Origin of the sequence: Bacillus massiliigorillae (genome assembly GCF_000380245.2) — a bacterium.
Taxonomy (GTDB): Bacteria; Bacillota; Bacilli; order Bacillales; family DSM-1321; genus Bacillus_AD; species Bacillus_AD massiliigorillae.
The window spans coordinates 2,784,543-2,842,213 of sequence record NZ_HG428741.1 but is presented as its reverse complement, the minus strand read 5'-3'; the positions used below and the strand labels follow the sequence as shown (position 1 = coordinate 2,842,213).

Below are 57,671 nucleotides of genomic sequence, written 5' to 3'. Positions count from 1 at the left end.
AGGAAGCCAAAAAGGCAACATTTAGAATTCAAGCTAATGGAGGAGAGTTTTTAAATAATCAAAAAGTAAAATTTGAAATTCGCTCTTTCCTAAGTCATAAAAAAACATTCAATGAAGTGAAAGTGAATACGAATTTAACAGATATTCAACAAAATATACCTCAAACTATCTTTTTAGATGAAGATTATTCATCTGGTGGAGGGGGAAATTCATATAAGACGTTATATGAAAATGGGAAAACAAAAATCTTACAACCGTTTGAAAATGAGGTTTTACTACCAAATATTAATTTCATGCACATCTCCAATATAGGTTTCATTGATAATCAGCTTCATGTTCAAGCAAAATGGAAAGGGAAAAATCTAGACAATCACGGTTACTTTTATTTAGCTGATTCATTAGGTAATAAAGTGTTACCTACTAATATTTCATTTGGAATTGGTGAGACAGGTCAATTAGAATATGGAAGTGAAATGGAAGAATATATTTTTGATATGAAGAATGTAGATATTAGTAAGCAAAAATTAATGGGTGACTTTGTAGCTAATGCTATCCATACAGAAGGGAACTGGAGCACAACTTTCAAAATACAACCTATTAAAGACGAAAAGAAAATGCAGTTTAGAAGAGACTTTGGAACTTGGACTTCTACAAGTATGATAATCTCACCGTTTGGTGTAACTTTAACAGGGAATGGCGATGATAGTGATTCAAGTCATCCATCAGTAAAGATTAAAATGAAAGATGGTTCGGTACGAGAATTAGATTCATTTGTGAGTTATAGTGAAAATAATAAAGTGAAGCTGAAGGTGATTTCATCATTACCTTTTGATGTATCTAAGGTGAAATCCGTCGTTGTCGATAGTAATGAGATAGATGTACGGTAAAGTCTGATTAAGAATAAAGGGTAAAAAAGCTGTTCGAAAAGGAATTGAAAATCTCTTTTCGAACAGCCGTTTTTTTATTTATCCAATCCAGTGTACTCTAACAATTTTTTGTTGGTCACTGTGTTTCTTGCTTAATACTCTTGTCTTCTCTTGACACCTACTACAGGAGTACAGGAGCAATGGACTTTTTTTGATGATGCTCCATCTATAGATTAGCCTCTTTTTGATTTACTTGTCTCAACCATTGATTCTTTTGTTTTTTTAGAGAAAATGTTAAGCTTCATTTGGAATATAGAATTAGTCAGAATGCCAGCTATTAATCCCCAAAAAGCAGCTCCAATTCCTAAAATCTGCTCTTAGGACTCCAATTCCGGGAGCATTTTGGGAAGCCAACGTTACAATACAAAGAGGGATACCAATTCCAATCAAAGCATCAAAAGAGAATGTAGGTATTGTAAAGATAGGATTAACAAGGGATATTTCAAGCGTTTCACTTTTTAGATTCCCAGTAAAATAAGCTATTAATAATCCAATAACTAAAGTGATAACAACTGTATATCTAGGAGAAAATCTTTTAAATAGTAAATAGCATAATATCATTGGTAATACCAAAACGGGGAAACTTTTCAAAGATGTAAAAACATCCACTCCAAAACTAAGAAGAATTCCTGCAAGCATAGCTGTAGTTATTGAATAGGGTATTCGGTTCATGATTTTTTCGAAGATTCCAGTAGTCCCTAAAAGTATAATTATGATAGCAGAAAAAATAAATGCTCCTATGGCATCAGAATAGGAATAAGTAGACCAACTTGAAACTAGTAAAACCACTCCTGGTGTAGACCAAGCTGTTATTATGGGAGCTTTAAACCAAATACTTAATAATATACACGTTATTCCACTACCTAATGAGATTGCCCATATCCAAGAAGATAAGTGAGAATCATTTAAATGTGCTATTTTTGCAGCTTGAAAAACAATAACTAAGGGCCCAGCGTAAGAAACCATCGTGGCTATTAAGCCAACAACTACTGATGAGACTGAAAAATCCTCTTTTAACATTCCTACAGAAAAGGACTGTTTAAAATTTTTTGACACAAAGCAACCCTTCCTTAAGTTTCTTTTTTTGATATGACTTTGTTCTTATTTTTCACCTCACGTGAATTCTTTGTTTCGATGATAGCATAACAACATCTTACGAAACACCATTTTTTTACCATGATTTATTCTTTTAAAAAAATATTACTGTTCTTCAATACTCAGATAATATGTTAAGATAATTTATAAGGCAGTTGCTTTAGAGGAATATCAACTAAAATGTAATAATTTGCTTAAAAATCTAGGTAGTCCATTTTAATAGGATTACCTTTTATTGTTTCAGTCATTTTAATAGATTCGAAGCTATTAGGGGGAATAACAATGACTACATATAAAGAGGTAACTTGTACTATAGCTTGTAACAAATTAAAGCGCAAAGTTCCGTATTCTTGGGATTTGAACATATATCGTGGTTGTGAGCATGGCTGTAAGTATTGCTATGCCATCTATTCACATAAGCATCTAAGCTCTGATTCATATTTTGACGATATTTATGTTAAGACAAATGTTGTTGAACAGTTAGAAATGCAACTTAGTAGCCCATCTTGGACAAAAGAAGTAGTTAATATTGGAGGAGTAACGGATAGCTATCAGCCAATAGAAGCGCAGTATAAGTTAATGCCAGAAATTCTAAGATTGCTCATTAAATACCGAACGCCTTGTATTATCTCTACTAAATCAGATTTGATATTAAGAGATTACGATTTAATTGAAGAGTTAGCTAATATTACATATGTTAATGTGGCAGCAACGATTACTTGTATGGATGAGGATGTTCGTAGGAAGATTGAGCCTAAGGGAGTAGCATCGCTAAAAAGATTTGCAATGTTAAAGGAAGTGTCAAAAACAAATGCATCTACAGGTCTACATTTCATGCCTATTATTCCATATTTAACAGATGGTTATGAGAATGTAGATTCACTGTATGCTTATGCACAAGATGCAAAAGTGGATTATGTTCTTCCTGGAACACTTTATTTGCGGGGAAATACAAGATCAGTATTTTTTGCTTTTATTAAAGAAGAGTATCCACATTTATATGAACCTTTACAAGCTCTTTATAAAAAAGGTAGTGCGAGTAAAGAGTACAAGGATAAATTATACGTAATGGTCAATGAACTGAAACGTAAATATCATCTCAATAGCAGTTACTCAAAACCAATGAAAGAGAAGCTGAAGCAAGCGGAAGGTGTACAGCTTTCCTTATTTGATTAATATTGAATGTAATGTAAAATTTAATTGGTTTAGATATATTTGGATTTTTGGGTGAGTATATCTATTATTCTAATTTTCTTTTGTTACAATCGAAAAGAATTGAGAATTTTGGAGCAAAATATAACAAGGTTGTAATTGGACAAATTCATTACGAAGGGGATGAATAGACATGACTTCTTGTCAAAACTGTAACTATAAATGGTCAACAAAAGAGATTTGGAGAATTGGAGTTTCTAAAAATGGTCGAGTTTGTGCAAAGTGTGGTAAGAAACAATATTTATCAAGAGACACTAAAAATTGGTTGACAGTTGGGTGGTTAATCCCGTTAATTATTATACTTATACTCGTGCCAAAGCGTTTTGTTAAACTTAGTAATAAAGATGAGCCACTCATCTAATTTGGTGAGAAAGGAAGTTGTAGCTAAGAAGCAAAGACAACAAACATAAACAATAGATAACTAAATTTATCGTAATATTCATAATATATAAAACCCCACTTGTTCTACCGCTTTACACGATGTATAATTCTACAAATATGGGGAGGGTTGGAAATGAGTAAATGGCTGCGGCTATTAAGGTTAATGTTCGGTTTATTCTTATTTGCTCTTGGATCAGTTTGTGTGATGAATAGTAATTTAGGCTATGGTCCGTGGGAGCTTTTCCAATCTGGATTGACCAATCTAATGCCTTTGACTATTGGGGAAGCAACCGTTCTTGTAAGTGTAGTAATTGTTATTATCATACTTTTATTAAAGGAAATTATCGGAGTAGGCACTTTAGCAAACATGGCGTTTATCGGTATTTTTATGGATGTAATTTTATCTACCGGTGTAATACCATTTGGAACAGGAATTATAAGTGGGTTTGTCTTGCTTTTTCTAGGGCTTTTCATCACAGCCTTTGGAAGCTATTTTTATATTAGTTCTGGGTTTGGTGCGGGACCTCGTGATTCACTTATGGTAGCAATTCGTAGGCGCACAGGTCTTTCTATTGGTATGAGTCGTGGAATACTTGAATGCTCAGCAGCGACGGCGGGTTGGCTATTAGGTGGTCCTCTTGGAATTGGAACGGTTATGACAGCTATTTTATTGGGGTTCTGTGTACAGCTAGTGTTTCGCTTATTTTCTTTTGAGGCAACTGCGATTGTGCACGAAAATCTTTGGACGACATTGCAGATACGAGGTAAAAGTAAATCTTAAAGTATACTCTCATAGGAAGAATGTCGTTTGAAAAATATACTTTTTACAGTGTCTAAGTTTAAAACAGCCACACTAGGCTATTGGCCGTGTGGCTGTTTTTTATTTGAATGAAAATAAGAAGTGAACAGTTATCTAAGAAAAGAAGGGTTATTTTTCCTTAAATATACCAAATATGTCCTAAGTCTTTTAGTGGATAGAAACAAAATTCAACTTTCCAATGACAGGGATCATAGAAATAAATCCGAATATCCGGCTATCTTTACTGACTTGTCGATTGTCTCCTAATACGAAAAGACTCTTAAGAAACGTTCTACCATTTTCGACAAAATGTCTTATTTTTGGTATTATTTGTATTTGTTGAGTGCTTTTCTGTAAAAAAGGAAAAAAGTCTCGTATACTATTTACATAGAAGTAACATCTAGTTAACGGGTTTTAGAAGAGCTGTTTGATATAGGCTGATTGAATTAGGGAAAATATTGAATTTATGTATAAAACAGCGAAATAGTAGACGAAAATGTTCTATTTGGAGTTGGATATGTTTTTGAGGTTTGGGAGAAATAGGGGTGCAACATGAATATGAAACCAATGGAACAGGTTAAAATGTTACAAAAGCAAGTGAATGATCTGGAGACAATTTTTCAATGTTCACAATTCGAGATTTTTGTAACAGATGGTAATGGTGTATGTCTTAAAGTCAATCAAGTAGGTGTGGATAATATGGGTTTGCCCAAAAGTGAGATAGTCGGAAGAAATGTACGAGATTTAGTTAACCAAGGAATTTTTAATCCTTCAGCAACTGTCCAAGTTATAGAGGAGAAAAAGACTGTTCAAATCATTCAATTAATGGCTAACGGTGAGCGACGTCATATTACATCAACACCTGTGTTTGATGAGGATGGAGAATTGAAATTAATTATTTCTAATTCAATGGACATTTCGGAAGTTCTTTCTTTACGAGATAAAATGAAAGAAATGGAACGCTTAGTTGAAATATATAATGACCGCATGGCTACACAACGTAAGACTGAAGTGCTTTATGGCAGTAAAATTGTAGCCAAGAGTCCTGTGATGATTCAAATAATGGAATTGCTAACAAGGGTATCGAAAGTAAACTCTACGGTTCTATTATTAGGAGAATCTGGTGTTGGGAAAACAGAAATTGCTAAATGGATACACGGTGAAAGCGGACGTTCGGAAGGGAAATTTGTTGAAATCAACTGTGGTGCGATTCCTGCGAGTTTATTTGAATCGGAATTATTTGGATATGAACCTGGGGCGTTTTCTGGAGGGCTACCGACAGGGAAAAAAGGCTTGATTGAATTAGCGCATAAAGGTACGTTGTTTTTAGATGAAATTGGTGAATTATCCTTAGATCTTCAAGTTAAATTACTTCAAGTGATTCAAAGTAAATCATTTATGAAAATTGGTGGTAGAACATATAAAGAAGTGGATATTCGCATAATTGCTGCAACGAATAGAGATCTAAAAGAAATGGTGGAAAATGGAGATTTTCGTCAAGACTTATATTATCGTTTAGCAGTTGTTCCGATTAAAGTTCCGCCACTTCGCGAAAGAAGAGATGAATTAATTGAATTAATTTTTTCATTATTGGATCGTATAAATAAAAAATATGGTTCTATGAAAGTACTCGCTCCACACGTATTAGAAGAACTAGTAGAATATGATTGGCCTGGTAATATTCGAGAACTAGAAAATACTTTAGAACGATTAGTTGTTACGACAGAAGGTACGCTTATTGATAAAGCATTACATGTAAAACATTCTAATGAGAATAGGGTAGTAGAAGCAGAACAGGAAGTACTGCAAGAGGAGCAGAAATTATACAAAAATATAATTGATCATCCGAATCTAAGTTTAGAGGAAAGATTGCAGCTTGTAGAGAAGGAAATTCTATCACATTATATGAATGAACTTGGTTCTACAAGGAAAGTTGCGAAAATTCTAAATTCTAGCCAAAGTACGATTAGCAGAAAGTGTCAAAAATATAACATTAAAGTGAGGGGTTAGTACGAAAAGCGATTTTTAATCACTTTTCGTACGCCCTTTTACATTTTTTTTTACCATTCTAGCTCTTTTTCAATTCAATCTCGTTTTTGCTTATTAAAATAAAAAAAGATAAATTTTTAGAATGTAGTAAATTTAAATTAATATGATGAAATAAAATCTAAACAAATCGAGTTAAAAATGAATCAAACAATTCATTTTTGATTCGGTTTATTTTGTTTTTGATGCAAAAACGAATCATCTTGTGCAAAATTAGCTGAAAATTGTAATAATTTGTTCACTTTCAGGTTGGCACGCTTCTTGCAATAGTTATTGTATGTAAGAAATAGAAAAAAAGGGGTAATGGAGAAAATAAAGGAAGTGTAAACAACTTAGAACTTATTAGGAAGGTGATTTATTTGGCAGTTCAAAATACTGAATTACAAAAGAATTTAAAAACAAGGCATGTCACAATGATATCGATTGGAGGAGTAATCGGAGCTGGGCTATTTGTTGGAAGCGGTAACATTATCTTGCAAACTGGACCGGCGGCACTTCTATCATACTTACTTGCAGGATTAATCGTAGTTCTTGTGATGCGTATGCTTGGTGAAATGGCGGTTATTAATCCAGATAGCGGATCGTTTTCAACATATGCTAATAACGCAATTGGTCCTTGGGCTGGATATATGATTGGTTGGTTATACTGGTTTAACTGGGTAATTATTGTTGCAATCGAAGCAACACTTTTAGGTCAGATGGTTAATATGTGGTTTCCATCTATCCCTGTTTGGGTAGCGAGTATTGTTTTCCCATTATTGATGTTGTTAACAAATATCTTTTCTGTTAAAGCGTATGGAGAATTCGAATATTGGCTAGCGACTATTAAAGTAGTAGCGATTATTGCGTTCTTATGTGTAGGTGTAGCTATGATAGCTGGTATTATTCCTGGCTATGAGCCTCAAGGATTTTCAGTAATAAAAGATAATGGAGGATTCTTCTCACAAGGATTTTTCCCAGTGTTATTAAGTGTTATTTTTATTACATTTTCTCTTTCAGGTAGTGAAGTAGCTGCGATTGCGGCTGGTGAATCCGAAAACCCAGAGAAAAATATTATTAGAGCTATAAATGCTGTAGTATGGCGTCTTCTTCTCTTCTTTGTTGGGTCAGTATCCATCTTAGTTATGATTATTCCTCAAGATGATGAGAAGCTTCTTGCAACTCCTTATGCAAGCGTATTCGATATTGCTGGTTTACCTGCAGCAGCTACAGTGATGAACCTAGTTGTATTTGTTTCTTTAATGTCTGTATTAAACTCAGGATTATATACAGCTTCTCGCATGGTCTATTCACTTTCATTAAAAGGTCATGCTCCTAAGATTTTATCCAAAGTAAATAAAAAAGGTGCACCAATTGCTGCACTAATTTTAAGCTTAATCGTAGCGTATATTTTCACAATGTTCAAATTTATTTCTCCAAATGGCGTATTTAGTTTTCTAGCAAATGCTTCAGGCGGTGTATCTTTGCTTATGTATATTGTCGTAGCAGTTTCACAAATTATTTTACGTAGAAGAATGGAGAAAACAAATCCAGCAGGACTCAAAGTGAAAATGTGGTTATTCCCATTTTTATCTTATGCAACGATCGTTGTAATTGGCGGAATCTTCATTGCACAAGCTTTTATTGATTCAATGCGTATGCAGTTCTATTTAACTTCAGGTCTAGCAGTTTGTACGGTTCTTTCATATTTCCTTTTTGTTCGTAAACATGATAAGGCAAATGGAAGTCTTCAGAAAAAGGTTGGTTAATAGATTGTAGATTATTTAATAATAATAAAACAGAGGCGTTCTAAAAGTGCTTGCAAAACACTTTTAGAACGCTTTTTTTTTGTCTTTCATTTTTAGAAAAATCCGCTTTCATACCTAGTATATTGAAAAATGCTTCCTGTTTTTTCAATATATCTAGTATTTTTTTATGACTCATATAATCATGAAATAACCTTTTCGTATCACATGTTGGATGAAAAATGGGATAAAAATAGAGAGAGTTACCTGTTTTGTAATAGAATCGTAATATTCTGAATTGATAGGTTTTGTTAGAATAGAATTATAATCCGCAAAGTCGAAATAAACCGAATTTTATACTATAAGGTAGGTGGACTTTATTGAAACGATTTTTATCTCTATTATTGGCGGTAGTTCTAGCATTTTCGCTAATTCCTGCTAAAGGTCATGCAGCAACGTATACTGGTAATGATGTTGTGAACATTGCGAACAAATATTTAGGTGTTCCTTATTTGTTTGGAGGGAACACACCAGAAGGATTCGACTGCTCGGGTTATTTAATTTATGTTTTTAATCAGGTTGGAATTTCACTTCCTCGTACCGCTGAAGATCAATACAATAAATCTGGTGTAAATGTTGATCAAAAGGATTTACAAATAGGAGATTTAGTTTTCTTCTCTGGTACATACAAGCCTGGAATATCACATGCAGGTATATTCGTAGGAGATAATAAGTTTATTTCTGCAACGAATAGTGGTGTTGTGATAGCAAGTTTAGATAATACATATTGGAAACCAAAGTACACAGGTGCAAAGCGTGTTCTAAATGCAGACAGCTCTCAGACATCCTCTGCTTTTCCTGATATAGAAAAGAATCATTATGCTTATGAAGCTATTAATAAATTAACTTCACAAGGTGTAATATCAGGATTTCAAGATGGAACTTTTCGTCCAAACACCAATGTAACTAGAGGGCAAGCGGCAGCAATTATTAATCGTGTATTAAAGCATACGGCAGCGACTAATGGATCTTTTATAGATGTATCTCCAAACAATACATTTGCTAAAGATATTGCAGCTATTAAAGAATTAGGTATTATTAATGGTTTTCAAGATGGAACGTTCAAACCAAATGATGTTATGACAAGAGCGCAAATGGCTGCTATTGTAAAGAATACTTTTAAATTAAAGCAGCAGAATATTGTGAGCTCTAGTAGTGACCCAATCTATAGTGATGTAGGTCCAAATAATACATTCTTCGACGCTATTACAATCATGTACGAAATTGATAAAACACAAGGCTTTAAAACAGACAAATATCTGCCAAACCAATCGGCTTCAAGAGCAGACTTCTCTGCAGCTATTTTTAATGGTATGAATGCTCGCTAAGAAGCCAGTTTGATTGTTTGTCAAATGCTAGAATTCGACCACTAGTTTTGACCAATAGAATAATAGATGAAAAGAAGGTGACTAGAATACGTCGTTGAATGACGACGTATTCTAGTTACCTTCTTTCGTATGAATTGTTAAATATTGAAGGGAATAATCGTTGGATTTCGAAAAAATGAATCACAAAATAATTTTTCAAAAATATATTGACTCATAGTTATATTGAGAGTAAAGTAGATAAAAATTTCAATTATTGAAAAAACACTTAGGTTTTGGAATAGAAATATTTTTTTGGAACTAAAACCAAGTATTCTAATGAGAATTATATAATAAATAATTATTAAGAAGGAGTGGGGAAAATGAAAAAAGGTAAATGGATACTAGGGGCATTATTAGCTCTTGCATTGGTGGTGCTTGGCGGTTGTGGAAAATCAGAAGAAACAGCTTCAGAAAATAAAGATAGTAAAAAAGGCGAATCGAAAGAAGTGACATTGAAAATTAGTGCTTCATCAACACCACATGCAGAGATATTAGAATTTATTGCACCGAAGCTAGAACAAGAAGGAGTTAAGCTCGACATTACAATTACACAAGATAGTATTCAAACAAACCAATTAACGGCAGATAAAGAATTAGATGCTAACTTCTTTCAACACACTCCGTATCTTAATCAATGGAATAAAGATAGTAATCAAAATCTTGTAAGTGTAACGGGTGTTCATATTGAGCCGTTTGGGGTTTATTCGAAAAAATTAAGAACATTAAAGATTTACCTGTAGGAGCAAAAATTTCTGTACCAAAAGATCCTGTTAACTTCTCTAGAGCGTTACAGTTGTTTGCAGCAAATGGGATTATCGAACTGAAGACCTCAAAATCAGATTATACAGTTGAAGACATAACAAAAAATGAAAAAAAACTAGAATTTATTGCAGTGGAGGGAGCCGTTCTTGTTCGTTCATTAGATGATGTTGATGCCTCAGCTATAAATACAAATTATGCATTAGAAGGTGGTTTTCAACCACTTAAAGATGCCTTAATCATTGAAGGGAAGGATTCACCATACGTTAATATATTAGTTGCTCGTCCAGATAATAAAGAAGATGAAAGTATTCAAAAGCTAGCGAAGGCGTTAACAACACCAGACGTGAAGCAGTTTATTGAAGAGAAATATGAAGGAGCTGTTGTTCCTGCTTTTTAATTAAAAATCAATCAAACATAGGATAGGAGGATGAACATGATTGAATTTCAAAATGTTTCAAAGGTATTCAATAGTGCTGGTAAACAGATTGAAGCGTTAAAAGATATTCAATTAACGGTAGAACGTGGAGATATCTTTGGTGTCATTGGTTTTAGTGGAGCAGGGAAAAGTACATTAATCCGAACAGTTAATTTATTAGAATATCCAACTGCAGGTGAAGTGTTAATTGAAGGACGGAATTTAGCAAAGCTATCAGAGAAGCATCTTCGAGAAGCGAAAAAAAAGATTGGTATGATTTTTCAGCATTTTAATTTACTTAATTCTAAGACTGTTTTTGAAAATGTAGCAATGCCATTAAGGTTAGGGAAGGTCAAGAAAATTGAGATTGAAAACCGTGTGAATCAATTGCTTCGCTTCGTTGGTTTAGAAGATAAGGCCAATAGTTATCCAGATCAGCTTTCTGGGGGGCAAAAGCAACGTGTCGGCATCGCTCGTGCCTTGGTCACGAACCCATCCATTCTACTATGTGATGAAGCAACATCTGCGCTTGATCCACAAACAACAAAGTCAATATTGGACTTGTTGAAGCGGGTTAATGAAGAATATAAAATTACGATTCTTATAATTACACATGAGATGGAAGTGATTAAGCAAATCTGTAACCGAGTAGCTGTGATGGAAGGCGGGCGAGTGATTGAATCAGGAAGTGTATTTAATATATTCTCAAATCCACAAACTGAAACAGCTCGTAACTTTGTTCATTCGGTCATTAGAGATGAAGTGCCTGAAAGCATCATTCACCTATTAGAAGATGACAAACGCCAAAGTCGAATTTATAAAATTGATTTCTTAGGCGTTAGTTCAAGTCAACCAATTGTTTCGAGTGCAGCGAAAGAGTTTGATGTAGAAATCAATATTCTCTTTGGAAATATTACAGAGTTACAAGGCATTCCATTCGGTAATTTGATTGTCGAAATTAGTGGGAGCGAGATAGAAATAGCACGAGCGTATAAATATATTGAAGCACAAAATGTCACCATTAATGAAATAACTGATAAGGGGGTAACGGGAAATGGAAGTAAGCAACGAACTGATTATGAAGGCTTTGTGGGAAACGTTGTACATGGTTAGTATTTCGCTTTTCTTTGGAGCGATTATTGGAATTCTACTAGGGGTTACATTGGTTGTGACAAGGAAGGGACATATTTTAGAGAATCGAATTCTTTTCTCTGTTGTAAATCCAATCGTTAATATTTTTCGCTCGATTCCATTCATTATCTTGTTAGTAGCTATAATTCCATTTACAAGATTAATTGTAGGAACATCGATTGGAACGACAGCGGCAATTGTTCCTCTTGTATTGCATATTGGACCATATATATCACGATTAGTGGAGAACTCATTGCTCGAAGTAGACGAGGGAATCATCGAGGCGGCTAAAGCGATGGGAGCTACACCGCTACAAATTATTTTCAAGTTCTTAATACCAGAAGCGTTTCCTTCACTTGTCTTAAGTGTCACTACTGCAACAATCGGATTAATTGGAGCGACGGCAATGGCTGGAGCAATTGGTGGTGGAGGGCTTGGTGACTTAGCCATAACTTATGGTTATCAACGATTCTCAACAATCACAATTGTTGTTACAGTTATTATCCTTGTTGTAGTTGTACAGGGCATTCAAACGTTAGGCAATATATTAGAAAGAAAACTTAGAAGAGTATAAGGAGTTTGGATTATGACAGAACAATATCGAATTGCAACACTTGCAGATGCGGAAGTAGTTTTGGATTTAACGCACCGAGCGTATGAACCTATTCGGGAACTTGGGTTGCCATTTCCTGCAGCGACAGCAACTCTTGAGATGATGAAGGAAAATATTAATAAACATGCGACATATGTTGCTGAAGTAGATGAGAACGTAATTGCAACCATCACTTTAATTTATCCTTGGGGGCATTGGCGTGAGGATGCCGAGTATCCATATGTATGGTGGTTTGCGGTCGATCCAGCTTATAAGAAGCAAGGGGTGGGCAATCGCCTGCTTACTTATATAGAAGAAACTATTGTGAGAGATACGTTGAAAGCACCAGAATTAACCCTCGCAACATCGATTCATCATCCATGGTTAATACCGATGTATGAGAGACGTGGGTATGAGAAGGTGGAATTGCTTGAATTGGAGCATGATACGGTGTATGTGCTACGTAAAGTTGTAAATGCCGCTTTCTATCAAGAAAGTAATAAGGAAGAGTCGATAAAGTAGCATTTAAAGGAGACTGACGATGAAAAAATTGTTATTACCACTATTATTACTGTTTACGCTTATTGTGACAGGATGTGCAAGTAAAGAAACAGATGCCAAAAAAGAAGAAAAGATTATTAAAGTGGGCGTTCGATCAGCAGAGTTAAAGACATGGGACTTTATTAAGGAACAAGCTGCAGAGGAAGGCTTGAAAATTGAAGTTGTTAACTATTCATCTGCATATAATCCAGATGAATCTTTAGTAGCAGGTGACATTGATGCAAATGCTTTTCAACATATTGCTTATTTAGATCAATTTAATGAAATGACTGGAGAGGATTTAGTTCCAATCGGTACGACAATTATAGCACCGCTTGGTTTGTATTCAAACAAATACAAGAAAGTAGAAGATTTTCCAGAAGGATCACAAATCGCAGTACCAAATGATGCATCCAACTGGGGACGTGCATTGCTTCTATTACAAGAAGCAGGGCTAATTACTGTTGTGGATGGTTTCGATGGTAATGGTGGCGAAGATAAAGTAAAGGACAATCCTAAGAAAATAAAAATTGTACCTACTGATAGTGCAAGTACACCACGTGTTATGGACGATGTAGCAGGTTCAGTTATTAACAACGGAATTGCCGTAGGGGCTGGTCTTGGCTTAAAAGATGCTGTTATTCATGAAAGTAAGACTGCAAAGCCATATATCAATATTATTGCAGTGAGAAAAGAAGACCAAAACAATAAGGCCTTAAAGAAGTTAGTGGAAATCTATCAATCAAAAGAAACAGCACAATTTATTGAAAAAACATTTAAAGGTAACTATATTCCAACTATTTTATCACTAGAAGAGTTAGGGTCGTATAAAGAGGCGTATAACAATTAAGGAAAGAGGAGAAATCATGACAAAGGAGAGACAAATAAAGTTAGCGGCTTATTTAATAGGTTCTGGGATGCATGTATCAGCATGGCGTCATCCTGATTCTAAACCAGATGCAAGTATTGATGTGAAGGCATTGCAGGAGCTAGCGCAAATAGCAGAGAAGGGGAAATTTGATATTGCTTTTATTGCAGATAGTTTGGCAATCAATAAGGAATCACACCCTCATATTCTTAATCGTTTTGATCCGATTGTTCTAATAACAGCATTAGCAAGTGCAACTGAAAAAATCGGCATTGGTGCAACAGCATCAACAACCTATAGTGAACCATATGTATTAGCAAGACAATTTGCCTCAGTAGATCATATAAGCGGAGGGCGAGCTGGCTGGAACCTAGTAACGACAGCGGATGCAACTGGGGAAACAGCACAAAACTTTAGTCGAGAGCAACACTGGGAGCATGATCATCGTTATGAGCGAGCGGAAGAATTTATTGATGTTGTGCAAGGATTATGGGACTCGTGGGAAGATGATGCATTTCTTTATGATAAAGAATCGGGTGAGTTCTTTGATCATAGTAAATTGCATGAAATGAATTATAAAGGTAATTATTTTTCAGTGAAGGGTCCTTTGAATATTGCTCGGTCAAAGCAAGGTCAGCCTGTTATTATTCAAGCTGGTGCTTCAGAGCCAGGACAGAGATTAGCGGCTAGAACAGCAGAGGCAGTCTTTGTACATTGGGATAATCTTGAGACTGCTAAAACGTATTATAAAAGCTTTAAAGCACGATTGAAGGACTATGGAAGAAGTGAGGATGAATTGCATATTCTACATGGTATTTCGCCAATTGTAGGAGAAACGAGAGAAATTGCATTTGAGAAATTTTATGAATTACAAAAGCTAGTTGATCCTTATGAGAGCTTGAAATTCGTATCTGGTTATATGGGGAATGTTGATTTTTCTAAGTATTCCCTCAATACGCCAGCAAGAGAAGTAGAATTCCCAATTGTGAATAGCATTCAAAGCCATTTTAATGAGATGAAAAGCATTATTGATAAAGAAGATTTAACGGTTGGCGAGCTGTATGCAAGATTTTTCGGACCAGGCCGTGAGGATGGCTTTATAGGTTCTGCAATAGAAGTAGCAGATGAAATGCAAAAGTGGTTTGAAGAAAAAGGCTGTGACGGTTTCATGATTCAATTCCCACTATTACCAGGTGATTTAAAGGACTTTGTTCGTTTAGTTGTACCCATTTTGCAAGAAAGAGGCATCTTTCGTTTGGATTATGAAGGAGATACGTTACGTGATCATCTTGGATTAAAGGTACCTGTCAATCGATTTGAGAAAAATAGCTTGAAAGCATAAGAGAGAAGGAGAGAAAATGGCGCGATTTAATAATGATTTATTTGTACGAAATGAACGAGAAGCAGAACTTGTAGCGTATGGAGATCGGTTGGCAGCTAAGATAGAAGAAACAGCAGGCTATTATGATGAAACGGGGCAATTTCCTTTTGAAACCTTTGAATTTCTTAGGCAGCAAGGCTACTTTAAATTAACAGTGCCAAAACAATATGGAGGAGACGAAATTTCTCTATATGAGATGTTACTTGTACAAGAGCGTTTAGCGCGAGGGGATGGTTCAACGGCATTATCAGTTGGCTGGCATCTGCTTACATTTCTAAATGTGCGTGAAGCTAGACCGTGGCCGGAGGATGTTTTTGAGAAGTTGTGTAGAGACGCGGTGAATAATGGTGACCTCATCAATATCATCAATACGGAGAGAAATGTAGGTAATTTAGTACGTGGTGGTAGACCAACGACGATTGCCAAGCAAACAGCTGGTGGTTATCTCATAACAGGGCGTAAATCTTATGCTTCACTAGCACCGATTCTCAATCATTTTACTATTATTGCGTATGTGGAGGATGAGGATATTAATGCTGAATTTCTTGTAACAAAGAATGAAGGTGTGAACATAATTGAAACGTGGAATACGATGGGAATGCGTTCTACAGGAAGTCATGATATTGATATGAAGGATGCCTTTGTTCCAGAAAGTGCGCTCTTAGTTAGGCATGATCCTAATAAACCAAGCCGTTTTTTAGCGGACGGACGCATTTATTCATTAGAAATTCCTGCTGTATATTTAGGAATTGCAGGAGTGGCTAGAGATATTGCTGTGAATTTTGCTAAAACAACGTACTCTCATAGTTTGCAGGAGTATATTTCACAGGCAAGTCATGTGAGACAAAAGATTGGTGAAATCGAAGTACTTTACCATTCTTCACGTAGCTTGTTGTACTCATTAGCAGATCGCTTTGAACGTGATTTCACATTGCGAGATAGTCTTTCAAATGATGTAAGTCTTGTTAAACATATTATTTGTGATAATGCGATAAAGATTACACAATTAGCCATGAAAATTGTAGGAGGTCGCAGTTTGTCTCGTGGTCAGAAACTTGAACGATTATTTCGTGATGTACAATGTGGTCTATTTAATCCACCACAGGATGATCTTATTATGGAACAACTTGCTAGTAGTGCGTTAGCTGAGCAAAAACAGCACCAAGTAATTTGAAATGAATCTTCGACTTTAATTTAAGGGGCTGTCCAAGCGGTGATTCTCAATCACTTTTTGGACGCCCCTTTACTTTTTTTGCCCTCGAAAGAAGGTTACATCAAATATATAAACTTACCTTATATATTTATGTACTTTTTTTTAAAATGCTTTTTGATGAGGAAAAAACGATTGAGATGAGCCTTTCTCTTCGTTTATAATAACGGTGAAAAAACATGTGAAGAGTATGTGATGAGCATTTGAAGATTTCAAAAAAACAGAAAATGGAATTAAAAGTTAGTTTTGTAAAAAAATCAACAGGCCAAATATTAATTTTTTGTAAATTTTTTAATGTAAGACTGTATTATTTCACTATTTACGAGTAGACTTGTAAAGTCCGCATAATTATAATACTAATAAAATTATAGGATTAAATTTGTAAGAAGATTGAGAGGGCATTTATATGGTATTTAAACCGAAAAAGGATAAATTTAGTACAATTTTATTTAATATCTCGGAAAACTTAAAGCAGGCAACAGATTACTTTTGTGATTATAAATTGCGTAATGTAAGTGATTTAAAAACTTTCACAGAATCAATGAAAGAGTATGAACATAAAGGTGATATCTATGTGCATGAAGTAATCCGTGAATTAAATAATGCATTTATTACACCAATTGAGCGTGAAGATATTCTTCATCTTGCTATGAGTATGGATGATGTATTAGATGGCCTAGAACATTGTGCGGCTCTTTTTGAAATGTACTCAATTGTTGATGCTGATGATTATATGATTAAATTAACCGAAAATATACGTAATGCTACATATGAAATTGAGCGTGCGGTTCAGTTATTAGAATCAAAGAAATTGCTAAAAATTCGTGATCATGCTATTAAAATCAAAGAGTATGAAACGATTTGTGACGGCATTCACAGACAAAGTATTAAAAATTTATTTGCGGTTGAGAAAGATCCAATTCGTATTATTCAATATAAGGAAATATATGAAGATCTAGAAGAAATCGCTGATTACTGCCAAGCTGTAGCTAATACGCTTGAAACAATTATTATGAAGAATGCGTAAGGAGCAAAGCATTAATGGATACATTATTTATACTAACCATCCTCATCATCATTGGAGCTCTAGCATTTGACTTTATAAATGGATTTCATGATACAGCTAATGCAATTGCGACGGCTGTATCTACAAAGGCATTAAAGCCTAGACATGCTATTATTATGGCTGCAATAATGAACTTTGTTGGAGCAATGACTTTCACAGGAGTTGCGAAAACAATTACGAAAGATATTGTTGACCCTTTCACGCTAGAAAATGGTTCACTTGTTATTCTAGCCGCACTTATCTCAGCTATTGCTTGGAATTTAATCACTTGGTATTACGGGATTCCAAGTTCATCTTCGCATGCAATTATTGGTAGTATCGCGGGTGCAGCTATCGCTGCAGCAGGAATAAATGCGATTAAATTCGCTGGCTTTGGAAAGATTATTCTTGCATTAATTCTATCTCCATTATTAGCCTTTACACTCGGTTATATTATTTATAGTATTTTTAAAGTAGTTTTTAAAAATAATAATTTATCAAAAACCAACCAGCGTTTTCGTTATTTCCAAATAGCTACCGCTGCATTGCAAGCCTATACTCATGGAACGAATGATGCACAAAAGGCCATGGGAATTATTACAATGGCGTTAATTGCTAATGGTTATGCAACGTCTACTGATATTCCATTATGGGTTCAATTAGCCTGTGCGACAGCAATGGGTCTAGGAACATCAATTGGTGGTTGGAAAATCATTAAGACTGTTGGCGGAAAGATTATGAAAATACGTCCAGTTAATGGCGTGGCCGCTGACTTAACAGGGGCAAGTTTAATCTTCGGTGCAACTGCGATTGGCTTACCTGTAAGTACAACTCACGTAATATCTTCTTCTATTCTAGGTGTTGGTTCAGCTCACCGTTTAAAAGGAGTTAAGTGGGGGACTGCTCAACGTATGTTGATTACATGGGTCATTACTTTACCGATTTCTGCAACAATTGCAGCCTTGATGTATTATCTTTTAAATCTATTTTTCTAATGAATTTGAGCTTGTAGAGAAGCAATTGTTTCTCTATAAGCTTTTTTAGATGGAAAATAAATTAAACAAAGTTGGAAAAAATAGTATCATGACTAGTTCAGTAACAAACTTTATGATAGAGGTATTGTTTCTAAAAGTTCTTAATCAAAAGTTTGGAGGTTTGTATGAAGAAAAAGCTTGAAAAGTCCTTCAAAATCGCACATAAAGAAGCGAAAATTGGTGTGGCTTTAGTTCTTTTTAATTTTATTTGGTGGTTTGGCTTCGCTTATGGATTAGGCTCAAAAGATCCATCGCAATATACATATGTTTTTGGTTTACCTGCATGGTTTTTTTATAGCTGTGTTGTTGGTTTTATTGTCATGGTTATTTTAGTCATTCTTTGTGTAAAGTTTTTATTTACAGATATTCCCTTTGATTTAGAAGAGGAGGGAGAAGAATGATTATGAACTGGGCAGTTATTATTCCTTTATTAATCTTTTTAGTGCTTATTTTCGGTATTGGCTTTTGGTCTAACCGATACATACAATCGTCGAATTCTTTTTTACAAGAATATTTTTTAGGTGGAAGACAACTTGGTGGTTTTGTACTAGCTATGACGATGATGGCGACATACGGAAGCGCAAGTAGCTTTATTGGCGGTCCTGGTGTTGCTTATACGAAAGGTCTTGGTTGGGTTCTTCTTTCAATGGCACAGCTGGCTACTGGGTATTTTGTATTAATGGTACTTGGTAAGAAGTTTGCGATTGTAGCCCGTAGATATAAGGCGATTACGATTATTGATTTCTTGAAGAGTCGTTATCAAAGTAAAGCAGTTGTTCTTTTGTCTGCGGCAAGTATTATTATTTTCTTATTCTCAGCAATGGCGGCACAGTGGGTAGGTGGTGCTCGTTTAATTGAATCTTTAACAGGTCTTTCTTATACGACTGCATTATTTATATTTGCTGTTTCTGTATTAGTTTATGTCATTATTGGTGGCTTTCGTGCTGTTGCACTAACTGATGCTGTTCAAGGAACCGTTATGTTATTTGGAACGATTATCTTATTAGTGGCGACAGTTATTGCGGGTGGTGGTCTCTCTAATATTATGGGAGAGCTCGTAGCGGAAAATCCTAATTTAGTAACGCCATTTGGTGCAGATGCTGATCTAACTCCTTTATATGTATCATCATTTTGGATTCTTGTAGGTGTTGGTGTCATTGGGTTACCACAAATAACTGTTAGAGCAATGAGTTACAAAGATTCAAAGGCAATGCATAAGGCGATTATTGTCGGAACGATTGTCATTGGTGCAATCATGCTAGGAATGCATTTAATAGGTGTGCTAGCAAGACCAGTCGTGCCAGGTGTAGAAATTGGAGATATGGTTATGCCAACATTAACCATGAAGGTATTACCGCCATTCATAGCAGGTATTGTTTTAGCGGCTCCGATGGCTGCAATTATGTCGACAGTGGATTCTCTGCTTATTCTTGTTGGTTCGACTGTTGTGAAAGATATTTATATTAATTATATGAAGCCGAATGCTTCTGAACAGCAGGTAAAGAAAGCAAGTTTTATTGTAACGTCTGTTATTGGAATTTCAGTTGTCTTATTTGCATTAAGTCCACCAGATTTACTTATTTGGTTAAATCTATTTGCTTTCGGTGGCTTGGAATCTGTATTCATTTGGCCGGTTGTTTTCGGGCTATATTGGAGTACAGGAAATAAGTATGGCGCGCTTGCTTCTATGGTTGTTGGTATGGGCTCCTATATTTTATTTGATCGCTTCTATCCAACGGCGTTCGGGATGCATACAGTAGTGTTACCGATTCTATTGTCATTAATCGTATATGTGATTGTGAGTTTATTAACAAGTAAGAAAGTAGGCAAGGCAGAGTTTGTGTAAGAGTACTATTTTTCTTGTTTTGTTAGGGCAAAACAATCATAAAACCGAGTTCGAATCATTTGGAACTCGGTTTTTTAGCCGGAGATATTTTAGAATATGTTGACGAAGAATAAAAAATTTAAAAAAGCTGTTTCACATTTCGTTTGTGAAACAGCTTTTTCTATGGTTTTAGTAAGGTTTATTTCTCTTCAATTGTTCTAATAATTCTAGCTGGATTTCCACCAATGATCACGTTGTCTGGCACATCTTTCACAACAACTGATCCGGATGCTACAACTACATTATTTCCAATTGTTACTCCAGGATTAATAACTGAACGGCCACCAATCCATACATTATCACCAATTGTTACGGGCTTACCAAATTCGGGGCCTGCGATTCTGATTTTTGCTTCAATTGGATGAGTAGCTGTATATATATGAACGCCAGGTGCTAAAAAGCAGTTATCGCCGATTTTTATTTCACAAACGTCTAATAAGACTGTATCGAAATTTGCGTAGAAGTTTTCGCCAATATGAATATTGTAACCATAATCACATTTTACGGTAGGTTCCATGTAGAAATTTTCACCTGTTGAACCGAATAGCTTCTTTAGTAACTCAGTACGAATTTCTAAGTCATCTTCTGTCGTTTGATTATACAATCTAGTTAAACGTCTTGCTTCTTTTCTTTCTGCAACAAGAGTTGCATCTGAAGCATCATATAACTCGCCATCTAACATCTTTTCCTTTTCAGTTTTCATTGCACACCTCTATTTTTATAGTTAAAACGTTTATGATATACTTATCTTTTAATATGTTAATACTTTTAATAAGTGTTGTCAAAAGGGGTTTTAATAAATGAATAATGTACCTTATAATACAAATAAAGTAAAACAAATTAATACTGATCTTGTTAAAAATATATTGAAAAATCAAGAACACGCTACGAAGGCATATATTGCACAACATACGGGTTTAAGCGTTGCTACTTGTGGCAATATTCTCAAAGAGCTGATACAAACAGGCGAAGTAATTGAAATGGAGTTAGGTGAATCAAAAGGTGGAAGACCGCCGAGGAATTATGCGTATAATGCTAATTACTCATATATTGCTTGCTTATATATGAGTAATGAAGGAGAGGAAAATACGCTAACGTATGCTATTGCGAATCTAATTGGAGAAATAATAGAAGAAGATGCTCTGAAGTGTGAAGTAATCGATTTTAATATGCTTGATTCTTTTATTGGGAGCATACTTGAAAAATATTCAATCATTAAAGCTATTGGCATAGGAGTACCTGGTGTAGTGAATAAAGGGAAAATCGGTGTTTGTGACATAGAGGAGTTAATTGATTTTCCATTAGAAAGTCAGTTGAAAGCGAAGTATGATGTTGAATTTATTATTGAAAATGATATGAATTGTTCTGTGTTCGGGATGTATAAAAATGAAACAGAAAATCAGCCTCATTCAATGGCTGTTATGTCTTTTCAGAAAAGAAATTTTCCTGGGTCAGGCATGATTGTTGATGGGAAAATTGTAAGAGGGTTTTCAACCTTTGCTGGTGAAATCTCTTTTCTTCCTTTTGGTATATCACGAGAAGAACAATTTAAACAGCTTCATCAAGAAGAAACATTCTTGCCGTTAGTTGTTAAATCGATTATTTCGTTGATTGCCATTCTAAATCCGGAACAGATTGCATTAACCGGTGGATTATGTAAAGCAAAACATCTTTCTACAATTATAGAAGAATGTAAAAAAATGATTCCTAATGAACATATGCCAACTATTACACTAATTGAAAATATTCGAACTGCATATGTTCAAGGACTAATTTTACTAACCTTAGAGAGATTAACGTATCAATTGCAGCTTGTTGAGAAGAAGATTTAATAAGAGACAAGGAGCTAAGGCGTCTCATGAATGATTTATATCAATATTGAGATACCTAGCCCCTTATGATTGTGGTAAATTATCTTTTAATCGGTCGTTCTAAAGTTAATATTTCATCCTCTAATGAAGAAACTTGTTGTTCCACAACAGTCTTCACATCTTGAACTGCTGCATTATAGAAGTGAGGGGCTAATGACTCCTTCACGAAATCTAATACTCTTTCAGCTGCAAACTCAGATAGTTCTTCATCTCTTTCATCTAAAAAGAATTGCTGTATATCAGAAATCATTAGTTGTTGTTGTTCTTTTTTTAGTTTTAAAAACAAGTGTAACACTCCTAAAAATATAGTATAGAACTCTACTTTACATTTTAAACTGTTATTATGATAGGCTGTTTTTTTATGAAATATTATGTACAAGGCTTATAGTAAATTAATCGTAAGAGACCTTGTTACATGAGGAAATAATGTCACTATTATTACCCAATGAATACAAGTATCAAGGTTTGTAGTAAGGCATATACATGAAAGAAATGAAGTTTTAAGGAGCTAGTTGTAATGGAAAGTTACCAAAGTAAAGGGTTTAAACTATTGCTACGGCTTGTAGGTAGAAAGCGATTTTGGATGAAATCCGGTGAAGCGTTAAGAAAAGGAATTGCCAAGAGGCGGTTATTAAATCATGAGCCACCGAATCATTTTTATAAGAAATTGAATATCGAGAAAAAATGTATGAATGATTATAATTATTATGAGATACGGCCAACACATGTGAGTAGTAGTATGCATCTATTCTATTTACACGGTGGTGGGTATGTACATAAAATTACATCCTTTCATTGGAAGTTCTTAAGGAGATTAGTAGACGCTCTACAATGTACGATTACGATTCCTCTTTATCCATTAGCCCCTGAACATACATATAAGCATACTTTTGAGTTTGTGTACCCGCTATATATAAATCAAGTTCAAAAGATGGCAAATGATAAGGATATAGTAATAATGGGAGATTCAGCAGGAGGGGGACTTGCATTGGCTTTAGCGCATTACCTAAAAGAAATGAATGTACCACAACCAGGTCATATTATTTTGATTTCTCCTTGGTTAGATATATCGCTCAATAACCCAGAAATAGCTGATATTGAACCATATGATTTTTTCCTTACTAAGTCAGGTCTTATTGAAGTGGGGCGACTGTATGCTGGAGGTGACGATCCTTTATCTCATTTATTAAGCCCGATGTATGGTGAGCTACAGGGACTTTCGGATATTACACTATTCATGGGCTCACATGATATTTTAGTAGCTGATTCTAGAAAGCTTATGGTGATGGCAGAAGAGCAAGGTGTTTTAATAGACTACCACGAATACCCTAACATGATGCATGACTTTCCTTTATTTATGTTTCCTGAATCTAAAATGGCGATGGATGTTATAGTGAATAAGCTTAGAGAATGATAGGCTTTATTTTTCTGGAAGGATGAAAAAAATCCGAAGAAGCATGAACTTATTAAACTATTAAAGAAACCAGACTCAAAATTACGAATCTGGTTTCTAAAAAATCAATCTACTGGACGGTTCTCAAAAGGGTATTCTACTAAATCTTCAGCTACTTTCGTATTAGGGAGTGCTGGTGTGTCTAAGCGAGTGATTTGGTATACAGATGTACCAACGATTTCAGCTACTTGCTGCAGCTTGTCTTTACTGATTTTATCTATTGTATCTGTAGGTTTATGATACGAAGGCTCAACTGGAGAATGGATGAACAATGCTGAAGGGATGCCTAAGTCATGGAATGGCTGGTGATCACTACGTCCTAATTGACCGTAAGGAATTACTTCGGATCGCAATTTAGCTGCTGAAGTAGCTGCTAAATCAGTAACGAGGTTTTTCTTTCCATCAATCGTGTACATAATAAGTCCACCAAAAGGTTTATCTGGTCCAGCTTCACGACCACCAATCATATCCATTTGGAAATGTGAAACCATACGTTTAACTTCATCTTTAGGTAGTGAAGCAGCGTAATAAGAAGAACCAACTAAACCTCTTTCTTCAGAGCCAAATGTTATGAAACGAACTTCTGTATCAATAGGTGTCTTTGCGTAGATTCTTGCTAGTTCTAGTACTGCTGAAACACCAGAAGCGTCATCATTAGCACCAGCGCCACCTGGTACAGAATCATGGTGAGAGCCAATTGTTACAATTTGATTTGTATCATTTTCTTGTTTCGGTTTAAGAGAAGCGATGACATTATATGAAGTTTTTTCAATTTTTTCTTGGTTAATATCTATAGTAGCTTCAATGACTTTATTTTGTAACTTTTCAACTAGCTTCAATCCTTCTTCTTTAGAAATAGCTACAGCAGGAATATTTTGACCTTCACCAACTTGTCCGAAATTATTTCCCGGGGAAGTGTTATTGAACATAATGGCCCCTACTGCTCCTTTATCGATGACATTCTTTAGCTTTTCTACGTATGTAAGATCTCCTCTTTCAATAAGAACAATTTTTCCTTGTACATTGCCAATTTCCTTTGGATTAGCTTTTCCCACATAAGCTAGGGGTGCGGTTACTTTTTTACTAACACTATCAGTAAATGGTCGTGGTTTTTCACTAGCATCACTATCTTCAACTTTTACATAGACATGATTGACTTTTGTATCATAGATTGGAAAAGGCTGAATTCTAGTATCATATCCTAAACTAATAAACTTGTTAGCTATATATTGTACAGCTTTCAACTCTCCATCTGTACCTGCTGCTCTGGGTTCTTTTGATAATTCAGTAATAGTTTGATACATATTATCCGCACTGATTTGTTTCTTGATAACGTTATCAAATTCGATTTTTGCAATTTCATGGGGAGATGGATTACTAGATTCTGCGTATACGGCGGCTCCAGGTGCTAAGACCATACCAATAGCCAAAATAGCACTTAACGTTTTACGGTACATTGTATTCCTCCTTAGAAAATTGTATTCTACTCTATTATTCAGTTGTATGAAAATTTTGTAAACTTAAATAATTTTACAAAAAAAGCGATCTTTCAATGGTTTTTTACAAATACTTTTGCTTAATAAGTAGAAAATAGCACCTTATTCCTAATGTTTATCGAGGAGATTTGTCAGTCTATGTTGGAAGTATGAGGAAACTAGACGATAGTAGGATAGTAAATGAAATGCTAGCTTACTATTTTTATGAATAAGGAATGATTTCACAAATAACAGCTTGTTTTCAATAAAATTCACGATTATGATAGGAGATGTTGTGAAAACATAGAAAAGGAAGTTGATTCATAGAAATGGATGAAAATTTACAGCGCCGTTTAGTACATAAGAAAGAAAATGTATACTTAGTGTTTGCTATACTATTTAGTTTGTTATTTTATATTGTTTTTGCTCTATCTGTGGTGGGTATTGTTATTATTCTTTTAATAGCTCTTATTTCTTATTTATTTCATGCTATAAGTATGGCGCAAATTCGTCGAAATGCCGTTAAAATCTCCTCTCAACAATTTCCAGATATTTATGTAAAGGCAGCAACTCTTTCTAATGAAATGGGGCTGAAGAAGGTTCCGGCCATGTATGTAATTGAAAGCATGGGAATGATGAATGCTTTTGCTACACGTTTCTTTGGTAAGAACATGGTTATTGTATACTCCGAAATATTTGATTTGATTGAAAGTGAACAAGAAGATGAAATGATGTTTGTGCTTGCACATGAATTTGCACATTTGAAACGTCGACATGTTTTATTACATACATTAATCTTACCTTCTATGTGGATTCCATTTCTTGGTGAAGCATACATGAGAGCATGTGAATATACATGTGATCGTTACGGAGCGTATTATACAAAGAATATGAAAGCCGCTCATAATGCCTTAACGATTTTGGCTATAGGAAAAAAACTACACTATCGTGTAAACCAGGAAGCGTATATGGCACAGCTTGAAGAAGAAAAGGGGTTTTTTCACTGGTTAAGTGAAAAGCTTTCTACTCATCCAGACCTTCCAAAACGAATGAATAGTTTATATAATTGGCAAAATCCTTCCGAGCATTCACTGTTTAAAGAACGTAAAAGAAACATAGTCATTGGTTTAGTGATTCCTTTTGTCATTATTCCAGCAGTAGTATTTGGTGTTTACTATACATTTGAAAAAATCGATGGCATTGCTAATACTTTGTGGGAAGATGAAGGGTTTGATGACGACTACACTTTGGAAGGTTATACAGATTTAATGGGTGCTGCAAGTAGTAATGCTCTAAAAGATATGAGAACAGAAATAGAAAATGGCGCAGATGTGAATGCAGTAGATAGCGAGAATTGGACAGCGCTGCATTATGCGACTGATAATCTTGCCTATGAAGCTATCGAACTATTAATCCAGTCAGGAAGTAATCTAAACATACAAGATTCTGATGGAGATACACCGCTTATATTGGCATCCATGTATGGATATTCTGATATAGTGGAGCTTCTAGTTAATAACGAAGCAGATCAATCTGTTGTTAATAAAGAAGGTTACACAGCTTATGATTATGCTGTTGAAAATAATCAAGAAAATGAATACAAAAAGATAATTAATTTGTTAGCGAAATAATAAAGCTGAAGCGATTCTTCATAGAGAGGAATCGCTTTTTTAATATAACACGAAAAATTTGCCTAAATATTCATAATATTTTATCATTTATTAAATGACATTTTTATAAGCGTATTCAGAATGTGAAAATTGAAAAGTATACTACTTGTAAAAGTAATTCAGTTATTATAAACCGTGAAACAGAATACATATGTTCCTAATAGGAAGAGTAAGGAGTAGTATAAATCGAAATGGAGACATTCATGTCAAAGTGAAAGAAGTGATTAAGATTTGAATTTACTGTCGAAAGTAAATGAAATAGTGGAAGAAAGACGCGATTCATTTATCGCTTTGAGCAATAGAATATGGGAATATGCGGAAACGAAGTTTGAAGAGCATCAGTCTGCTGAGGTGATTTGTAAATTGCTTGAACAAGAGGGATTTAGAGTGCAGCGAAATGTAGCTGGAATCCGTACGGCTTTTACAGCTAGTTATGGTTCTGGAAACCCTATTATTGGATTATTAGGTGAATTTGATGCTCTTCCTGGCTTAAGTCAAAGAGAAGCAGCGGCATACTATGAACCAATTATTGAAGGTGGGAATGGACATGGCTGTGGTCATAATCTACTTGGAGTTGCTCCGCTTGCCGCTGTTATTGCGATTAAACAGATAATGAAGGAGCAAGGATTATCAGGAACCATTCGATATTTTGGCTGTCCTGCTGAAGAAGGTGGTTCAGGAAAAACTTTTATGGTTCGAGATGGAGCATTTAAGGATGTAGATTGTGCATTAACATGGCATCCAGCTAGCTATTCGAGTGTGTTCTCGTGCTCAACATTAGCAAACTATCAAGTATATTTTTCTTTCAAAGGAAAAGCGTCGCACGCATCAAGCTCGCCACACTTAGGGCGAAGTGCGCTTGATGCAGTAGAATTGATGAATGTTGGAGTGAATTATTTACGGGAGCATATTATTCCTGAGGCACGAATTCACTATGCAATTACGAATCCAGGTGGTGCATCAGCAAATGTTGTTCAAGGTGAAGCGGAAGTTCAATACTTAATTCGTGCTCCTCAAATTAACGAAGTAAAAGCGATTTACGAACGAGTTTTAAAAATCGCTCAAGGTGCCGCACTAATGACGGAAACAGAAATGATCGTTACCTTTGATAAAGGATGCTCTAATTTCGTACCGAATCATGCATTAGGAATGGTGTTGAATCAACATTTGCAAGCGGTTGGATTACCTGCTTATGAAGAAGCTGAACATCGTTTTGCTATGAGTATGGGAGAAACAATAACGAAACTAGATCGAGAAGCAGCTGTGAATGAGATTAGTAAGCTAACCGGTCAGCAACCAAAACGAATAGTAAAGAAATTAGGTCGTTTTCCTTTCTTTTCAGATGTTTTCTCATTTGTTGAAAGTAATCAATTAATCTATTTCTCAACCGATGTTGGCGATGTGAGTTGGGTTGTACCAACAGCTCAATTCTTTGGAGCAAGCTTTGTGGCAGGAACACAACTCCATTCATGGCAGCTCGTTTCACAGGGGAAAACCTCAATAGCTCATAAAGGAATGCTGCAAGCAGCTAAAGTGTTGGCGTTAGCAGCGCTCGATTTACTGTTGAATCCTGATATCGTTGAGCAAGCGAAAGAAGAATTACAAGAAGTAACAGAAGGAATATACCAATCACCGATACCGCTTCATATTAAACCATCAGCAGTAAAGTAGTACTTAGTAATGAAAATTCATCATTCTGAGTTGGAATAGATTGAGTCATTGAGTTTATCTCAATGGCTTTTTCTATTAGCAAAATAAAGTAAGAAACAAGTTAGTAGGCATAAAACCATTTATCATATGGACAATTATCCAAAGCATGGGAGTATCAATAAAATAAGGCATAATGAACATTATGAATACTAGGAGGTATTTCCTTTGTTTAACTATCATCCATATGATTACATGTTTAGGTCATTCTCTCCATATATGATGCAACCTAACTATATATATCCAAATTTATTTTCTATAAATGATCGTTTTCAAGGCTTTGATACTGCTTATCCTGATTATTTCTTTAATATGCATCCTTCTGTTGGTTATCCAATATATCCTGATAATCGTGTGTTTACACCTTATGACCAAGCAAGACCAGTGTATTTTGATGCATATTATCAAGTGGATCCAGCAACTGATTACGGTGATGCCGATTTACATGAAAATGGTTTTTATTATAATGTAGACGATGATGAAAGACATCTTAGTATTGAGGATATCGAAGCAAGAGCACAATGGAGTGACTGGGAGAATCTTGGATCACCTCGCGATAGAGGTATTAAAGATGGACCCGCTGTAGCTTCTAGAGGACCGAATCGTTTAGATACATTTGTACAAGGCTCGAATGATCGCTTGTGGCATAAGTGGTGGAATGGTAGACGTTGGAGTGATTGGCAGGCGTTGGAGGGTCAAATTTCATCATCGCCAGCGGCCGTTTCATGGGGTGGGAATCGTATAGACCTCTTTGCGAGAGGGATGAGAGGAAGCTTGTGGCATCGATTTACAGAAGGAAACAGATGGAGTCAGTGGGAGGATCTAGGTGGTGAAATAACTTCAGCACCAGCGGCTTCTTCAAGAGGACCTTTTCAATTAGATGTTTTCGCACGAGGAACAAATGGTAGCTTATGGACGCGGTCATGGAACGGTAGACGATGGAATGATTGGCAAGACTTAGGTGGCCAAATTACATCGGCACCAGCGGCTGTTTCATGGGGACCAAATCGTATCGATACATTTGCACGTGGTACGGATAATGCATTATGGCATAAGTGGTGGCAAAACGGTCGATGGAGCGAGTGGGAAAGTCTAGGTGGTCAAATCACCTCAGGGCCAGGAGTTTCATCAAGAAGACCAAATCAATTAGATGTCTTCGTACGAGGAACAAACGGCAGTATGTGGACTAGATCATGGAACGGTAGACGATGGAGCGATTGGCAGGATCTGGGTGGCCAAATCACTTCAGCACCAGCCGCCGCTTCATGGGGGCCGAATCGAATGGATGTCTTTGCCCGTGGAACGGACAATAACGTCTGGACTAAGAACTGGCGATAACGGGTTAAACCCTTCAGACGACTGAATTTCAACGGGTGCTATTTTTTCGAAAATATCATGCGTGAAAGTGAGGTCGTTTTTATTATGGCAAACACGAGTCGGACACAAAAGAAGCCAACCGATGCGGCGGAATTGCGTGGCGAACACCTACGGGAACGGTTAAGTTTTAACGAAAACCGTATACCAGACAAAATTCTAAATAAAAAACGCCTACCCTTAAAGTATAACGGCAATTATACGCAAGGATAAGCGTTTATTAGCCTAACCGAAAGGGTATGACGTAAATGTAAAAAAGAATTTTAACGGGGTTACTAGTTGTATTTATCTAACGAAATGGGGCGTTTATTGTGAAAGCAAACGAAATTTTACACTCATTACAAAATCTTGCGAATGGTCAAGAGTTTTACCGTAGAATGTTAAACGAACTGGATGAAAACGAAAATTTAGACGAATTTCTAAGCATTTTAGAAGACGAACATTTTGCTGACGTTGTAGATCTAGTTTTATTCTTAGAGGGTGGCGTTTCAACTGATTGCTAGTAGCTTAGCGTTGGTTATTGATAATTTTGAAAGCGGTTTCAAAATTATTATTAAATGGTGGGGCGTTCACATCGTCACTCCTACATTCAGGACGAAATTAATCTTAAATCGTTAGCGCACATGTCGAATCGAATGGATGTCTTTGAATGTGGAACAGATAATAATATGTGGCATAAATGGGGGAATTAAATAAAAAAGTTTTCGGTTGGTATCCCTTTATTACAAGTAAGAAGGGATACCAATTTTCTAATCAAATTACGTCTTTATTAAGGCTATACCGTAATTTTATTTCTTGTTTACATTTCGAAATGTTTTCTTGATTGTTTATAATTCTCAAGCCAATCAAGAAATGCTTATGTCTTTAGTAATACATATGTATATTAGAACTATGATTGATATGTGAAGAGGATAGAAAACGTAAAAAATATTTAGTTTGCTTACCTCGCTTACCATTATACATAGATAAGACAGGAATGGATAAAAGTCCGTATCCTAGCACAATAAGATAATAAGGAAAAAAACGAATGTCAAATCTATAGGCTAACATTTGAGCGGAATTTAAATCTACAGCTTTCGATTTTGCAATCAAAATAACCTTCCTTTCTGTTAGTTCTATATTGCCTCAATACCCGAGTAGGTAGCATTCTCAAACAACATCTTTAATTTTTAAACTTCAGCATTTTTAACCGTCTAAACAAAACTCAAGGAGGCTGTCCCACAAGTGATAGAAAATCATTCGTGTGACAGCCTCCTCTTATTAGTATTTTTTGAGTTTTTATGTACCATAAAATGGTCATATTGGTGTAATATAATAGTATTGTTGTAAATTAGTCATTGTTTGGTTCGATATAATTCTTTTTAATATCTGTAATTTTTATATTGAGTGGACTACCTTTGTAATAACCTTTTCTTGAACCGCTTTTGATAAACTTTGTTTCGTAAGCTGTTTGAAAAATACGGTTAACAACCCAGTCTCCATACATCACTACATAGTCGCAATAAGGATTTTCACAATGAACCCATATTGGTTTTGTACTGGTTTGAATAAGGGGCTCACCACATTTGCAAATGTCTTTTTTATTCATTTACGTCTCCAATCATACTGTAGTCGTTAGTATCATAATATAACAAAAAATGTACAGATGTAATAGTATGCGAATATGAATTTTAATGTCTGAATAATAAGAATAAAAAGGTGGAGAGAAAATGCCGATTATTACAATACAACTGGCAAAAGGCCGAACAGTAGAACAAAAACAACAGTTTGTGGAAGCGGTTACGAGAGAAGCTGCAAAGCAATTGCAAGTGAAGGAAGAATGGGTAACGGTTGTATTTAATGAATATGAACGAGAGAACTGGGCGTCTAGTGGTCAACTTCATTCGATAAAGTTTGGTGAGGGCTTTGGAAAGAAGGGAGCGGACGAAACGTAATATAATTTGAGTCGACTTTCTACAAAGACAAATAACACTTTTTTCTAGGCTGCATAGTATAAGGAGTAGTTAGGCTTAGAGAAAAGGAGTGACCGAAATGAATGAAACTCAAGCTACGGAGACTCAGACTAAAAGAACTGAAGCTACAGAGACTCAGACTGTGAGAACTCAAGCTACAGTGACTCAACCTACGGAGACTCAAATTACGGAGGCAAAAACGACTTTTATAGGAAGGTTATTCACTTTAGTGGGATCGCTCATATTTCTTATTGGCTCGATAATTTCTGCTATTGTTGGTTACCAAGCGTATGTAAATTTACTTGAACAAGCTTCTTCATCTACTTAATTATTAAGTTAGTAATGGTTTAGGGCTGGTTTTTAGCCCTTTTTGTGATTGTTTTCTTGTTCATATTTCTGCTTTAATCAATACTTTCAGTTGGATTGACATTAAAGACTTGTAAGGAAAGTTCATTTGCTTTATTTAAACTTACAAAAGTGTAAGGTTATGTCATACTAATGAATATTAAGAATAATATTTTTATTTTATACTATATGTAATAAGGTTATTTACTAGGTTTAATGGGTATTGAGTTTATTGTTTAAAAGTTATTAAGCCTAAAGTTCTAATTCAGAATAATGCTTAAGAATCATAATATAAGAGGAAATTAGAGGTAATATGATTAAAGAATTACATATTCAAAGATTTAAGTTTATTGAGAAAGGTGGAAGGTTATGATGAAAAAGTATAATATTACATCTTTTCACCCGTTATATTATATATTTCTTCTAGTGCTTATTAGTCCGATTTATTCAATGTTGAATCAATCAACAGCTGGAGCTGTTGATGTTACGATAGGGTTAGATGCTCATATTCCTTTTTTGAAGGAATGGGTCGTTCCATATTTATTATGGTATCCATTTATTTATGGAATGCTCATCTATTTATGTTTTGCTGAACGGAAACTTTATTATGAAGCGTTAAGTAGTATTTTGATAGGAAAAATGATTAGTTTTATAATCTATTTCTTTTGGCAAAGCACAGTGCCGCGACCAGAGGTAGTAGGAAATGATTTTTTTGCTCATGTAATGCGGTTTGTATATAGTGCCGATCAACCTGTAAATTGTTTGCCTAGTATTCATGTATTAACAACATTTGTGATCATGATGGTTGTGTTCCAGTGCAAAAAACAACATAAATTGATGTATTCAATTGTAACGATATTTGGTAGTCTTATTATTCTATCAACATTATTTACAAAGCAACATGCGATTTTAGATGCAACTGCTGGTATGTTGTTAGCTTTCTTTGTATTGACTGGAGTACAATTGGTTACATCGAAAATCCATTTGTTTAACTTTAATTCTCTGAAAGCAAAGAGCGCAAAAAAATTGAAAGCAGTTAAAGATGAATAAGCATACAGGTTTTATCATGAACTAACGACCTGAAAATACAAAATATATAAATGCTTTTTTCAATTTAAGATATGTATATGTTAAGAAGTCTTCAATAAGAATGACAAGTTATATAGTTTAAGTGTTTACAAGTTTACTAAAATAAGAGGGTCCCATTAAGGGTACCCTCTTATTTCTTTTCAAAAAATATTTAAAATTCATCTTCACCGCTAAAGAAATCACCAATGTCTCCAGCTGCTTCTTCAAAGTCTTCTGTCACATCGTCAAATCCATCCGTAATATCCTCGACTAGATCATCAAGTTCTAGATCATCGAGCATTTCATTAATCAGCATGCCACCAATCATACCGACTGCTAAACCACCAATCATACCTGGAATAGCGCTCTTTAGATTAGATGAATGACTATCTTTATGGAATTTTTGTTCAAATGAGAACGGGTGAGAGAACATATAAGGTTGATCCATTAATTCTGCTATATGTTGTTCCATGATTTGTGCAACCTGCTCTTCACTTTGTAGAGCTTCAGCATCTAATAAGAATTCACGTTTTGCTTCTACTTCTTTATAGCTAGTTCTTATATCTACTTCTAGCCATACGCGAATATCGTTTGCTTCCGTTGCGAAACGAAGTTCAATTTCACTTACTTGACCAGTGAATGAAGTCGTTGGGAAGAAAGCAAATTCTTGGCCATATGCATCTAGCTTGCCAGAAGTTACTTTTTCACGGAAACCTAATAAGTTAAGTGCACGAAAAATGGTGTCCATTTTATCAGTTGCCTTTACCTTAATAGCATCAACATCTTTACGGTCAACTCCGCTTGCGATATCTAAGTTCGTATCGAAGTAGTACGAGACAGTGTTGCTAGAAAGTGGAATATTAGTTGGAATATCATATTGAAATGGTAAGATCTTCACCTCTTCTGGGCGAATAACATCTTTTGAACCAATTGGAATGACAGTTATTTGTTGCTTAGTTGGACCTTGTTTTAAACCTACATGCATCATGAATCGAACAGCTAACTGGTTAATTTCCTGTTCCACTTCTCCTCCTTGAATGACAATTTCTCCACGAATACTTTCCCCTAATTGATATTCGTTATTGTCAAGCTTCAAGTCTACCGTGGCAGCACCTTTACCTAACTTAGCTAAAATCTTTTTAAACATGATTGTTTTCTCCCTCTCCTTGTTAACTAAAAAAATCAATACCTTCCTATTGTAATTCATTCTTCACTTGTTTACGAAAGGAAAAGCAATAAGTTTCTAAATATTTAAGTTTCTTATAGAAGAAATTGGACGATTGCCTATGAGAATATTGTAAATCTCCTTGTTTTAGTTGAATATGATACTAACATCAATGAATGATGCGGCGGTGAAGTATGTGGTAATGGAAGCAGTAAATACGAACGAAGATGAGAAGCATCAAGAGCATATGAAAGAGCTTGAAGAGAAATTTAAAGAAGAGCGGGAGAAGGAACAAGAGGCATGGGATAGAATTTATAAAGAAAATGGTGAAAATCTAGAATTATCGGGAGGATGGTTTGTTCTAGCAGGTACAATCATAACCGCATTAGGGGAGACAAAAGATTTTGTTCAAGAAACGGAAGAGGGTAAACCAGCAGTTGTAACAGGAAGTGCTGTAGAGGCGTTTGGAAATTCTTTGCAAGCGATTGGGCTTGCCAAAGTATATGAAGTTGAGCGACTCCCTCCATATTTAACAGGTAGTGTTGGATGTTGGTTACAAGCAGTAGGTAACACTACAAATGCAGTTGCTACTCAAATTGAAATTCAAGGTGAAGAAGAAGAAGGAGAAAGCTTAAATGCGCTTGGTAGTGGAGTGCAGGCTTATGGTGCCTACTTAGAAGCAGTAGGAAATTCTGGATTGCCTCCTTTTATTATGCAGGAGACATTGATTACGGGAAATAGTTTAATAGCAATTGGTTCAACACTTGATGCAATTGGTCAAATATACTTGTTACAAGATAAAGAAGAAGCTGGAGAAATACTAATTGTAGCAGGTGCTTGGATTCAGGTTGTAGGTGCTGCTTTGGAGGTATATGCGATTTCTATTCGGAATTCATATTCTGCTTTTGAAGAAAGGAGTAAGGAAGAGACGGAGCGTTATTCGTATGCGATGTATAGAGGTGGAAGGTAAATGGACCATATCTGCTTATTGCACTATTTCTATAAATGTTTTACAAGCGTGGAAGTGGGTAGTTTTTATAGTAGGAATAAATAAATAGAGGTGTGTCTTAATGTATATTTATCGTGGCGAAGACATTAAAATAGTGGATCAACGTGCAGAGACGTATGGTATGGATACGTTCACATTAATGGAGAATGCTGGACGATCCCTTTTTATCGCTTTGCAATCAAAGTTGACTAAGAAACAGAGGATTTTGCTTCTAGCTGGTCGTGGTAATAATGGGGGCGACGCTATTGTGCTCGCTCGCTATTTGAAGAACAATGGTTATCGTGTGGAGCTTGTTTTTCCATTTGGTGAATCATCCACAGAGACAGCCGGAAAGCATTTACATTTTTTTCGTAACTGTGGCTATGAGACATCAGAAATGTGTGGTCATTATGATGTGATTGTTGATGGGATTTTTGGAGTAGGAACTCGGCTACCTCTCCCTGAAAATATGCTAGAGCTTATTCGGTGGATTAATGAACAAGATGCGTTTCGAGTAGCGATTGATATGCCTACGGGGGTGTTAGCGAATTCAGGTGAATTGGATACTGCTATTAAAGCAGATATTACATATTGTTTACACGGATTTAAACCATCGGCCTTTCAAGAAGGTAGTATTGATTATTATGGTGAGAAACAGGCACTTGATATCGGTCTATCCCATGATTCAAAATGGAAAGTTCTAATGAAAGAAGATGTTCAAGCAACTTTTCTACAAAGAAAGGCTTCATCTAATAAAGGCACATATGGAACGGGATTGTTAATGGCAGGTAATGATGAAATGCCTGGAAGTGCATTATTAGCAAGCGTAGGTGCTATGCGCATGGGAATAGGTAAACTTATGGTTGGAACTACAACTCATGCGTCTAGTATTATTGCTCATGCTGTTCCAGAGTGTACATATTGGTCTGATGGTTTAATGAAAGTGGCGGCGGGAGACATCCCATCTAATGTTAAAGCAATTGCCATTGGTCCAGGTCTTGTTGAGAATAATGTATTAGAAACCGCTTTGAACGTATTGTTTGCGAGCGACTTACCGCTCATTCTTGATGCAGGCGCTTTACATGAACGAGCGTATCCAACAAGGAAAGCGCCGACGATTGTAACCCCACATCCAGGTGAATTTAGTAGGATGACTGGCTTAACAGTGAGGGAAGTACAAAAAAATCGTCTTCAGTTAGCATCGGAATATGCTGCAAAAAACGATTTAATTGTTGTTTTAAAGGGACGTAACACGATTATTGCCTTTCCGGATGGAGAAACTTTTGTGAATCGCACTGGTAACACAGGGCTTTCAAAGGGGGGAACGGGTGACACATTAACAGGCATGCTCTTAGCAAGTGTAACGTCCTATCAAAATATTCGTGCAGCGGTTTGTAATGCAGTCTATTTACATGGTGCATGTGCAGATTATTGGAATCAATCAAGAGCTCAAGCGTCTATGTTGGCAAGTGATATTAGCTCATGTTTACCACATGTATTGAATGAATTTGAAAAATAAATCTTGATTTGCAGGGGGCTGTTCCAAAAGTGATTTTCAATTACATTTGGGACAGCTCTTTTACGGTTTTGATTTTGGTAAAACCCCACAAACTCAATTAAACATTATAATTCATGAATTTTAAAAAGCAGGAAAAAGCTCTAAAGAAATCGAAAAGTAGGATATAGGAAGTTTTTAATTGCGAAAGTGGGGAAAATAAATGCCGAGTAGTAATCATGCTGTGGAGTTACATATACCAAAACATAAAGTATGGGAGTTTGTTAGTGATTTAAATAACTGGGCACCACTTATGCCTGGCTATATAGCACATGAGCATGTAGACGAGCAAGAAGCAACATGGGAGTTCTTAGGTGATTTTGGTTTTATGAAAAAGAAAGTAAGTTTGAAATTAGATAGAATCATTCGAGTAGAGGAACTAATGATTACGTTTGATTTAGAGGGTATAAATGATAATTTTGAAGGGTCAGGATATTTTGAAGTGAAAGGTCTTGATCAGGAACATACGGTTTTAACAGGTAGTCTTGATATATCATCAGGTGGTTTTATGGGAGCAATGGTTAATAATGTGCTAAAAACGTCTGTTCCACAAACAACAAAAGAATTAGTACAATCCATAGGTCGTGAATTACAGGGGAAAGCAGTGTCTTAATTAATATATTAAAAAATCTTTAAATAGAATTAACTGGAGGTTTTTCAATGATTAAGAGTTTACAAGATACAATTACTTTGCATAATGGTGTAGAGATGCCGATGTTTGGTTTAGGTGTGTGGCAAGTGGAAGATGGCAATGAAGTTATTCATGCGGTAAAGAGTGCGATTCAAGCAGGATATAAATCGATTGATACAGCGGCTATTTACCGGAATGAAGTTGGTGTTGGAGCAGCCATTAGGGAAAGTGGTATTGCAAGAGAAGATTTGTTCATTACAACAAAAGTGTGGAATGCACATCAAGGCTATGAAACTACGCTCGATGCCTTAGATAAAAGTTTACAAAAGCTTGATCTAGATTATGTGGACTTGTACTTGATTCATTGGCCAGTTGCAGATAAATATAATGATACTTGGCGAGCACTAGAGAAAATCTATCGAGATGGTAAAGCGCGTGCTATCGGTGTTTGTAACTTTCATGTTCATCACTTAGAGAATTTATTAGAAGAAGCAGAAATTGTGCCGATGGTAAACCAAATTGAATTACATCCACTACTATCACAATTAGAAATACGAGAATATTGTGAGGCGAAAGGAATAAAAGTTGAAGCGTATTCCCCACTTGGAAGTGGTAAGCTTCTTAAGCATCCTACCTTGCAAACTATCGCAAGTAAGCATAATAAAACAATTGCACAAATTATTTTACGTTGGGATTTACAGCAGAGTATTATTACAATACCTAAATCTATTCATGAACAGCGTATTATTGAAAATGCGGACATTTTTGATTTTGAATTGAGCGCAGAAGATATGAGAATTATTAATGCATTAAACGCAAATGAGCGTTTTGGTGCTAATCCAGATAATTTTAATTTCTGATAATTAGTAAGAGGAAAGAACATCGAGATAACAGGAGGCGTTTTGATGATTACAAATTTGCAAGATACGGTGACCTTACATAATGGTGTGAAAATGCCTAAATTCGGATTAGGTGTGTACAAAGTAGAAGATGGTAGTGAAGTGATTAATTCAATAAAGTACGCAGTGAAAGCTGGTTACCGTGCAATTGATACAGCGGCTTTCTACAAAAATGAAGATGGTGTAGGACAAGCAATCAAAGAAATTGATATTCCAAGAGAAGATTTGTTCATCACAACGAAAGTGTGGAATGATAATCAAGGGTATGAAGAAACATTAGCGGCATTTGAGAAGAGCTTGAAGAAATTAAATCTAGATTATGTGGATTTATACTTAGTTCACTGGCCTGTTAAAGGTAAATATAAAGAAACATGGAAAGCTCTAGAGAAGATTTATCGTGAAGGTCGAGCTAAAGCCATTGGTGTATGTAATTTTCACATTCACCATCTAGAAGATTTGTTAGAAGAAGCAGAAATTTGCCCGATGGTGAATCAAGTTGAATTACATCCTTATCTTTCACAAGTGGAACTGCGTGCATATTGTGCTTCTAAGGATATTAAAGTCGAAGCTTGGTCACCGCTAGGTAGAGGTCGTTTACTAGACGATTCTAAATTGGCAGAGTTAGCAAAGAAGCATAATAAAACTGTTGCTCAAATTATTTTGCGTTGGGATTTACAAAGTGATATTATTACAATTCCAAAGTCTACGAAAGAGCATCGGATAATTGAAAATGCTACGATTTATGATTTTGAGTTGACTGATGCAGACATGCAAGTAATTGATTCTCTCAATCGTAATGAGCGTACTGGTGCCGATCCAGACAATTTTGATTTTTAAAGCATATTTTTGTATAAGGGCTGTCCGAAGAGTGATTGGAATTCACTTTTCGAACGCCCTTTACGTTTTGGTAATACATAACATACGATTTAGAAAGAGGTAAAAGCCATGAAACTACCCGAAAAATATAGTTGGATCGTAGAAAGTATTCACCCGTATAAAGGGGCTATTTGTGAATGGAAAGCTGAGTGGGAAGCGGACCGTTTCTTAGTTGCCGATAAAATGTTTGGTATGCTGGGCCATAATAAAGAAGGCGATGAGATTATTACGATAAAATGTCTTCCAGAGAAAAATGAAGAATATCAAAATATGTATAGTAGTATCACACCTGGCTATTATATGAACAAAACGCATTGGATTTCTATTAAGTTAGAACATAGTGATGTTCCAAAGGAATTTATTCTAGCATGCTTGAAGGATTCTTACGATTTAGTCTACAAAGCATTACCGAAAAAAGTGAAAACCGGTTTAGAAGAATAGGAATGTAATGAGATGTGGCCGTTATGGTTACATCTTTTTTGTTTTTACCTATAATTTAATGGATCTTTATGAACCGTTAGAACGTGTATTTGAATTATATCGGTAATTTAGTTAAAGAAAGATTGAAGGGTGTGTTTCATCAATCAAACTACTTTTTTAGAAAAATAGTTATTGCTATCCTAAAATAAATGTGTTAAATTAATCGTGTAAACGGTTACATAACTTATTTAGAAAGGATGGTGATGTTCAAATGGCTACTATAAGAGATGTTGCGAAAGCTGCGGGTGTATCGGTTGCGACAGTATCACGAGTTTTGAATGAAACTGGTTATGTACATGAAGATACTCGTAAAAAAGTAGAGTTAGCAATTCAAGAATTAGATTATAGCCCAAATGAAGTAGCACGTTCTTTATTTAAAAAGGAATCGCGATTAATTGGATTGCTTCTGCCAGACATCACGAACCCATTCTTTCCCGAACTAGCTCGCGGAGTAGAGGATGAAATTCAGAAACACGGCTTTCATTTGTTATTTGGGAACAGTGATGAAAAGCCAGAGAAAGAACAAGAATACATTCAAACCTTCGTGAAGAATAATGTTGTGGGTTTCATCTCTGCTACGAATGTAGCGGGAAAAGCAAATTATCAAGATTTAGAAATTCCAACTGTATTCCTAGATCGTGGTTCTAAACAAGAATATTCCGTTTATGCTGATGGTAGAGAAGGTGGCCGAATAGCCGCCAAAGAGCTAATTAAACGTAATAGTAAACAAATTACAATATTAAAAGGACCTGCACATGTTGAGCCAGCACAAGAACGTTTTCAAGGTTCTATTGAAGTGTTATCTCAATCGGATGTGGATTTTAACGTCATGTCGACTACATCGTTTTCTTTTCAAGAGGCGCAAGTTTGGGCGAAAGAGCTTTTCACTAAATACCCAAATACGGATGGCATAATCGCAAGTAATGATATGACAGCAACTGCTGTATTACATGAAGCACTACAATTAGGAAAGAAAATTCCTGATGAGTTACAAATAATAGGGTTTGACGATATTCCATTAAGCCAATTTGTTTTTCCATCACTATCGACCATCCGCCAACCAGCGTATGAAATGGGAAAAACAGCAGCGGCATTATTGATTCAATTAATTCAGAAACGACAGGTAGAGAAGCAAAGTATTTGTTTACCTGTAGCCTTTATTGAAAGACATACAACCAGAAAGGTGATTGATAATGGTTAAAGTAGTAGTGATTGGTAGTTCTTCAATGGATTTAGTAGTAACATCTTCTGTTCGTCCAGGAGCAGGTGAAACAGTACTTGGTGAAAGCTTTAAGACTGTTCCAGGAGGTAAAGGTGCGAACCAAGCTGTTGCAGCAGCTCGTTTAGGAGCAGAGGTATATATGATTGGTTGTGTTGGTGATGATCACTATGGAAAAGCTATTCTACACAATTTTAAAGAGAATGGTGTTAATATAGACTATGTGAAACCGGTTACAGATAAAGCAACAGGTACTGCACATATCATTTTAGCAGAAGGTGATAACTCCATCATTGTTGTAAAAGGTGCAAATGATCATGTAACACCTGAATATGTGAACAATGCACTAGAAATCATTAAACAAGCTGATATAGTAATGATTCAGCAAGAAATCCCATTAGAAACCGTTGCTTACGTTAGCGTTGTGTGTGAGCAATATAATGTACCATTATTACTTAACCCAGCACCTGCACGTGAGATTGAAGAAGAAATTATCGAAAGAGCAAGTTATATTACGCCAAATGAACATGAAGCTTCTCTTTTATTTAAAGGATTACATGTAAGTGAAGCATTACGATTACATCCGAAGAAAGTATTTATTACAGAAGGAAAGAATGGTGTACGTTACTTTAATGGAAGCGAAGAAGTTGTCGTGCCAACATATGTAGTTGAAGCTGTAGATACAACGGGAGCAGGCGACACATTTAATGCTGCATTCGCTGTTGCCATCGCTGAAGGAAAATCATATGACGACAGCTTACGTTTTGCAAATCGTGCTGCATCTTTATCGGTAACAAAATTCGGTGCCCAAGGTGGCATGCCATATCGTAAAGAAGTGGAGGAACAACTTGTATGAAGAAACAAGGCATTTTAAATAGTCATATTGCAAAAGTGTTAGCTGACTTTGGTCATACAGATTTAATCGTCATTGGGGATGTAGGATTACCGATTCCTGATGGTGTTCAAAAAATCGATTTAGCGTTAACACCTGGCTTTCCAAGCTATGAGGTGACAGTTTCAGCAGTAGCAGATGATATGGTTATTGAGAAAATCATTCTTGCTGAAGAAATAAAAGCGATGAATGAACCAGTTCATCAATATATGAAGGAAAAGTTTGGTGACACTCCAGTTGAGTATATAAGTCATGAAGAGTTTAAAACAAAGACAAAGCAAGCGAAGGCGGTTATTCGAACAGGTGAAATCACACCTTATGCGAATTGTATTCTACAGGCGGGTGTATTCTTCTAAAAGGCGGTGCTTCTATGAAAATTACAATGAAAGATATTCATAAAGCATTTGGTACGAACCAAGTGTTGACGGGTGTTGACTTTGAATTATTACCAGGTGAAGTTCATGCTTTAATGGGTGAAAACGGTGCTGGAAAGTCAACGATGATGAACGTACTTACAGGTCTTCATAAACGAGACCAAGGAACAATCGAAATTAATGGAGAAGAGAAATATTATTCGAATCTGAAAGAGGCAGAGAAAAACGGTATTGCCTTTATTCATCAAGAGTTACATGTTTGGCCAGAGATGACCGTACTAGAGAATTTATTCATTGGAAAAGAATTAAAATCTAAGTTCGGTCTATTAAAAACAAAAGAAATGAAAACGCTTGCAGAAAAACAATTTAAGAAATTATCTGTAACGATTTCTCTTGATGAGCTTGCTGGCAAATGCTCTGTCGGTGAACAACAAATGATTGAAATTGCAAAGGCGTTAATGACGAACGCTGAAGTAATTATCATGGATGAACCAACAGCTGCACTTACAGAACGTGAGATTGTGAAGCTTTTTGAAGTAATTAACTCGTTAAGAAGTAAAGGTGTAAGCATCGTTTATATTTCACATCGAATGGAAGAAATCTTTACGATATGTGACCGTATTACAGTGATGCGTGATGGTAGAACGGTTGATACGAAGCCCATTCCCGAAACGAATTTCGATGAAGTTGTAAGGAAAATGGTTGGACGAGAATTGAAGGATCGTTATCCAAGTAGAGATGTAAAAATAGGAGATACGGTGCTAGAAGTAAAAGGACTAGCTCGACCCGGTGAATTCAAAGATGTAAACTTTTCCGTTCGTTCCGGTGAAGTAGTAGGCTTTTCCGGTTTGATGGGAGCAGGGCGTACTGAAATAATGCGTACTATTTTTGGATTAGATCATAAATCAGCCGGTGAAATCTATATAAATGGCAAGCAAGTGAGCATCAAAAACCCAAGTCAAGCAGTAGATTTAGGAATTGGTTTTATTACCGAAGACCGTAAAGATGAAGGACTTGTCCTAGATTTTTCAATCCGCGAAAATATGGCACTGCCAAACTTAAAGAGTTTTGCACCCAAAGTGCTTATTGATCAAAAAACGGAAAATGATTTCGTTAATTTACTAATAAAGCGTTTGAGTATTAAAACTCAGTCAGCGGAAACGAAAGCAGGAAATCTATCAGGTGGTAATCAGCAAAAGATTGTTATTGCCAAATGGATTGGCATAGGTCCTAAAGTATTAATACTAGATGAGCCAACACGTGGTGTTGATGTTGGAGCTAAGCGTGAAATTTATCAATTAATGAATGAATTAACAGAGCGCGGTGTTGCTATCATTATGGTTTCCTCTGAATTGCCTGAAATACTAGGTATGAGTGATCGTATTATCGTTGTCCACGAAGGGCACATTGCCGGAGAGTTAATGAAAGCCGATGCAACACAAGAAAAAATCATGACACTAGCAACAGGAGGTCAGTAATATGAACGCATTACACGAGCAAGGTAAGGCAAATCACCTTAAATCATTAACGCAAAAGTTAGGACCACTTCTCGGTTTATTATTAATCCAAGTTTCTTGGCACCTCTTAATATTCTTAACTTATTGCGTCAAGTCGCAATCAATGCTTTAATCGCATACGGTATGACTTTTGTTATTTTAACTGGTGGTATTGACTTATCTGTTGGTAGTATATTGGCGCTTTCAAGTGCTCTAATGGCAGGTATGATTGTTTCAGGTTTAGATCCAATTATCGCTATTTTGATTGGCTGTATTTTGGGAGCAGTGATGGGGGCAATTAATGGTTTATTAATTACAAAAGGTAAAATGGCTCCATTTATTGCAACACTAGCAACAATGACGATTTTCCGTGGTTTAACGCTCGTATATACAGATGGAAATCCGATTACTGGTTTAGGTGATAGTATGGCATTCCAATTATTCGGTCGTGGGTATTTCTTAGGAATTCCTGTTCCAGCTATCACAATGATTGTAACATTCGCTATTCTATGGATTATTCTTCACAAAACACCGTTTGGTCGTAAAACTTATGCTATCGGTGGTAATGAAAAAGCAGCATTAATTTCTGGTATTAAAGTAGATCGAGTTAAAATCTTGATTTATTCATTGGCTGGTTTACTTGCAGCACTTGCAGGTGCCATTCTAACTTCACGTCTAGACTCTGCACAACCAACAGCAGGAACATCTTATGAATTAGATGCAATTGCGGCAGTTGTTCTTGGTGGCACAAGTCTTTCTGGAGGACGTGGTTGGATTGTAGGTACATTAATCGGTGCATTAATTATCGGTACATTAAACAACGGATTAAACTTACTAGGCGTATCATCATTCTTCCAAATGGTTGTAAAAGGTTTAGTAATTCTGGCAGCTGTTATGGTTGACCGCAAGAAATCAGCTTAGGAGGTATTACCAATGAAGAAAGCATGGATTTTACTCTTATCATTATCTTTAATCGTATTAGCAGGTTGTTCTTTAGAACCACCAGAATGGGCTAAACCATCGAAAAGTGGCGATGTTAAAGATTTAAAGATTGGTTTATCTATTTCGACATTAAACAATCCGTTCTTCGTTTCTTTAAAAAATGGTGTAGTGGATGAAGCGAAAAAGAATGGTATGGAAACAGTTGTAGTTGACGCACAAAATGATTCGGCAAAACAAGTAAATGACGTGGAAGATTTAATTCAACAAGGTGTAGATGTTCTGTTAATCAACCCTACTGATTCAGCAGCTATTTCAGCGGCTGTACAATCAGCAAATAGCATCGGTATTCCAGTTATTACACTTGATCGTTCTTCTGAAAAAGGAGATGTTGTTACACTTGTAGCATCTGATAATACAAAAGGGGGAGAAATGGCAGCTGAATTCTTAGTAGAAAAACTAGGACAAGGTGCTAAAATCGCAGAATTAGAAGGTGTACCAGGTGCATCAGCAACTCGCGAACGAGGTAAAGGATTCCATAATATTGCAGATAAACAATTATCGGTAATCGCGAAACAAACTGCAGAGTTCGACCGTACAAAAGGTTTAACAGTAATGGAAAACATGCTTCAAGGTAACCCTAGCATTCAAGGTGTTTTCGCTCATAATGATGAGATGGCATTAGGTGCAATCGAAGCAATTAATAGCACAGGTAAAAACATTTTAGTAGTAGGCTTTGACGGTAACGATGATGCTATAAATTCTGTTAAAGACGGTAAACTAGCAGCAACAGTAGCGCAGCAGCCAAAACTAATTGGTGAGTTAGCTGTAAAAGCAGCTAAAGATCATTTACAAGGTAAAAAAGTAGAAGATCACATTGCAGCTCCATTGAAATTAGTAACAAAATAAGCGTGTCGTGGCTACCCGCTGGTGAGTTATACTAGCTAGTGGGTAGCTTTTTTACTCATATGGCGAGTAAATGTGGAGTTACCGCTAGTAAACATGACTTTACGGATAGTAAGGAGAAATAAGATGAATATTCGACTACTACATAAAGATGAGCAACCCCCGCTAGACTTACTTTTATTAGCTGATCCTTCATTGAAGCTTGTCAACGATTATGTTGTAAGAGGGGAATGCTACGTTGCAACTTTACAACAGGATATAGTTGGTGTATATGTGTTACTTCCTACAAGGCCGGAAACGGTTGAATTGGTCAATATTGCTGTTGCCGAGATGTATCATAATCAAGGCATAGGTAAAGAATTAATTAAACATGCAATAGAGATGGCGAAGAAACAGGACTATAAAACGATGGAAATCGGTACAGGCAATTCAAGCATTGGTCAGCTAGCTCTATATCAAAAGTGTGGATTTAGAATAGCAGGGATTGATAGGGATTTTTTTACTCGTCATTATGAGGAAGAAATTTATGAAAATGGAATTCAGTGTCGTGATATGATTCGTTTGTTTATAGATTTATAAAAATAGTAAAAGAATATTTTAATTAGGAGGACATGACATAATGAAGAAAGTTACATTACATAATGGTTTAGCAATGCCTATGCTCGGTTTAGGTGTTTGGAAAATGGAACATGAAGAAGCAGTTCAATCAGTAAAAACAGCAGTACAACTAGGATATCGTGCTATTGATACAGCAGCAATATATAAGAATGAGGCAGGTGTTGGACAGGGAATTAAAGAATGTGGTATCCCACGTGAAGAGCTATTCATTACGACGAAAGTATGGAATGATGATTTAGGATACGAAGAAACACTTGCAGCCTTTGAAGAAAGTCTTAAGAAATTACAGCTAGATTATTTAGATTTATATTTAATCCACTGGCCGGTAGCAGGGAAGTATAAAGATGCTTGGAGAGCACTTGAGAAATTATATAAAGAAAAACGAGTACGTGCTATCGGAGTATGTAATTTTCATCAACATCATTTAGAGAACGTAATGGCTGATGCCGAAATTATGCCGATGATTAACCAAATTGAATGTCATCCTTTATTATCACAACATGAATTACGGGAATATTGTGCTTCTCATAATATTCAAGTTGAGGCTTGGTCTCCATTAGGACAAGGCACATTATTGGAGCACCCTGTTTTAGAAGAGATTGCTGAAACTCATAATAAAAGTGTGGCTCAAGTTATTTTACGGTGGGATATTCAAAACAATATCATTACCATACCAAAATCAATAAAAGCGCATCGTATTCAGGAAAATGGAGAGATTTTTGATTTTGAATTATCAGCAAATGAAATGGCTCGTATTAATGCTCTTAACAAAAATGAGCGAGTTGGCTCTAATCCAGAGAAATATGATGTGTGAAATAGGAAGCAGGACATGTTTAAGAGCATGCCCTGCTTTTTTTAGTGATGTCTAACCTTACACCTGCTATGCTCGGAAATAAGCCAATCTGTTTTGAAAACCAAAAGAGGGTTTTCAAGAACAGCCCGTCTTACCGATGGTGTCTAGCTTCAGCGACCAGCCCCTCAAGTCATAAGCCATCTCGCTTTAGAAATGAAAAGCATATTTCTTAAGCGAGCCGTCTTATGCTGGTCGGGGCTAAACAGGTCACTTCAGCATTTCAATATTGCCGCATAGCTCTTTTTTGATTTTGGAGTAGAACAAGGTGCAAAATCAAAAAAGACCGGTGCCGGTTTTTGTAACAACTTATTTATTTTCTGTAGCAGCTATGATTTTTTCTCGTAAGACTTTTAAAATAATCAAAATAATCCCGAATACTATAAAAAATATGCCAATCCATAATGCAATATCAAAATTATGTGATGGAACTCCAAGATTGGAGATTACTTCTCTAAGGCTATCTGAATAATACAATATTATGAATAGAAGACCAGCAACCATATATAAAATGCCAGTAAAATATTTGATAAAAAACACCCTCTCTTAATAACTACATCTTTTTTGAAACAAAATAATTTCTCGTGTGCAGGAATAAATCATGGAGACGATAATTTGATTAGTTCTAATGTTATTTTACAAAAAAATAAAATAATAGGAAAGAAATTATGCCATTCTTTTTAACAGACAGTATAGCTCTAAAAAGTAGATGCGGTTATTTTGTTTCACTGGACACTATTTGCGATTAAAGTGTGACGTTTTTCGGTTATTTGTTAAAAAAAGATGTGCTTTTTATGTAGTTATATTGAACTATTTGATATAATTTATATATTGATATAGTAATAAATAGTATGGCGAATAAATGAAGCTAAGATGTTCAATTAATAAGGGGGGGGTATCATGAAAGATATTATAGAAACAGATCGATTACGGTTAATACCTAAAACTCTTGAATTAATTAAGGCTTCATTTTATGGTAGGGAATCATTAGAAAAAAGTCTGGGATTCTATGTATGTGAAGGTTTTTTAGATGAAGATTATCAAACTGAAATTTTCCCTTTACATTATGCGAGAATAACAGATGATCCTTCATTGTCGCGATGGTCTGGATTTATTATTGAAAAGAGCAATAAAATGCTGATAGGTTCAGCAGGATTCGAAGATAAGCCGGATGAAAATGGAGTGATTGAAGTGCGATTTTATATTCATCCTTTTTTTCGTGGAAAAGGGTATGGTACAGAAATATTGTTAGCTTTAAAAGATTTATATATAGAGAAAGAAGAAGTGAACTCCATTACAGCTACTCGAATTTCCCCAGATAATATCGCTGCGATTAAAGTACTTCAGAAGATAGGAATGGGATTAGAAAAACATAGAGCAAATGAATTATATTTCGCAATACATAAAAAATCATATTTAAATAGTAAATGATAAGCATTAAGAATGAAAAAAGAGACGTTCAAAAAGTGATTTTCAACAGCTTTTTGAACGTCTCTTTACGTTTTTATGTGCTTAGAGTTTTTCAAAGGGTTAAATCCTAGTACTGCAGTTCTTCCTGCTGTGCTAGATAGGACCTTCAATGATACCAAAAGATTTTTTCCCTTTTTTAAATGAATAATTTCTTCCATGATGTTCTCCTTTCAAAGTTGTAAATGGTATTTATTGTAATTCTTTACTTGATAGTATAAAAAGTAATCAAAGGAATGATTTGTAAGCTAGGCCATGGAATTTAATGACATTTGTCATTTTTTGTATTGTCTAAAAAAAGGACAGTCTGTCCGATTTACTGAACAAAAAGGGCTGGTCATTTATTAAAAGTCTTTATATTTTAGGGGTGGAAAATGGCATAAAACTTGCATTTATTTGTGTAGAAAAACAATTAATGATGAATAGAAGAGGGTGAAGAAATATGAAATACGAAAAAATTGGCCCAGTTGAGGTAATAATCGGAGAGAATAAAAGTCGTGTGCCATTTTCTACATCCGTAGTTATAAAAGGCGATGAGCATTCAACCATTATAGATTGTGGTGCAGGTTATATGGCATTCAAGCATATTAAAAAAGAACATAATGTTAAAGACATTTATCTTACACATCATCATATTGATCATATGTGGGGAGCGCACTACTTTCCGGAAGCCAAAACGTATATTAATCATTTAGATTATAAGAAAATCTCAAGTCTTGAAGAGATTGCAAAGTCTGAAGCTATTCTTGCTCTTAATAAAGGGGTGGATTGGTGGAATCAAGATCGAAAAAAGCTAGAGCAGTTAACTGATATACGTATTAATCGATCATTACAAGTTTCAGACGTATATGAATACAATAAGAGTATTCATATGTCTGGGCAAGATGTTATGATGATTCATGCACCTGGGCATACAGAAGGGTTTTGTTGTCCTTATATTATTAATCAAGGAATTCTTTTTATCGGTGATATCGATTTAACTTCCTTTGGACCATACTACAGCGATAGGGATAGTGATATAGATAGCTTTATAGCATCAGCCCACCAAACATTAGAAGTGGATGCTAGCTATTTTATTACATCGCATCAAAAGGGAGTAGTTCGGAAAGATGAGTACAAAAGTCAATTGCTGGCGTATTTAGATATAATAGAAAGAAGAGAAGAGAAAATTAAGCAGCATATAAAAAGTGGTAATAAGCCCGTAGACTTAGTGGGACTTGAAGTGTTCTATTATTCATACCAAATGGAAAAAAGTCTAAGCTTAATGAAAAGTGAAAAAGTTGGTATTGCAAAGCATTTACAACGTTTAATCAAACATGGTGAGCCACTTGAAGAATACTATGAGGAGTATATTAAGTCACATCATTTAAATAAAGAATATTTAAGTAATAAAATAGCTCCTACGTTAACATCCTCTTCAAAAAGTTTTATTTGATATTAGGGTATTTTTTGTATTAGATGAAAATTTCCCCTAGCATCCTTTAAAGTAATATAACTTAAATTACCGATTAGATATAAATAAATAAGAAGAATTTCAAAGCGTAAAAAGGCTGCATAAAAGATAAGAAAGTATATCATTTTAGCGTTGTCTAACCTTACACCTGCTATGCTCGGAAATATGCCAATCTGTTTTGAAAACCAAAAGAGGGTTTTCAAGAACAGCTTGTCTTATTTCTTCCGCATAGCTCTTTTTTGATTTGGAGTAGTACAAGAAGCACATCCATTAACCAAAAAAGACCGGTGACGGTTTTTCTTATTGTTTCTCAACCATCACAAATGTCCCACTAACAACACATAGCATCATACTTTCACTTGAACCTACAGTCCCAAAATCAAAGTCGATACCAACAATTGCATTTGCACCTTTTGCTTTTGCTTTCACCTTTAGTTCCTCTAAAGCAGTGTTAGAAGCTTCTTCAATTTTCCCTTCATATTGCCCAGAGCGTCCTCCAAAAATATCAGTTAATCCAGCTAAAAAATCACGACCAATATTGGCACCCATGATTGCTTGAGCTGTCCCTACACCGCGGTATTCTGTTATCTTATAGCCTTCCAATGTTGGTGTCGTTGCAATTATCATTTAATGTTCCTCCTTGATAAAGATTAGAATCAGTGTAACATAATACCGATAGAAAATGAGGTCAGTGTAAAAAAACACCATTTCGTATGAGTGAGCTTTAACATATGTGTCAGAAAACAGTTAGAATGTAATGATGAAATAAAAATAGAAGAAGATTGAATGGTATAATATAAAGAAGATTGCTTTAGTGATTTTTAGGGTAAAAATAAAGTGAAAAAACAGTACAATGTAAGTCCATAAAGACTATAATGAGTATAGTGAAGTAATAAAAACACAAACGCTTGCACTTGTTTTTTATGTAAGCAGAAAAGCAGTTGGTGGACCTATTTGCTTGTACGTCTACCGTCTTATATATGAAAGTGTCAGTAATTGTTATAATATAATATAAGTACAAAGTTCTACGTAGCAGGTCATTAAATAATGCAGACAAAAAATAGTTGAAACTTTACTAGTTTTTTTTCGTAATACTGTTTAAGGAACTTCAATTAGGAGTCGATGAACAATGAAATCAATATTATCTATATTCTTATTTATTTTTCGGTTAGGTATTGGAGCAGCTGCTTTTGCTATTGCAAGTTTAATTAGTTGGCTTGTGATTAATACATCGTTTTCAATTGCGATTCTTTCAGGAATCGTTGCATTCTTTGTGACATTTTTTGGTTTGAAATGGATGGTTTCAAGCCGACAGTTGAAGAATAGCGGGTTATCCCGTCGAGAATATAAGTATATTCAAGAGCACCTACGAGAAGGAAAGGTGAAAATCACTCGCTTACAAAGAGTCATGTTTTCTGTTGGTAGTGTCATGACAATTAAACAAAATTACGATGTTATTAAAGTAGCTAAGAAACTTCATTCTATTGTAGAAAATGATCCAAAGCGTTTTTATGAAGCGGAACAATTTTACTACTCTCATCTAGATTCAATGGTGGAGTTAACGGAGAAATACGCTTTTCTTACGAAGCAACCAGTTAAGACTACTGAGATTCAAAATTCGTTACGTGATACGAGAATTACCATTTCTTCAATGGCTGAAACAATTAATGAAGATTTATCTAACTTACTTGCTAGCGATGTAGATACACTTCGATTAGAAATTGATGTCGCTAAACAAGCAATAGAGAAAAATAAAGACCCGAATGTAAAGTCTTAAGGAGGAACAACATATATGTCAGAGAATAATCCGCTTCAGAAAAGCGACGTACTAGATGATCTTTTATCAAATCCATTCGGTGATGATAGTAGTGTTAGCCCAGTTGTTGAGGCTAACTATGACGCAACACCAAAACCAAAACGACTAGTGGATGTTCTTCCACAAGAAAATCGTGAGCGTGCAGTACAGCTTGCAGAACAAATTGATCCAACTGATTTTAAAGCAATGATGATGTATGGTACACAGGCACAAACGAAGTTAACTAGTTTTTCTCATGCGATGCTTGATCAGGTGCAGAAGAAAGATATTGGTGAAATTGGTGATATTTTAGGCGATTTAATGAAGCGTCTGGAAAGTGTAAGACCAGATGAATTAGGTGAAAAACGAGGTATGATTTCTCGTTTCTTCGGGAAAATTCAATCATCTATTCAAGAAACATTATCTAAATATCAAAAAACAAGTGTTCAAATTGACCGTATTGCCGTGCAATTAACGCATGCGAAAAATGGTCTTTTAACGGATATTGGTATGCTTGAGCAATTGTATGAAAAGAATAAAGATTATTTTCATGCGCTAAATATTTATATCGCAGCTGCTGAATTAAAAATGGCAGAGTTAAATGAAAAGGTCATCCCGGAGTTACGTCGAAAAGCAGAAGCTACAGGCGATCAAATGGCTGTTCAAGAAGTAAATGATATGATGCAATTCATGGATCGTTTAGAGAAAAGAATGCATGATTTACAGTTAAGTAGACAAATTACAATTCAAACGGCACCACAAATTCGTTTGATTCAAAATACAAACCAAACATTAGCAGAGAAAATTCAATCTTCTATTATGACAGCTATCCCATTATGGAAGAACCAAGTTGCTATTGCTTTAGCGCTTCTTCGTCAACAAAGTGCTGTAAATGCACAAAATCAAGTTGCAAAAACAACAAATGAATTATTGTTGAAAAACTCAGAGATGCTAAAGGTAAATACAATCGAAACAGCGAAAGCAAACGAAAGAGGCTTAGTTGATATCGAAACATTGAAGAAAACACAAGAAAACTTAATTACAGCGCTAGAAGAAACAATGCGCATTCAAGCAGAAGGACGAATTAAACGTCAACAAGCACAAATAGAACTAACAAATATGGAAGAAGATTTAAAACACCGCCTATTAAACTTGAAACCGAAAAACTGACGATAATGTCAGTTTTTTTGCTATTTGAATCTATCATTTCATAGCTACTATCAAGATCTTCAAGGACAATTACCTGTTATGAATGTTCTATATGCATTAAAGAATTAACATGCTATCAATAGGAATACATCATAATTCAAATTGCTATGTACATTTACTAATCAAAGTAAAATGTTCTACAACTACTAATGATTCTAATTCAAAAGGTCATGTTGTGATGAATATACAACATGACCTTTTATATGTTATTTATGAGCTACAATTATCTCATGAACAGTTACAATCGCAATCTCCATCGCCATCACAATCGCCGAAAAACTTTTTACTTCTTAACGTATTAAAGGGTAGTTCACTACAAGCCAGTTCCTTAGTTGCATCACATCCACATTCTCCACATGTGTCTTTCATTTTTTCACGGCGTTTCTTATTTGAATAATAATAAATAAGTAAGCCAAAACAAATTATCCCAACAACTATTAAAATTACCCCGGGTGTGACTTGATTATTCAATGTTAGCATTACCCCTGAACCTATGAGGATGAAGCAAGCTGTTAAACCTAAAAAAAACATCTCCCAAACCTTCTCCCATTCCACTGGAATAATATACCGACGGAAAAAAGTAAAACACATAAAACAATTTTAGAACGAACTCCGTCTATATTATGTATTCATTTTAACAGAACAAAAGAAAATAGAGGAAATTTAAAATGTTCATGTTCTTAATTTAAGAGTAACTGTTTATCATTTTTGGAGAAGCTAAAGGAGGTATGACGAGACGAGTAGGAGAGATTCATGTTGAGGAAAAAGATTTTAATTGTAGAAGATGAAGAAGCTATTTCGAATTTAATTAAGCTGAATTTAACGATAGCGAACTATGAAACAGAGCAGGTATATGATGGGGAAAAGGCACTAGAATTAATTGAAAAAGACAATTTTGATTTAATTTTGATGGATGTAATGATTCCGAAGGTTGATGGTTTTACTATTATGAAACGCATTCGCTTCCGTGAAATACCTGTCATTTTTTTAACGGCTAAGAAGTCCGTTGAGGATAAGGTAATGGGCTTACGTTTGGGAGCAGAAGATTACATTGTTAAGCCATTTGAAACGATTGAACTACTTGCTCGGATTGAAACAGTGCTCCGACGATTTGGAAAAAGCGATGATATCTTAACGTTTAGAGATATCACAATTTATATGAAAAAGCATATTGTGAAGAAAGGTAATCAAATCGTTGATTTGACCAAAAAGGAATATGAATTGCTATGTATTCTTGTTCAAAATGAAAATATTGCTCTATCTAGGGGAACTCTACTCGAGAAAGTTTGGTCTTATGATTTCGAGGGAGAATCTAGAACTGTTGATATGCATATACGAGCATTGAGAAAAAAATTAGATTTACATGCTCATATTAAGACAGTTTATAAGGTCGGTTATAGATTGGAGCGTTAATATGAAGTTTTGGCAAAAAGTATTTCTGTTCTCTTTTTTTCTTTTCATTATTACTTTTAATGGTACGAACATATATATCATTGAAAAAAAATATACAGCTTTTATGGATAACGAAATTCGTCGAACACTTGCAGAGCAAGCTAGTTTCTATTCAGGATTACAAGCCAGTAATCCATTATTCAAGCGTTTGAAAATGTATGTAAAAACAATTGAACCAGATGCTAATTTATTGCAGACATATGTGAGTACTTTCTTCCAAAAGAATAAGAAAAATGATTCATATGTTGAGATAGTCAATCCAAATGGACAAATAGTATATAGTAATGTCCCTTTTAAAATGTCTAATGATCGTGCTGAAATGCAGGACTTGAAGCCAAATATTCGACAATATATCATTCGTGATATGAATGAAAAAACGTATATTTTTATTTCGAATATCATTGACTTTGAAAACGAAGGGTATTACTTATCGTATATTCGTGACTTGTCTCATGTAAAGGCGGAACGTCAACAGGAATATAAGTGGTTTTTACAAATTGATATTGTTGCTTGCTTTATTTTTATGATAATGCTCTATTTTGTAAGCAGTTATATTACTAGACCAATCAATTTACTAATTGAAGCAACGAAAAGGATTTCCAAAGGCCATTTCTCTGAAAAGGTGCACATACAATCTAAAGATGAATTTGCATTATTAGCGAAACACTTTAATATGATGAGTGATGTCGTCGAAGATAAATTAAATGAATTACAACGTAATAATGAAGAAAAGCAGCGATTTATTGACAATTTAACGCATGAGCTGAAAACACCATTAACATCAATTATCGGCTATGCAGATTTATTACGAACAACTAAATATGATGAGCGAGTGTTCAATGAAGGCCTTAACTATATTTATAGTGAAGGTAAACGGCTAGAGGAATTGGCTTTTAATCTCATGGGTTTATTAGAAAGAAGAGACGCAGCACATTTTCGAGAGGAATCAATATTAGATGTTATTTTTCATATAAAGGGTGCTATTACTCCGTTTCTAAATGAAAAAGGAATAACCTTGCAAATATCAGGCGACGATTTCATTGTAAATATAGAACGTGAATTAATGAATATTTTGTTAACAAATATCATTAATAATAGCATTAAGGCTTCTGATAATAATGGGAACATAGAAGTAATATGTAATGCTGAAAAGAAATCTGTTGCTATTAAAGATTATGGAATTGGTATTGCTGAAGAACATATAAGTCAACTATTTGAACCGTTTTATATGGTGAATAAAGCACGTACGAGATCCAAAAATGGTGCTGGGTTAGGATTAGCTATATGCAAAAGAATAATGGATATACATCAGGGGACAATTCGAATTGAAAGCAAAGAGAATGAAGGTACAGTGGTTCTTATTAGTTTTTAATAATTGGAATTTCGTGAAGTAATGAACAAGTTTATGTGAAGAAGTTATGAAAACCGCATTGAAGTCTTGTATAAAGATTGTATAAAGATTATATGAAGCTTTCGATAGGTTATTTACAACTTCTTTACATTTCATATATTATTTTTATATAACTTATTTGTATTATTTTTAAAGAAGAGACAGATAAAGAATTTGCTGAGGAAGAGGACAAAAAGAATGAAAAAACGTTTTGGGAGATTATCAACAATTATTTTAAGTGGTATTGTCATCGGGGGATTATTAAGTCCGAATATAGCGGATGCGAGCAAATCAAATGAAGTAAATCAAGACTTTATTTTACCTAGTATCACTTACAAACATGACGAAAAGCAAGCGCCAATGAAGTTTAACGGACAAATTCGAAAAATAGCTTATTTAACTATTGATGATGGACCATCACGTTATTCTGATAAATTAATAGATATATTAAATCAATATAAGGTTCCGGCAACATTTTTTCTAATTGGTAGTAACGTAGATTTATATCCACAATATGTGAAACAATTTCACGAACGTGGCGATTATGTTGGAATGCACTCTATGACGCATGATTATAACAAACTATATAAAAAAGGCGAAGTTGTAAGTGAAATGAAACAAGTTCAGCAAAAAATACATGCACTTACAAATGAAACACCGATTTTATTTCGCAGTCCGTATGGATCAAACCCTGGGTTAACGAAAAACTTACGTGATCAAGTTGTAAAAGCAGGTTTGAAAACATGGGATTGGTCAATTGATTCTAACGATTGGCGCTATCAAAAGAACCCTCCACAAATTGTAGCGGAAATTAAAAAGCAATTAAAAAGACCAGTAGAGATTATTTTAATTCATGATAAAAAAGGAACGATTGAAGCTTTACCTCAAATCATTGAAACAATCCAAGCAGCGGGATATGAGTTTGATGTATACGACGAGTCTAAACACTTCATGGTGAACTTTACAAAAGACGACAGATTATAGGGTTTGAGGAGAAAATAGAATGAAAAAATATTATATGATTATTGTGGCTTTAGTAGCCTTAACTTTAACAGGATGTAGTAATTACGGAGAAAAGTATTTAGAACAGCATAAGGAAATTGTTAGTCAAGTTTTAAAAAATACAAATCAAAATGTTCTTTTTGGTGAGCTAAATGTGGAAGAGCAACAATTGTATAAAATTATTCTTGATGAAGGAAAAGATTCTATTGCAAATGTAGCTAAACAAATGGCTAGTGCTGTTTCAGTGGTTTCAAAAAGTCAAAAAATGATAGATGAAGAGAAAGTAAAAATAGTAGAACAGAAAGAACAGTTTAATGAAATAGAAAAAACATTAAAGAAACTTAAAGATACAAAAGAAGATAAGAGAATTAAACATCTTCATGAAACATATTTAGAGCGTATGGATGCATATGAAAAGGTATTAAATAAATACGATGAGCTTCTTAGCAAGAAGAGTGGGCTATATGGCTTATTGCAAAATGGAAAACAATTAAAGGCGATTTCAGCAGCAGTTGATGAAGTTAATACGCTAAGTATAGATGTTGAGGCACGTGTAAATGAATTTAACGAAGCTACGAAAGCTTATAACGAAACTCTTAATAATTTATAATAAGAAAAAAGGCGCTT

The 57,671-nt window shown here is 35.2% G+C and carries 57 protein-coding genes and 3 pseudogenes (1 of these 60 only partly in view); 50 read left to right on the top strand and 10 right to left on the bottom strand.

What is annotated here, in order from left to right; translation table 11 throughout:
* A protein-coding gene (locus TX86_RS13195; RefSeq protein WP_042349252.1) for a hypothetical protein crosses the window boundary here: on the top strand, positions 1-887 show its 3' portion. It extends 451 nt beyond the left edge of the window; the window shows 887 of its 1,338 coding nt (coding positions 452-1,338); its start codon lies beyond the left edge, outside the window; it ends in the stop codon at positions 885-887.
* Between the two features lie 297 nt (positions 888-1,184).
* Here TX86_RS13195 and TX86_RS13190 read toward each other — a convergent pair whose 3' ends face one another.
* A complete protein-coding gene (locus tag TX86_RS13190) occupies positions 1,185-1,982 on the bottom strand; it encodes a benzoate/H(+) symporter BenE family transporter (protein ID WP_052343661.1) in 798 nt (265 codons plus the stop codon).
* Between the two features lie 321 nt (positions 1,983-2,303).
* On the opposite strand from TX86_RS13190, the gene TX86_RS13185 reads away from it, so the two are divergent.
* The 3 genes from TX86_RS13185 (at position 2,304) to TX86_RS13175 (ending at position 4,395) form a co-directional block, all read left to right on the top strand.
* Positions 2,304-3,197: an SPL family radical SAM protein gene (locus TX86_RS13185; protein ID WP_042349251.1), complete on the top strand. Its 894-nt coding sequence runs from the start codon at positions 2,304-2,306 to the stop codon at positions 3,195-3,197.
* 169 nt (positions 3,198-3,366) lie between these two features.
* Positions 3,367-3,594 carry a TIGR04104 family putative zinc finger protein gene (locus tag TX86_RS13180; protein ID WP_042349250.1) on the top strand — a complete coding sequence of 76 codons (228 nt, stop codon included), beginning with the start codon at positions 3,367-3,369 and terminating at the stop codon, positions 3,592-3,594.
* Between the two features lie 153 nt (positions 3,595-3,747).
* Positions 3,748-4,395: a YczE/YyaS/YitT family protein gene (locus TX86_RS13175; protein WP_042349249.1), complete on the top strand. Its 648-nt coding sequence runs from the start codon at positions 3,748-3,750 to the stop codon at positions 4,393-4,395.
* 186 nt (positions 4,396-4,581) lie between these two features.
* Here TX86_RS13175 and TX86_RS26745 read toward each other — a convergent pair.
* A pseudogene (locus tag TX86_RS26745) lies at positions 4,582-4,689 on the bottom strand (S26 family signal peptidase); the annotation flags it as partial.
* Between the two features lie 276 nt (positions 4,690-4,965).
* Between TX86_RS26745 and TX86_RS13170 the strand changes: the two are divergent.
* The 14 genes and pseudogenes from TX86_RS13170 (at position 4,966) to panF (ending at position 20,434) form a co-directional block, all read left to right on the top strand.
* Positions 4,966-6,423, top strand: coding sequence for a sigma-54 interaction domain-containing protein (locus tag TX86_RS13170; protein WP_052343660.1), 1,458 nt, complete (start codon positions 4,966-4,968; stop codon positions 6,421-6,423).
* 395 nt (positions 6,424-6,818) lie between these two features.
* Positions 6,819-8,207: an amino acid permease gene (locus TX86_RS13165; protein WP_042349248.1), complete on the top strand. Its 1,389-nt coding sequence runs from the start codon at positions 6,819-6,821 to the stop codon at positions 8,205-8,207.
* Positions 8,208-8,563: 356 nt separating this feature from the next.
* A complete protein-coding gene (locus TX86_RS13160) occupies positions 8,564-9,571 on the top strand; it encodes a C40 family peptidase (RefSeq protein WP_042349247.1) in 1,008 nt (335 codons plus the stop codon).
* A gap of 359 nt (positions 9,572-9,930) precedes the next feature.
* A pseudogene (locus TX86_RS13155) lies at positions 9,931-10,769 on the top strand (MetQ/NlpA family ABC transporter substrate-binding protein).
* Positions 10,770-10,805: 36 nt separating this feature from the next.
* A complete protein-coding gene (locus tag TX86_RS13150) occupies positions 10,806-11,900 on the top strand; it encodes a methionine ABC transporter ATP-binding protein (RefSeq protein WP_042349246.1) in 1,095 nt (364 codons plus the stop codon).
* Complete coding sequence (locus tag TX86_RS13145) at positions 11,842-12,492, top strand: methionine ABC transporter permease (RefSeq protein ID WP_042349245.1); 651 nt, start codon at positions 11,842-11,844, stop codon at positions 12,490-12,492. The genes TX86_RS13150 and TX86_RS13145 overlap by 59 nt, the downstream gene beginning before the upstream one ends.
* Positions 12,493-12,504: 12 nt before the next feature.
* A complete protein-coding gene (locus tag TX86_RS13140; protein WP_042349244.1) occupies positions 12,505-13,032 on the top strand; it encodes a GNAT family N-acetyltransferase in 528 nt (175 codons plus the stop codon).
* 19 nt (positions 13,033-13,051) lie between these two features.
* A complete protein-coding gene (locus TX86_RS13135; RefSeq protein WP_042349243.1) occupies positions 13,052-13,900 on the top strand; it encodes a MetQ/NlpA family ABC transporter substrate-binding protein in 849 nt (282 codons plus the stop codon).
* Between the two features lie 16 nt (positions 13,901-13,916).
* Positions 13,917-15,260: an LLM class flavin-dependent oxidoreductase gene (locus tag TX86_RS13130; protein WP_042349242.1), complete on the top strand. Its 1,344-nt coding sequence runs from the start codon at positions 13,917-13,919 to the stop codon at positions 15,258-15,260.
* Between the two features lie 16 nt (positions 15,261-15,276).
* On the top strand, positions 15,277-16,473 hold the full coding sequence (locus TX86_RS13125; RefSeq protein WP_042349241.1) for an acyl-CoA dehydrogenase family protein: 1,197 nt from the start codon (positions 15,277-15,279) through the stop codon (positions 16,471-16,473).
* Positions 16,474-16,915: 442 nt separating this feature from the next.
* Positions 16,916-17,536, top strand: coding sequence for a DUF47 domain-containing protein (locus tag TX86_RS13120; RefSeq protein ID WP_042349240.1), 621 nt, complete (start codon positions 16,916-16,918; stop codon positions 17,534-17,536).
* Positions 17,537-17,550: 14 nt separating this feature from the next.
* Positions 17,551-18,549: an inorganic phosphate transporter gene (locus tag TX86_RS13115; protein ID WP_042349239.1), complete on the top strand. Its 999-nt coding sequence runs from the start codon at positions 17,551-17,553 to the stop codon at positions 18,547-18,549.
* Positions 18,550-18,713: 164 nt separating this feature from the next.
* On the top strand, positions 18,714-18,989 hold the full coding sequence (locus TX86_RS13110; protein WP_042349238.1) for a YhdT family protein: 276 nt from the start codon (positions 18,714-18,716) through the stop codon (positions 18,987-18,989).
* A 2-nt stretch (positions 18,990-18,991) separates the two neighbouring features.
* Complete coding sequence (panF, locus tag TX86_RS13105; RefSeq protein WP_042350469.1) at positions 18,992-20,434, top strand: sodium/pantothenate symporter; 1,443 nt, start codon at positions 18,992-18,994, stop codon at positions 20,432-20,434.
* Between the two features lie 178 nt (positions 20,435-20,612).
* Here panF and TX86_RS13100 read toward each other — a convergent pair whose 3' ends face one another.
* Positions 20,613-21,176, bottom strand: a complete 564-nt coding sequence (locus tag TX86_RS13100) for a maltose acetyltransferase domain-containing protein (RefSeq protein ID WP_042349237.1) — start codon at positions 21,174-21,176, stop codon at positions 20,613-20,615.
* A gap of 97 nt (positions 21,177-21,273) precedes the next feature.
* Between TX86_RS13100 and TX86_RS13095 the strand changes: the two genes are divergently transcribed.
* Positions 21,274-22,305, top strand: coding sequence for an ROK family protein (locus TX86_RS13095; RefSeq protein WP_042349236.1), 1,032 nt, complete (start codon positions 21,274-21,276; stop codon positions 22,303-22,305).
* 79 nt (positions 22,306-22,384) lie between these two features.
* Here the strand turns inward: TX86_RS13095 and TX86_RS13090 are convergent, their stop codons facing one another.
* Positions 22,385-22,630 carry a DUF2164 domain-containing protein gene (locus tag TX86_RS13090; protein ID WP_042349235.1) on the bottom strand — a complete coding sequence of 82 codons (246 nt, stop codon included), beginning with the start codon at positions 22,628-22,630 and terminating at the stop codon, positions 22,385-22,387.
* 231 nt (positions 22,631-22,861) lie between these two features.
* Between TX86_RS13090 and TX86_RS13085 the strand changes: the two genes are divergently transcribed.
* Positions 22,862-23,758, top strand: coding sequence for an alpha/beta hydrolase fold domain-containing protein (locus TX86_RS13085; RefSeq protein ID WP_042349234.1), 897 nt, complete (start codon positions 22,862-22,864; stop codon positions 23,756-23,758).
* A gap of 104 nt (positions 23,759-23,862) precedes the next feature.
* Here the strand turns inward: TX86_RS13085 and TX86_RS13080 are convergent, their stop codons facing one another.
* Positions 23,863-25,254, bottom strand: coding sequence for a M28 family peptidase (locus tag TX86_RS13080; RefSeq protein WP_042349233.1), 1,392 nt, complete (start codon positions 25,252-25,254; stop codon positions 23,863-23,865).
* A gap of 347 nt (positions 25,255-25,601) precedes the next feature.
* On the opposite strand from TX86_RS13080, the gene TX86_RS13075 reads away from it, so the two are divergent.
* The 4 genes from TX86_RS13075 to TX86_RS13060 all read left to right on the top strand — a co-directional run bounded on the left by TX86_RS13075 (position 25,602) and on the right by TX86_RS13060 (position 30,526).
* Positions 25,602-26,903, top strand: a complete 1,302-nt coding sequence (locus TX86_RS13075) for a M48 family metallopeptidase (protein ID WP_042349232.1) — start codon at positions 25,602-25,604, stop codon at positions 26,901-26,903.
* Between the two features lie 270 nt (positions 26,904-27,173).
* Positions 27,174-28,613, top strand: a complete 1,440-nt coding sequence (locus TX86_RS13070; RefSeq protein WP_042349231.1) for a M20 family metallopeptidase — start codon at positions 27,174-27,176, stop codon at positions 28,611-28,613.
* Between the two features lie 204 nt (positions 28,614-28,817).
* On the top strand, positions 28,818-29,987 hold the full coding sequence (locus TX86_RS13065; RefSeq protein WP_230203616.1) for a PLL family lectin: 1,170 nt from the start codon (positions 28,818-28,820) through the stop codon (positions 29,985-29,987).
* A gap of 347 nt (positions 29,988-30,334) precedes the next feature.
* Entirely contained in the window at positions 30,335-30,526 is a 192-nt protein-coding gene (locus tag TX86_RS13060) for a hypothetical protein (RefSeq protein ID WP_042349230.1), read from the top strand.
* Positions 30,527-31,353: 827 nt separating this feature from the next.
* Here the strand turns inward: TX86_RS13060 and TX86_RS13050 are convergent.
* On the bottom strand, positions 31,354-31,611 hold the full coding sequence (locus tag TX86_RS13050; RefSeq protein ID WP_042349228.1) for a hypothetical protein: 258 nt from the start codon (positions 31,609-31,611) through the stop codon (positions 31,354-31,356).
* A 121-nt stretch (positions 31,612-31,732) separates the two neighbouring features.
* Here TX86_RS13050 and TX86_RS13045 point away from each other — a divergent pair, with 121 nt between their 5' ends.
* The 3 genes from TX86_RS13045 to TX86_RS13035 all read left to right on the top strand — a co-directional run bounded on the left by TX86_RS13045 (position 31,733) and on the right by TX86_RS13035 (position 33,370).
* A complete protein-coding gene (locus TX86_RS13045) occupies positions 31,733-31,957 on the top strand; it encodes a tautomerase family protein (RefSeq protein WP_042349227.1) in 225 nt (74 codons plus the stop codon).
* A 97-nt stretch (positions 31,958-32,054) separates the two neighbouring features.
* A complete protein-coding gene (locus TX86_RS13040; protein WP_042349226.1) occupies positions 32,055-32,303 on the top strand; it encodes a hypothetical protein in 249 nt (82 codons plus the stop codon).
* 389 nt (positions 32,304-32,692) lie between these two features.
* Entirely contained in the window at positions 32,693-33,370 is a 678-nt protein-coding gene (locus TX86_RS13035) for a phosphatase PAP2 family protein (protein ID WP_042350465.1), read from the top strand.
* Between the two features lie 190 nt (positions 33,371-33,560).
* Here the strand turns inward: TX86_RS13035 and TX86_RS13030 are convergent, their stop codons facing one another.
* The gene (locus tag TX86_RS13030) at positions 33,561-34,535 is read right to left on the bottom strand and encodes a sporulation protein (protein WP_042349225.1); all 975 of its coding nucleotides are present in this window, start codon (positions 34,533-34,535) and stop codon (positions 33,561-33,563) included.
* Between the two features lie 190 nt (positions 34,536-34,725).
* On the opposite strand from TX86_RS13030, the gene TX86_RS13025 reads away from it, so the two are divergent.
* The 16 genes and pseudogenes from TX86_RS13025 to TX86_RS12950 all read left to right on the top strand — a co-directional run bounded on the left by TX86_RS13025 (position 34,726) and on the right by TX86_RS12950 (position 48,707).
* The gene (locus tag TX86_RS13025; RefSeq protein WP_154663109.1) at positions 34,726-35,523 is read left to right on the top strand and encodes a DUF6944 family repetitive protein; all 798 of its coding nucleotides are present in this window, start codon (positions 34,726-34,728) and stop codon (positions 35,521-35,523) included.
* A 100-nt stretch (positions 35,524-35,623) separates the two neighbouring features.
* Complete coding sequence (locus TX86_RS13020; protein ID WP_042349223.1) at positions 35,624-37,060, top strand: NAD(P)H-hydrate dehydratase; 1,437 nt, start codon at positions 35,624-35,626, stop codon at positions 37,058-37,060.
* 199 nt (positions 37,061-37,259) lie between these two features.
* Complete coding sequence (locus tag TX86_RS13015; protein WP_042349222.1) at positions 37,260-37,709, top strand: SRPBCC family protein; 450 nt, start codon at positions 37,260-37,262, stop codon at positions 37,707-37,709.
* 47 nt (positions 37,710-37,756) lie between these two features.
* Positions 37,757-38,587, top strand: a complete 831-nt coding sequence (locus TX86_RS13010; protein WP_042349221.1) for an aldo/keto reductase — start codon at positions 37,757-37,759, stop codon at positions 38,585-38,587.
* 45 nt (positions 38,588-38,632) lie between these two features.
* A complete protein-coding gene (locus TX86_RS13005; RefSeq protein ID WP_042349220.1) occupies positions 38,633-39,463 on the top strand; it encodes an aldo/keto reductase in 831 nt (276 codons plus the stop codon).
* Between the two features lie 108 nt (positions 39,464-39,571).
* Complete coding sequence (locus TX86_RS13000; protein ID WP_042349219.1) at positions 39,572-39,943, top strand: MmcQ/YjbR family DNA-binding protein; 372 nt, start codon at positions 39,572-39,574, stop codon at positions 39,941-39,943.
* 250 nt (positions 39,944-40,193) lie between these two features.
* The gene (locus TX86_RS12995; RefSeq protein WP_042349218.1) at positions 40,194-41,183 is read left to right on the top strand and encodes a LacI family DNA-binding transcriptional regulator; all 990 of its coding nucleotides are present in this window, start codon (positions 40,194-40,196) and stop codon (positions 41,181-41,183) included.
* Complete coding sequence (rbsK, locus tag TX86_RS12990) at positions 41,176-42,057, top strand: ribokinase (RefSeq protein ID WP_042349217.1); 882 nt, start codon at positions 41,176-41,178, stop codon at positions 42,055-42,057. Before TX86_RS12995 ends, rbsK begins: the two co-directional genes overlap by 8 nt.
* Positions 42,054-42,449 carry a D-ribose pyranase gene (rbsD, locus tag TX86_RS12985; protein ID WP_042349215.1) on the top strand — a complete coding sequence of 132 codons (396 nt, stop codon included), beginning with the start codon at positions 42,054-42,056 and terminating at the stop codon, positions 42,447-42,449. The genes rbsK and rbsD overlap by 4 nt, the downstream gene beginning before the upstream one ends.
* Positions 42,450-42,463: 14 nt before the next feature.
* Complete coding sequence (locus TX86_RS12980; RefSeq protein ID WP_042349214.1) at positions 42,464-43,945, top strand: sugar ABC transporter ATP-binding protein; 1,482 nt, start codon at positions 42,464-42,466, stop codon at positions 43,943-43,945.
* A gap of 1 nt (position 43,946) precedes the next feature.
* Positions 43,947-44,884, top strand: a pseudogene (gene rbsC / locus TX86_RS12975) (ribose ABC transporter permease RbsC).
* Positions 44,885-44,896: 12 nt separating this feature from the next.
* Entirely contained in the window at positions 44,897-45,811 is a 915-nt protein-coding gene (gene rbsB / locus TX86_RS12970; protein ID WP_042349213.1) for a ribose ABC transporter substrate-binding protein RbsB, read from the top strand.
* A gap of 123 nt (positions 45,812-45,934) precedes the next feature.
* On the top strand, positions 45,935-46,387 hold the full coding sequence (locus TX86_RS12965; RefSeq protein ID WP_042349212.1) for a GNAT family N-acetyltransferase: 453 nt from the start codon (positions 45,935-45,937) through the stop codon (positions 46,385-46,387).
* Positions 46,388-46,427: 40 nt separating this feature from the next.
* Positions 46,428-47,240 (top strand): aldo/keto reductase, encoded by an 813-nt coding sequence (locus TX86_RS12960; RefSeq protein WP_042349211.1) that lies wholly within the window; start codon positions 46,428-46,430, stop codon positions 47,238-47,240.
* A gap of 304 nt (positions 47,241-47,544) precedes the next feature.
* Entirely contained in the window at positions 47,545-47,748 is a 204-nt protein-coding gene (locus TX86_RS26740) for a hypothetical protein (protein WP_154663107.1), read from the top strand.
* 428 nt (positions 47,749-48,176) lie between these two features.
* On the top strand, positions 48,177-48,707 hold the full coding sequence (locus tag TX86_RS12950; RefSeq protein ID WP_042349209.1) for a GNAT family N-acetyltransferase: 531 nt from the start codon (positions 48,177-48,179) through the stop codon (positions 48,705-48,707).
* A gap of 65 nt (positions 48,708-48,772) precedes the next feature.
* Here TX86_RS12950 and TX86_RS27465 read toward each other — a convergent pair whose 3' ends face one another.
* The gene (locus TX86_RS27465; RefSeq protein WP_268258252.1) at positions 48,773-48,904 is read right to left on the bottom strand and encodes a hypothetical protein; all 132 of its coding nucleotides are present in this window, start codon (positions 48,902-48,904) and stop codon (positions 48,773-48,775) included.
* Between the two features lie 281 nt (positions 48,905-49,185).
* Here TX86_RS27465 and TX86_RS12945 point away from each other — a divergent pair, with 281 nt between their 5' ends.
* The gene (locus TX86_RS12945) at positions 49,186-50,178 is read left to right on the top strand and encodes an MBL fold metallo-hydrolase (RefSeq protein ID WP_042349208.1); all 993 of its coding nucleotides are present in this window, start codon (positions 49,186-49,188) and stop codon (positions 50,176-50,178) included.
* A gap of 318 nt (positions 50,179-50,496) precedes the next feature.
* Here the strand turns inward: TX86_RS12945 and TX86_RS12940 are convergent, their stop codons facing one another.
* The gene (locus TX86_RS12940; RefSeq protein ID WP_042349207.1) at positions 50,497-50,823 is read right to left on the bottom strand and encodes a heavy metal-binding domain-containing protein; all 327 of its coding nucleotides are present in this window, start codon (positions 50,821-50,823) and stop codon (positions 50,497-50,499) included.
* 502 nt (positions 50,824-51,325) lie between these two features.
* On the opposite strand from TX86_RS12940, the gene TX86_RS12935 reads away from it, so the two are divergent.
* A complete protein-coding gene (locus TX86_RS12935; protein ID WP_042349206.1) occupies positions 51,326-51,973 on the top strand; it encodes a 5-bromo-4-chloroindolyl phosphate hydrolysis family protein in 648 nt (215 codons plus the stop codon).
* A gap of 15 nt (positions 51,974-51,988) precedes the next feature.
* Positions 51,989-53,161 carry a toxic anion resistance protein gene (locus TX86_RS12930; RefSeq protein ID WP_042349205.1) on the top strand — a complete coding sequence of 391 codons (1,173 nt, stop codon included), beginning with the start codon at positions 51,989-51,991 and terminating at the stop codon, positions 53,159-53,161.
* Positions 53,162-53,428: 267 nt separating this feature from the next.
* Here the strand turns inward: TX86_RS12930 and TX86_RS12925 are convergent, their stop codons facing one another.
* Positions 53,429-53,671: a hypothetical protein gene (locus TX86_RS12925; protein ID WP_154663106.1), complete on the bottom strand. Its 243-nt coding sequence runs from the start codon at positions 53,669-53,671 to the stop codon at positions 53,429-53,431.
* A gap of 285 nt (positions 53,672-53,956) precedes the next feature.
* Here TX86_RS12925 and TX86_RS12920 point away from each other — a divergent pair, with 285 nt between their 5' ends.
* The 4 genes from TX86_RS12920 to TX86_RS12905 all read left to right on the top strand — a co-directional run bounded on the left by TX86_RS12920 (position 53,957) and on the right by TX86_RS12905 (position 57,654).
* Complete coding sequence (locus TX86_RS12920; RefSeq protein ID WP_042350463.1) at positions 53,957-54,613, top strand: response regulator transcription factor; 657 nt, start codon at positions 53,957-53,959, stop codon at positions 54,611-54,613.
* Position 54,614: 1 nt separating this feature from the next.
* Positions 54,615-56,024: a sensor histidine kinase gene (locus TX86_RS12915; RefSeq protein ID WP_042349203.1), complete on the top strand. Its 1,410-nt coding sequence runs from the start codon at positions 54,615-54,617 to the stop codon at positions 56,022-56,024.
* A 216-nt stretch (positions 56,025-56,240) separates the two neighbouring features.
* A complete protein-coding gene (locus TX86_RS12910) occupies positions 56,241-57,026 on the top strand; it encodes a polysaccharide deacetylase family protein (protein WP_052343659.1) in 786 nt (261 codons plus the stop codon).
* 19 nt (positions 57,027-57,045) lie between these two features.
* Positions 57,046-57,654 (top strand): YkyA family protein, encoded by a 609-nt coding sequence (locus TX86_RS12905; protein WP_042349202.1) that lies wholly within the window; start codon positions 57,046-57,048, stop codon positions 57,652-57,654.
* Positions 57,655-57,671: the final 17 nt, after the last annotated feature.

Excerpts from the sequence above, each read along its gene's own strand:
- TX86_RS13185 (WP_042349251.1), top strand. The coding sequence starts at position 2,304 with ATGACTACATATAAAGAGGTAACTTGTACTATAGCTTGTAACAAATTA.
- TX86_RS13180 (WP_042349250.1), top strand. The coding sequence starts at position 3,367 with ATGACTTCTTGTCAAAACTGTAACTATAAATGGTCAACAAAAGAGATT.
- TX86_RS13175 (WP_042349249.1), top strand. The coding sequence starts at position 3,748 with ATGAGTAAATGGCTGCGGCTATTAAGGTTAATGTTCGGTTTATTCTTA.
- TX86_RS13170 (WP_052343660.1), top strand. The coding sequence starts at position 4,966 with ATGAATATGAAACCAATGGAACAGGTTAAAATGTTACAAAAGCAAGTG.
- TX86_RS13150 (WP_042349246.1), top strand. The coding sequence starts at position 10,806 with ATGATTGAATTTCAAAATGTTTCAAAGGTATTCAATAGTGCTGGTAAA.
- TX86_RS13145 (WP_042349245.1), top strand. The coding sequence starts at position 11,842 with ATGGAAGTAAGCAACGAACTGATTATGAAGGCTTTGTGGGAAACGTTG.
- TX86_RS13140 (WP_042349244.1), top strand. The coding sequence starts at position 12,505 with ATGACAGAACAATATCGAATTGCAACACTTGCAGATGCGGAAGTAGTT.
- TX86_RS13135 (WP_042349243.1), top strand. The coding sequence starts at position 13,052 with ATGAAAAAATTGTTATTACCACTATTATTACTGTTTACGCTTATTGTG.
- TX86_RS13130 (WP_042349242.1), top strand. The coding sequence starts at position 13,917 with ATGACAAAGGAGAGACAAATAAAGTTAGCGGCTTATTTAATAGGTTCT.
- TX86_RS13125 (WP_042349241.1), top strand. The coding sequence starts at position 15,277 with ATGGCGCGATTTAATAATGATTTATTTGTACGAAATGAACGAGAAGCA.
- TX86_RS13120 (WP_042349240.1), top strand. The coding sequence starts at position 16,916 with ATGGTATTTAAACCGAAAAAGGATAAATTTAGTACAATTTTATTTAAT.
- TX86_RS13115 (WP_042349239.1), top strand. The coding sequence starts at position 17,551 with ATGGATACATTATTTATACTAACCATCCTCATCATCATTGGAGCTCTA.
- TX86_RS13110 (WP_042349238.1), top strand. The coding sequence starts at position 18,714 with ATGAAGAAAAAGCTTGAAAAGTCCTTCAAAATCGCACATAAAGAAGCG.
- panF (WP_042350469.1), top strand. The coding sequence starts at position 18,992 with ATGAACTGGGCAGTTATTATTCCTTTATTAATCTTTTTAGTGCTTATT.
- TX86_RS13100 (WP_042349237.1), bottom strand. The coding sequence starts at position 21,176 with ATGAAAACTGAAAAGGAAAAGATGTTAGATGGCGAGTTATATGATGCT.
- TX86_RS13095 (WP_042349236.1), top strand. The coding sequence starts at position 21,274 with ATGAATAATGTACCTTATAATACAAATAAAGTAAAACAAATTAATACT.
- TX86_RS13085 (WP_042349234.1), top strand. The coding sequence starts at position 22,862 with ATGGAAAGTTACCAAAGTAAAGGGTTTAAACTATTGCTACGGCTTGTA.
- TX86_RS13080 (WP_042349233.1), bottom strand. The coding sequence starts at position 25,254 with ATGTACCGTAAAACGTTAAGTGCTATTTTGGCTATTGGTATGGTCTTA.
- TX86_RS13075 (WP_042349232.1), top strand. The coding sequence starts at position 25,602 with ATGGATGAAAATTTACAGCGCCGTTTAGTACATAAGAAAGAAAATGTA.
- TX86_RS13050 (WP_042349228.1), bottom strand. The coding sequence starts at position 31,611 with ATGAATAAAAAAGACATTTGCAAATGTGGTGAGCCCCTTATTCAAACC.
- TX86_RS13045 (WP_042349227.1), top strand. The coding sequence starts at position 31,733 with ATGCCGATTATTACAATACAACTGGCAAAAGGCCGAACAGTAGAACAA.
- TX86_RS13040 (WP_042349226.1), top strand. The coding sequence starts at position 32,055 with ATGAATGAAACTCAAGCTACGGAGACTCAGACTAAAAGAACTGAAGCT.
- TX86_RS13035 (WP_042350465.1), top strand. The coding sequence starts at position 32,693 with ATGAAAAAGTATAATATTACATCTTTTCACCCGTTATATTATATATTT.
- TX86_RS13030 (WP_042349225.1), bottom strand. The coding sequence starts at position 34,535 with ATGTTTAAAAAGATTTTAGCTAAGTTAGGTAAAGGTGCTGCCACGGTA.
- TX86_RS13025 (WP_154663109.1), top strand. The coding sequence starts at position 34,726 with ATGAATGATGCGGCGGTGAAGTATGTGGTAATGGAAGCAGTAAATACG.
- TX86_RS13020 (WP_042349223.1), top strand. The coding sequence starts at position 35,624 with ATGTATATTTATCGTGGCGAAGACATTAAAATAGTGGATCAACGTGCA.
- TX86_RS13015 (WP_042349222.1), top strand. The coding sequence starts at position 37,260 with ATGCCGAGTAGTAATCATGCTGTGGAGTTACATATACCAAAACATAAA.
- TX86_RS13010 (WP_042349221.1), top strand. The coding sequence starts at position 37,757 with ATGATTAAGAGTTTACAAGATACAATTACTTTGCATAATGGTGTAGAG.
- TX86_RS13005 (WP_042349220.1), top strand. The coding sequence starts at position 38,633 with ATGATTACAAATTTGCAAGATACGGTGACCTTACATAATGGTGTGAAA.
- TX86_RS13000 (WP_042349219.1), top strand. The coding sequence starts at position 39,572 with ATGAAACTACCCGAAAAATATAGTTGGATCGTAGAAAGTATTCACCCG.
- TX86_RS12995 (WP_042349218.1), top strand. The coding sequence starts at position 40,194 with ATGGCTACTATAAGAGATGTTGCGAAAGCTGCGGGTGTATCGGTTGCG.
- rbsK (WP_042349217.1), top strand. The coding sequence starts at position 41,176 with ATGGTTAAAGTAGTAGTGATTGGTAGTTCTTCAATGGATTTAGTAGTA.
- rbsD (WP_042349215.1), top strand. The coding sequence starts at position 42,054 with ATGAAGAAACAAGGCATTTTAAATAGTCATATTGCAAAAGTGTTAGCT.
- TX86_RS12980 (WP_042349214.1), top strand. The coding sequence starts at position 42,464 with ATGAAAATTACAATGAAAGATATTCATAAAGCATTTGGTACGAACCAA.
- rbsB (WP_042349213.1), top strand. The coding sequence starts at position 44,897 with ATGAAGAAAGCATGGATTTTACTCTTATCATTATCTTTAATCGTATTA.
- TX86_RS12965 (WP_042349212.1), top strand. The coding sequence starts at position 45,935 with ATGAATATTCGACTACTACATAAAGATGAGCAACCCCCGCTAGACTTA.
- TX86_RS12960 (WP_042349211.1), top strand. The coding sequence starts at position 46,428 with ATGAAGAAAGTTACATTACATAATGGTTTAGCAATGCCTATGCTCGGT.
- TX86_RS12950 (WP_042349209.1), top strand. The coding sequence starts at position 48,177 with ATGAAAGATATTATAGAAACAGATCGATTACGGTTAATACCTAAAACT.
- TX86_RS27465 (WP_268258252.1), bottom strand. The coding sequence starts at position 48,904 with ATGGAAGAAATTATTCATTTAAAAAAGGGAAAAAATCTTTTGGTATCA.
- TX86_RS12945 (WP_042349208.1), top strand. The coding sequence starts at position 49,186 with ATGAAATACGAAAAAATTGGCCCAGTTGAGGTAATAATCGGAGAGAAT.
- TX86_RS12940 (WP_042349207.1), bottom strand. The coding sequence starts at position 50,823 with ATGATAATTGCAACGACACCAACATTGGAAGGCTATAAGATAACAGAA.
- TX86_RS12935 (WP_042349206.1), top strand. The coding sequence starts at position 51,326 with ATGAAATCAATATTATCTATATTCTTATTTATTTTTCGGTTAGGTATT.
- TX86_RS12930 (WP_042349205.1), top strand. The coding sequence starts at position 51,989 with ATGTCAGAGAATAATCCGCTTCAGAAAAGCGACGTACTAGATGATCTT.
- TX86_RS12915 (WP_042349203.1), top strand. The coding sequence starts at position 54,615 with ATGAAGTTTTGGCAAAAAGTATTTCTGTTCTCTTTTTTTCTTTTCATT.
- TX86_RS12910 (WP_052343659.1), top strand. The coding sequence starts at position 56,241 with ATGAAAAAACGTTTTGGGAGATTATCAACAATTATTTTAAGTGGTATT.
- TX86_RS12905 (WP_042349202.1), top strand. The coding sequence starts at position 57,046 with ATGAAAAAATATTATATGATTATTGTGGCTTTAGTAGCCTTAACTTTA.